Here is a 56,093-nt window from a genome sequence, read left to right as displayed (position 1 = left end):
GGTGCGGGATGCCAACGACGGCAACGAGACCGTGCCGACCGTCGTCGTGGCGGGCCGCCCGCACACCAACCCCGCCCCGGAATGGGTGCGCGAACAGCTCCTGCCGCACGCGTGATCTGGCATCCTGGTCGACTGCGGCCAGTCGTCACGTCGCAGGCTCTGGCGACTGTCGTGACTCCCGGGTGGCCCACGACCACACGCTCCTTCAGGAGAGCAAGGAGAGCCCATGCGACCGTCATCGTCTCCCGGCGACTCGGCAGCAGGCTTCACCAGACGCTCGTTCACCCGGATTGCCGCGCTCGGACTGGTCGCCGGTGCCGGAGCGCCCGGCGCTGCTTCGGCTGCCGCCACTGCCGAAGGGGGCGGGCAGGTCTACTACGACCGGGCTCGGGCGCTGGCCGGCAGCGACCCGGTCCTGCTCGCCCTTGCCCGGGCCCTGACCCCTGGTGTCGAACTTCCCCGGCCGCCCTCACCGGCGCCGATCAAGCTCTTCGACAACCTGGTCATGCTGAGCGCGGGTTGGGTGTCGGCCATGGCCGTGCTCACCGGAGAGGGCATCGTCCTGATCGACGCGCTCACCTCCTCCGCGGAGGCCGAGGCCGTCGTCGTGGGCGGGCTGCGGGAGGTGGGGGCCGCACCCGAGACCATCAGGTACGTCGTCGTCACCCATGGCCATGACGACCACTTCGGCGGGGCCCAGTACCTCGCCGACCGATACGGCGCACGCGTGCTGATGACGCCGGCCGACTGGGATCTCGTCGCCCGCGCCGACCCGGACCACGCACCCGCGAGGGACTTGGAGATCGCGGACGGCCAGTGCCTCGCACTCGGAGGCACCAGCATCCGGCTGCACCACACGCCGGGCCATACGGCAGGCACCGTCTCGCCGATCATCCCCTTGCGCGCGGGACGCATGCGCCATACGGCCATGCTGTGGGGCGGCACCAATCCGCCCGTGAGCCTCACGGAACTTCGGTCCTACCGGGCGGCCATCCGTTCCTTCCGGGCACGGATGCGCGAGGCGGGTGTCGACGTAGAACTCTCCAATCACCCCAACGACCACGGGCTCCAGCGTGCCGAGAAGCTGCGGCAGCAGCCGGAGGGGGGCAATCCGTTCGTACTCGGCCGACCGCGTGCCCAGCGCTACATGGCCGTGATGGACCTCATGCTTCGGGGCAGGATCGCCGCCGCTCACGGCCCGCCCCTCAGGAAGTGACCCGACGGAGCCGAGGGAAGAGGCGTCCGGCGTTGCGGGTGCGGCTGGGCCGAAGCCCATCCACCCGGTCTGGATCACCCCTCCCGCCTGGCCTCTGCGGGCCGGAGTGGCGGAGCGCGCGTCGGTCGCGGCGGCCTGCCGATCGGTGGCCGACCTGATCGCCGCGGGAAGCGACCCCGACCGGTACGCCGCCGCCCGATTCGAGGTCACCAAAGCCCTCAACCGCTCCTACGACGCCGTCGACTACGGCTCCCCCGCTTGCCGGCGGCAGTCCGCCGCCGCCCTCTCAGTCGCGGCGCCCGCACCTCCGTCCGGGACGCCTGCGCGGTGGCGAACCGTCAGTCGAGGAGGTTGCCGCGGCCGGTCCGCAGGATTTCGTCGGACAGGTCGGGCTCGACATGGCGGACGGCGCGGGCGAGCATCATCGCGCCGACCATTTCGCTGAGCAGCCGCATGGCCTTGCGACGGGCCTCGTCGGGGTCGAGCTCACGCCCCTCCTCCTCGGCTTCGCGCAGGAACTCGGCGGCGAAGCCCGCCAGATAACCCTCGACCCCTTCGGCGTACGCGCGCTGTACGGCTTCGCTGTGGCGTCCGGCGTCGGTGACCAGGGACGCGGAAGGGCAGCCGCCGTTCGGGGCGTCACGGTGTGCCGTGGAAAGGTATCCGTCCACAACCCGTTTCAGGGGAGAGCCGCTCTGGTCCGGGCCCTCCTCGATCGTTCGGGCCAGGCTTCCGAGCGAAGCGGCGAAAGAGGCTCCGCACACCTCGACGACGAGTTCGCTCTTGGAAGCGAAGTGGTTGTAGAAGCCGCCGTGAGTGAGTCCGGCCTCCTTCATCAGCTCTGCGATGCCGATCGCGTCGATGCCCCGCAGGCGGAACATGCGGCCCGCGGCGTCGAGGATGTTCTCCCGGTTGCGGGCCTTGTCCTCCTTGGTGATGCGCGGCATTGCCGTCCTCTCACGTCACTCTCGACTTGACCTTTTCGATGTCACTCATCATCATACCAAGAGTTTCAATGTCAGTCGTCATCATTATGGGATTGGGAGTGTCATGCGGACCATCGCGCACGATCGGCACGGAGAGGCCAGCCAGGTACTGCGCCTGAGTGAGCGGCCACCCCCACCGGCCCCGGCAGCCGGGCAGGTGCGGGTGCGGGTGCTGTCCCGGCCCATCCACCCCGGTGACCTGGCAGGAGTGCAGGGATTCGCCGGTGCGCCGCAACAGCGGTTCGCCACGCCACGGATCCCCGGGCTGGAGGGAATGGGCGTCGTCGACACCGTCGGCGACGACGTACGGCATCTCCTGCCTGGTCAGCGGGTCGCGTTCTTCCCGGTACCGGGCGCATGGAGCGAACACCTCACGGCGCCGGCCGATCTGGTGGTGCCGGTACCTGAGGGCGTAAGTGACCAGACCGCTGCCCTGATGCTGGTCAACCCACTCACTCTGCTCACGTTGCTGCGCGCCGTCGAAGACGCCCGGCACAGCCGGTCGGGACCGGTCATTCAGACGGCCGCCGGTTCGTCGGTCGGAAAAATGGTCAGCGCCGCAGCGCTCGAACACGGCATCCCACTCGTCAACCTGGTACGAGACGCCACAGGGGCACAGACACTGCGGCAGCGCTTCCCCGAACTGCCGACCATATCGACGGCCGACGCCAACTGGCGCGCCCAGGTCCGGGAGGCGAGCGGCGGCCGGGGCGCGCGGGTCGTACTGGACGCAGTGGGTGGGTCCTTGACCGGTGAGCTGACCGGGCTGCTCGAAGACGGCGGAACGCTGATCACCTACGGCCAACTGGGTCCCGGCAGCACGCCGCTGGAGTCCCTGGCGCTGACCCCGCGGGCCCTGACCGTACGGGGCCTGTCCATCGGGCAGTGGATGACCCGGACGCGTGAGGAACGAGCCGAGGACATCTCCTTCGCCACCCGCCTGGCCACGACCGCTCCCGAGCTCTTCGAAGTCGCGGCAGGCTACGACCTCGCCGAGTTCGCCACGGCCGTCGAACATGTCCGCCGCCCCGGCAAGAGCGGAACAGTCCTGCTCACCAGCGTCCCGTCCTCAACCCTGCGAAAGAGACCGTCATGAAGATCGGAACCCTCGGCGCCGGAACCGTCGCCCGGTCCATCGCACGTCATGCCGTGGCCCGCGGCCACGAGATCGTACTGAGCAACAGCCGCGGCCCCGCCTCCCTGGCCGGGCTCGCAGAGGAGCTCGGACCACTCGCCCGCGCCGGCACCCCGGAGGAAGCCGCCGCGGCAGGGCTCGTCGTCCTCGCTGTCGGCTGGCCCCAGATCCCGGACGTGGCGGCCGGCCTGCCGCACCTCGGCGGACGCATCGTCATCGATGCCACCAACCAGTTCGCCTCCCCTCCGCCGCATGCGCAGACCGCGGACCTGGGCGAGCTGACCGGCAGTGAATACGTCGCCTCGATGCTCCCCGGAGCCCGCGTCGTCAAGGCGTTCAACACCCTCTACGGCCGCTACATCGCCGCCGACCCGCGCCACCCGGCCGGACGTCAGGTGCTGTTCCTCGCCGGTGACGACGCCGACGCCAAGACGACCGTCAAGGACCTCACCGCCGACTTCGGGTTCGCCCCCGTCGACCTCGGCCCTCTGCGCGAGGGCGGACGCCTCATGCAGCTCGGCGGCCCGCTCTCAGGTCTCCACGCCCTCAAACAGGACTGAGTCCGACCCCGATTCCCCGTCCCCCGCCCTCCTCCCATCCACCCTCATGCCAAGGAGAACACCCATGACAACCCAGCCCCTGCTGCAGCCCGTCCGCCTCGGCGCGCTGGAACTTCCCAACAGCGTCGTCATGGCCCCCATGACCCGCGCCCGCGCCCACAACGCCGAGCTGACCCCGACCGATCTGCACGCCACTTACTACGCACAGCGCGCAAGCGCCGGACTGATCGTCACCGAGGGAACATGGGTGAGCCCCGACGCGATCGGTTTCATCAACGTCCCCGGCATCTACACCGACACGCAGACCGCCGGCTGGTCGAGGGTCACCGAAGCCGTCCACGAGGAGGGCGGGCGCATCGTCTCCCAGCTGGGCCACGTCGGAGCGGTCTCGCATCCCGACCACTTCGGCGGACGCCTGCCGTCGGGCCCTTCGGCCATCAACCCGGGCGAACAGTCCTTCACCCCTTCCGGTCCGAAGGACACGGTCACCCCGCGCGCGTTCACCAGCGCCGAGATCGCCCAGACCATCGCCGACTACCGCCACGCGGCTGACAACGCCCGCCGCGCCGGTTTCGACGGTGTAGAGATCCACGCCCAGGGCCAGCACTTGATCCCTCAGTTCCTCAACCCCCGTCTCAACCAGCGCACCGACTCCTACGGGGGCAGCAGCGAGAAACGCGCCCGGTTCCTCAACGACATCCTCGACGCCGTCAGCGATGTGTGGGGCAGCGACCGAATCGGCGTCAAGATGTCCCCGCTCTGGACCAGCGGGACCGCATTCACCGCGGATGAAGAGACCCTCGCCGACTACGACCAGCTGCTCAAGAGGCTGAACGACAGCGATCTGGCCTATCTGCACCTCCTGGGAACCCCCGGCACCATCGACGAGCGCATCACCGTCTTCTCCCGCTACCGTGCCCACTATCAGGGAAACATCGTCGCCAACCTGGGCTTCACCCGAACACTCGGCAACGAGCTCCTCGACCACCGCATCGTCGACGCGGTCTCCTTCGGAGCCCCCTTCATCGCCAACCCCGACCTGGTCGAGCGCTTCGCGCAGGGCCACCCGCTGGCCGACAGTGACGGGGACACCCACTACGCCGGTCACACCAAGGGCTACACCGACTACCCCGCCTTCACCGCCGACTGAGCAGGCATGAACGTAGCGATCCGCCGCTTTCACGGACTTCGAAACGGGCTCTGTCCCCGGTTCCGTGAAGGAGCATGTCAGTGGCAGGGAGGGGCCGTCCCATCCTGGGTGTCCTTGTCGCCGCGATCAATGCGTTCAGGGACGCAGGGGCAGTGGTCGGCTGTCTTGTGATGATCGACGGCTGGGCGGGTTCATGCCTGGAACTCGGTGAGGTCGATGGCATGAACGCGCAGTGGGTAGCCGTATACCGGGTGGGTCGTCTCCCGCTCGGGCGCCATGCCGAGCTTGCGGATGACGTTCTCGGAGGCGTTGTCCCCCAACCGGCTGATGCTGATGACACGGTCCAGGCCGCGGTCCTGGAGTGCGAACTCCAGTGTGGCGTGCGCGGCTTCGGACGCGTATCCCTGGCCCCAGAACGGTGATCCGAGCCGCCAGCTGATCGCCACCGCGGGCATCACCTCCGGCAGGAACTCGGGCACGGACAGGCCTGTGAAACCGATCAGTTCACCCGAGGCCAGCAGTTCGACGGCGAAGAGTCCGAAGCCCTCCTCGTCCCACTCCTCCTCCCAACGCTCGATGTCCTCGGCTGTGTGCTCCAGGTCGCGCACCGAGCCGTCGTCAGTCCAGCGCATAACCCGTGGGTCCGCGTTGATGTCGGCCATCGACGTGAGGTCGTCGTCGTGCCAGCTACGGAGCAGAAGACGGGGCGTGCGGATCTCGGTCTCGGTCATGCGCCCATCCTGCCGAAGGAAAGCACCGCATCGGTAATCCGGCGCTCGCCAGCGCTGCCGCTTCGACAGCGCGGTCGAGAGGCCAGACCGATTCAGTGGCAGCCTGCCGCAGCACGTCGCCGGGGTGCGGTGCGGTGTCGTCCTTGTGGGCGTCACGCGTGAGATGCCCATCTCGGCTGCGACATGCGCGACCGGACGGCCCGTGCGGACACGCTCGATGAGAAGCCGCCTGCCGTGAACGGTCAGCCGGGCATTCGTTGACAACGCTCGTGATCAATACACCTAGAACACGTCGCGCAGGGTCTCCAGGAGGCGGGCGATGTTCGCCTCGTCGCGGCGGTAGTAGGTCCACTTGCCTCGCCGGGTGGCGACCACCAGCCCTGCTTCCCGCAGCATCGCCAGGTATTGCGACGTGGTCGACTGCCCGAGACCGGTCCGCCGCTGGATGTCGCTCACGCAGACACCGATCTCGACATCGCCGGGCTCCTGGCCGGGAAAACCCATCGGGTCCTTGAGCCACACCAGCATCTGTCGGCGGGCCGGATTGGACAGGGCCCGGAACACAGCGAGCAACTCCGCCTCCGAGAACATGCGATGATCGTAACCCACTTACATATTGACGATTCGCAATATGACGATCTATGATCGCCGCATGTCCACTTCGATGCGCGTCATGGAACTCGTCCGTTTCGGCAACGCGGACACCGCGTTCGCCGCCAGAGAGCTGCCGAGACCCACGCCCGGACCCGGACAGGTGCTGGTGCGTGTGCTGGCCACGTCCGTCAACCCCCTTGACCTGCAGACCCGGCGCGGCGACTACCGAGACCAGGTGGCGCTGCCCACGGTGATCGGCAACGACGTGTCCGGCGTGGTGGTCGAGACGGGCCCCGGGGCGGACGAGTTCCAGCCGGGCGACGAGGTCTGGTACTTGGCGCCGGTCTTCGCCGGACAGGGCACCTACGCCGAGTTCCACGTCGTCGACCAGGCCCTGGTCTCCCCCAAGCCCGCACAGCTGTCGCACGTCGAGGCCGCCGGTCTCGCACTCGTGGGCATGACGGTGTGGGAGGCACTGGTCGAACGGGCGAAGGTGCGGCTCGGTGAACGAGTCCTGGTGCACGGTGGAGCGGGCGGGGTCGGCTCGGTCGCCATCCAGGTCGCCGACGCGCTGGGGGCCGAGGTGGTGACCACCGCACGGGCACGGGATCACGAGTTCGTCACCGGTCTGGGAGCCGACCACGCGATCGATTTCTCGGCCGGTGACTACGTGCCGCAGGTCCGCGCGCTGGGTGGGGTGGACGTCGTGCTGGACACGGTGGGCGGGGACACCCTCACCCGCAGCCCGGAGGTCCTCACCGACCGGGGCCGGGTGGTGTCCATCGTGGACATCCCCGAACCTCAGAACCTGCTCGCCGCATGGGGGGTGAACGCGACCTACCACTTCCTCTTCGTCAGCCCCGACCGCGCGAAGCTCGCGGCCCTCGGCCGACTGGTCGAGCAGGACAAGATCCGGCCGGTGATCGGAGCCGTTCTACCGCTGGCCGACATCGCGCAGGCGCACGCTCTGCTCGAGGGCGGCTCCACCGGCGAGGGTCGCGGACGCCCGCGTGGCAAGATCGCCATCGCTGTCGACCGGTGAGGGTGGAGGGCGCTGGTGGAGTCGGCGGACGCCGTTCCCGTGGCGGCACTTCCGTGTCGAGCCGAGGTTCGCCTGACCGCCCGGAGATTGCCTCAGCGGGTCGGCCTCGGGGCCTTGTCCCATGCCGGCCGCCCCGCTCTCGCACCGCAACCCCGGACGCCGCCTACACGTCCGACTCCCGCTCATCCAGCTCCGCCAACCCGCCCTCCCAACGCTCCCGACGCGCCCCGTCAGACTGCTCCCACCAGGGCGTACCGCGCTCCCCCAAAGCAATCTTCGCGCGGTTGACCCGCGCACGCGCCGCCGCTTCAGCCCTCGCGTCGCTCTCGGCGAGCGCACGGCGCACCGCACGCCGAGCCGACATCAAATGGCGTCGAAGACGGGCCGCGGCCTCTTCCGGGACGGAAGGGTCGGTCGCCCGCCACTTCCGCCCCTTGACGACGACGAAATGACCATCAGGGGTCCGCTCCGGTGACTGATCCGCCTCCATGGAACCGATTCTGCCCACCAGATCTCCGCGCTGCAGAACGGAACGCGACATCACCATCGGGCCGGGTCCGGGTCAGCCGCCGAGGCTCGCCGACACCGCATCCCCGTTCTGCGCCTGCCGGGAGCGGTCCGCGAGCACCGTGGCCAGTTCCCGCACGTTCTCCTCGTCGATGCCGCCCTTGCCGGTGGAGGCCGACTCGGTCCACAGCAACGTCGTACCCACCCGGGTCTGCGTCACCGCGCCGGGCTCGCCGTTGAAGCCGGACGTGCCGAACCGCGCGTCTCGCTCATCGCCGAGCGGGCCGAGTTCGAGCGACTTGGCACTCGGTCCGGCCTTCTCGCCGTAGTGGCCGTCCCACAGCACGCGGTACGCACTCTCGGCGGCCTCTTCGCTGTCGTAGGCGATCACCAGGAAGCTGACGTACGCGGCGTTGTCGTCGTGCCGGAAGGCCGAGGCGCCGAAGAACCGGGAGTCCTCGCAGCCCGCGTTGCCCTTGTTCGGGCAGGCTTCGCGGCGGTAGAGGTCGTTCATCTTCACGGCCGTGGGCCGAGCGGACCGCTTCCAGCCGGGCATGGCCTCGTCGTCCGGCAGTACGTCCCGCACTTGGTCCTCGGAGAGCGCGGCCGCCTTGTCGCTCGCGCCGTCGGCCTCGGCGCCGCCACCGCAACCGGTGAGCAGCAGTGCCGCCACGATCGCCGTTCCCCACCACTGCCTCATGACCATGCCATCACCCCTCGGACGGCGATCCTACGCGGCACCTGTCCGCACGGATCGACCGCGGTGAGCCGGTGCCATGACCGGGCACGGCACCTGGGGACGCGTCGAGTTCAGGGAGAGCTGGACCAGGGCCATCAGGAGCGCGTAGCCGGCGAGTGCGGTGGCGACGAGATCCGCCCGGCCCCCGTTCATGGTGAACCACGCGTTACTCGCGACGACCGGGGGTGCGGGCTCGATCGCGATGGTGGGAAGGAGCGGCGCGGGGAGGGCGGGCTGGGTGAAGAGTCCGACGAGGAGGATGGAGCCGGGTACGAACCAACAGCGGAATGTGCTTTGTCGAGGTCGCCCTCGCCTCGGGCGACCGGACCCGTCGGGCGAGCCCGGCAGCGATCGGCAGTGGCACGCTGATGGCGGTCGCACCGGGCAAGGGCATCATCGTGCACCGCTACGCGGACGGGCGGGTGCGCGGATACGTGGCGCTCAACAAGTCCGAGGAGTGGATGAGGTCGGTCGGCTCCGGCGATCCGTCCGCCGGCCTTGGACGGGTCGTCGGCGAGTTCGACGGCTGGTCGCCGCTGCTGACCGCCTTCGTGACGGAGAGCGACGCGGAACCGTGGCTCCGGCCCATCCCTGCCCTTCCCGTCGGAATCAGCTGGGAGAGGATGCCCGGCGTGACGCTCGTCGGCGACGCCGCGCATCTGATGTCGCCCTTCGCCGGCGAGGGCGCGAACCTTGCCCTGTACGACGGCGCGGACCTGGCGGGTGAGTTGGTCGGGCAAAGTGACGTCGAGGCGGCGCTCACCGCCTACGAAGCGCGGCTGTTCCCGCGTGGCGGCGATGCTGCCGGCCGTTCGGCGCGGAACCTGGAGCGTTTCTTCGGCCCGGAAGCTCCTCGGAGCGTCGTCGCTCTGTTCGATCGCTCGTAACGCCGTCTGCGCACCGCGTGATCGTGGCGGTATCGCCGTCCGGGGTGAGACATGCGGGTCCGGCGTCGGCTCCTTCGGACGAACGGCCCGGCTCGACCGCGTGGCACCGTGTTCGCCGGCGCCGGGCGGGCGAGCATGGGCCGACCCACTCCTCCCCCGCACCGAGGCGACGCGATGTCCGAACCCGCCGACCACGTCCATTCCGACAGTGCCGCCCGACGGCGAGGTCTGCCGCCCAGGACCGCCGAGCTGTGGTTGTTCCGCGGCATCTACGGCCTGGTCCTGGCCAGCGCCCTGGTGGCGGCCTTGGACGTGCCGGGCGAGGTCGCCGACCCCGGCGAGGACGCGCTGTGGGTGCTCCTGACCGCGCTGGCGTCGAGCGCCGCCCACGGCTACGCGCACGTCATCGCCCAACGTGCGGTCGCCGAGGGCGGGGCGAGGCCGAGCCGGCTGCGCGCGGTGCTGGCCGAGTGGCCCCTCGTCGCGGCCGCGCTGCCCACCGTGTGCCTGCTGCTCGGCGCGGTGGCGCACTGGTGGTCCGAGGAGACCGCCGCCGACGTCGCCCTGTTCTTCAACACCGTCGCCCTGTTCTGCCTCGGCATCTCGGCGGCCCGTACCGCCGGCCTGCGCTGGGCGTCGTCTCTGCGGGCGGGATTCATGGACATGCTGATCGGCGTGGTGATCATCGGTGTGTACGCGCTCGTTGAGTGACGGGCCGGACCGGCCCCCGCGGTGCCCCGTGTCACACGGCGGGCCACCGTGCGCGAGCGGTCGCCGGGTATGAAAGGCGCGGGACCGGACAGGCGGGTGGGATGAGCAGCATTACCGGAAGAACCTCCCCGGGTGAGGGCGGGTTTCCCGCCACTGCCGCCGCGCGCGAGCCCTCCGCCCGTACGGTTCCGGCCGTCGGTGCGGCCCCCATGCAGCCTCGGCGGGACGGCGAGGGCAGCCTCGCGCACGTCGTGGAGACCCTTCTGGACAAGGGCCTCGTGCTCAACGCCGACATCATGGTCTCGGTCGCCGGCGTCGAACTGCTGGGTATCCGCCTGCGGGCCGCCCTCGCCTCCTTCGAGACGGCGGCCCGGTACGGGCTGGAGTTCCCCTCCGGCACGGACACCGAGACCGCCGCGTGGCGCGAGACGCGCGAGGAGAAGGAGTCCTGTCCGGCGTGCGGCAAGCGCGCCCCCGTGGAGCAGTTGCTGAACCAGTGGTGCCCTTGGTGCGGCTGGCGCAGTGCGCAGGCGCAGATGCGGGAGGCGTCCGGCCAGACCGCCGTCGTGAGCCGCGACGACGCGGCCGTGGAGGGCGGCAGGGACGACGACGGCGACAAGGGTGACCGCGAGGGCGACAGCAAGCGCGCCCGGCGTTCCGCCGAGCGGGAGGCCGAGCCCCGTGGCGAGTGAGCAGCCGCCGATGCGTCCCACCCGGGAACCGCGGGTGACCCTGGACGACCTGGTGGAAGTGCTGCTCAACAAGGGCGCGGTGCTGCACCTCGACCTCATCGTCGCCGTAGCGGACATCCCACTGATCGGCGTCTCGGTGCGGGCGGCGATCGCGGGGATGGAGACGATGCTGGAGTACGGCATGATGCGCAACTGGGACGAGGCCACCAGGGAGTGGGCGGAACGTTCCGCCGTGCCCCGGGGCCTCGGACTGCGCGAGGACGAGAGCGTCGTGCGGCGGATGAGCGGCGGCCACCTGCTGAGCGGCGGCGTCTACCACGGATGGCGACCCGGCAGCGTGTATCTCACCGACCGGCGCCTGGTCGTCCTGCGCGACGAGCCGCGCGAAGTGCTCTGGCAGACGGACCTGGACGCCGTACGGGACGTGCGGCTGAGGCCCGAGGAGACGGTGGGCGGCGAGGAACGCCTCCGTCTGGAGGTCGCGTTGGCCGACGGCCGGCGGGAGCTGATCTCCGCGCGGGAGCCCGAGACCCTGCACGACCTGCTCACCCGCTCCCTGGCCGGGAGCCTCGGGCCGTCGCTCTCGCCCGGCGTCCCCGAGGAGGAACCTCCGCTCGCCGACGGACACCTGTGGTACGAGGAGCCGCGGAGGTCCGGTCCGCTGTGGCGGGGCGGCCGGGCACGGCTCACGGCCGACCGGCTGACCTGGAAGTCGCCGGTGGACGGCCGGCCCGCACTGGTGCTGGCCACGGACGAACTGACGGAGGTGAGCCGGGCACCGGGGTACGGGCCCGGGGGTGAGGGGAGCGTCCTGCTGCTGCGCACCGTCGGCGGCGACGAACACCGGCTCTCGGCCGACGACCCCGTGGCCTGGGTCCGGCGGTTCGAGTCGGTCGGCAGGCTGACGGCGCCCGCGTGAGCGGCGCCGCGAGGAACGTGACATGACGCGGAGGAAGAAGGGGACGACATGCCGTTGACCGTCGACGAGAAGAGCCTCAAACACGGAGTGCTGTCCCTCGTGGTGACGTTGGTCGAGGTCATCCAGGAGGCACTGGACCGCCAGGCCATGCGCCGTATCGAGGGCGGCGACCTGAACCCGGAGGAGTCCGAACGCCTCGCCGACGCCCTGCTGGAGCTGGACGAGGCGATGGAGCAGATCAAGGAGGACCACGGCATCGTCGCGTCGGTCGCCGATCTGCACCGCGGCCTGGACGAGGTGGTCGACGACGTCGTGGACAAGCTGATCAACCCCCAGCGCTGGGCGGAGGAGGCCGGGCGATGACCGAGGACAGCGCGCTGTACGTCTACGCCCTGCTCCCCGACCGGCCGGGCGCCGCCGACGGAGTCACCGGACTCGACGGACGCCGGCTGCGGCTGGTGCCCGTCCAGGGGACCGGGGTGGCCGCGCTGGTGCACGATGCCGTGCCGGAACCCTTCCAGGGCGACGACGACCAGGTACGCCGATGGGTGGCGGAGCAGAGCGAGGCCGTCACGACGGTCTGGGAGCGCACCGGCAGCCTGCTGCCGATGACCTTCAACGTCCTGGTGGCCGCCGACACGGCGTCAGGACGCGGCGCCGAACAGCGGCTCGGCGACTGGGTCAGGGACCAGCGGGACGCGGTCACCGGTCAGCTCGACGCGCTCGCCGGACGCTGCGAACTGCGGGTGGAGGTCGCCCTGGAGCGCGGCACGGGCGGTGAGCCGGGCGCGCGGGCCGCGGACACGGAGAGCGGCGACGATGGACGTTCCCCGGGCATGCGCAGGCTCTTGGCCAAGCAGCGCGAACAGCGCGAGAAGAACACCGCCGGGCAGCTCGCGGACAGCCTGCACGCCGGACTGCGCCGCCGGCTGCTGTCGGTGGCCGAGGACCTGCGAGACCGCGGTCCGGCCCAGCGCGCGCCGGGCGAAACGGCCGTGCTCTCCGCCGCCCTGCTGGTGCGCCGGGAGGACATCGACGCCGTGGGCGCCGTGCTGAGCGAGGCCGGGGCCGGCGAACCCGCGCTGCGCATCCGCTTCCTCGGTCCCTGGCCGCCGTATTCCTTCGCGGAGACCCGGCCGCACGAGCCGGCGGATCAGGCGGCGCGCTGACACCAGGTGCGCCGACGGACTCCTGCGGGATGTCACGTCGACGGCCGGGCCGCTCTCAGTCGGTGCGCAGAGCGCTCGTCGCGTAGCCCCACAGCCTGTCCGCCGCCTCGGGGTCGAGCGCGTGCTCGGCCACGCCACCGGGCCCCTCGTCCTCGGCGCGGACGGTGCGGGCCTCACCGTTGTCCTCGAAATAGCGGCCGGTGACACCCTCGAGGAGGGGGGATGCGGCCAGCAGGACGGAGGTGGAGGCACCCTGCTCCGCGGTCTTGTAGTACGGCAGCGGCTTCACGTTGCCCTGGTCGTCCATCACGCCGAACGCCCGCATCGTGTCGTCGTCCACGTGGCGTTGCAGGCCGGTGAGGATGTAGCCGGGGTTGAGGGCATTGGCCGTGATGCCGTCCGCCGCCCAGCGGCGGGCGCCCACCGTGAACAGGACGCCGGCGGTCTTCGACTGCCCGTACGCCGTCCACGGGTCGTACGGCCGCCGCTCGAATTGCGGGTCGCCGAAGTCGAAGGGCGCGCTTCGGTGGGCGCCCGAACTGACGACCACGATGCGCGCCGAGCCGGCATCGCGCAGGGCCGGGTACAGGCCCAGGGCCAGGGCGAAGTGGCCCAGGTAATTGGTGGCGAGCTGCATCTCCCAGCCGCGCGGGCCGAGAGTGCGCGTGGGCAACGCCATGATCCCGGCGTTCGCGACGAGGATGTCGAGGGGGTCGCGCCATGCGTTCGCGAAGGCGTCGACCGAGGAAAGGTCCGCGAGGTCGAGGGCGCGTACGTGCACCCGGCCCGCTCCCCCGGCGGCGGTCAGCTCGGAGAGGAGCGGCTCCGCGGACTCGACGCGGCGCGTGGCGACCGTCACCTCCGCGCCGGCGGCGGCCAGGGCCCGGACCGTCTCGGCACCGAGGCCGGAGGCGCCGCCGGTGACGACGGCGCGGCGACCGGTGAGGTCCGCGCCCTCGATGACGTCGCGGGCGCGAGCGTCGGGCCCGAAGGAAGTGGTCAGCGGTGCGGAGATGGCCGGCAGGGGGCGGCGGCAGTCACGGGGGGTCAGGGGGCTCGGATTCGTCGTCATGCGTCCACGCTACGATGAGCCCACTGGATGCACTATCACTCAGAATCCGCAATTCTTTAGTCAGCGTCCGACGTCCCGAAGCGGTCGGAGCAGAGACAGCGAGGAGGGGAGGTCGGCGATGGATCCACTCGAGGACGTCCTGACCTTGTTGGAGACCCGGAGCCACCTCTCCGCCGGGCTGGTCGCGGGCGGGCGCTGGGCCGTCCGCTTCGACGCGCCCCCTGTCGTGAAGTTCAACGCCGTCCGGAGGGGCTCGTGCCAGCTGGTGGTCGACGGGGTGCCGGAACCGTTCGAGCTGGCAGAAGGCGACTGCTATCTGCTGACCCGGCCGCGCTCCTACATTCTGCGCAGCGACCCGGAGACGGATCCGGTGGAGGGCAGCACGGTCTTCGCCGGTGCCGTCGACGGCATCGCCCACGCGGGCCAGGGGTCGGACGTGTTTCTCCTCGGCGGTGGCTTCACCTTCAGCAGCCGCGCGCAGGACCTGCTGCTCGACCAGCTGCCGCCGGTCCTCCACGTCTCCGCGGGCACCCCGCACGCCGAGACCGTGCGGTGGGCCCTGACCGCCATCAACCAGGAGCTGACGGACCGGCCGATGGCCGGCGCCCTGGTGGCGGAGCACCTGGCCGTGGTGATGCTCGTCCACATGCTGCGGCTGCATCTCGAGCGGTCTCCACGGGCAGCGTCCGGATGGCTGTCCGGACTCACGGACCCGGTGGTCGCGACGGCACTGACCGCCCTGCACCGGAACCCCGCCCACCCGTGGACCGTGGCCGAACTGGCCGACGCCGCCGCCGTGTCCCGCTCCACCCTCGCCGCGCGCTTCAGGACCGCGGTCGGCCAGGGGCCCCTGGAGTACCTCACCCACTGGCGCATCGAGCTCGCGGCCCGACGGTTGCGGAAGGACGGCACCACTTTGGCCTCGATCGCCCGTTCCGTGGGCTACGGGTCCGAGAGCGCCCTCAGCGTCGCCTTCAAGCGAGTCACGGGGACTACGCCCGGGGAATACCGCCGCCACCCCACAAGGACGTGAAGGACCGAAACAACCCCCGTAGCTGCGGTGGGGGCGTGCAGGAGTGGCCTAGAGTCGCCAAGCGAAGCAGGAGTCCTCTCACTCTCGCGGAGGTCCCGCATGCCCCCGTCCCCCACCGGGCCGGCCGACGCGGACACGTACATGGCCGTGTGTGACCGCACGCACCTGTTCCCTGGGGCGCGGTGCCGTGTCCAGGGTCTGCCCGATCCGCGGGCCTTCGCGGCGCGGCCGACCCCGATCGACGTGGACGTGCGCTTCTCCGACGGTGTGATCGCGGACGCGCGGTTGTCGACGGACGGTCCGGCGGACCCCGTGCTCATCGTCGCGGCCTACACCACGGGAGCGGGGACCTCGATCGGCGGACGCGGCTGGGTGGTACGCGGCACGGCCGTCGCCGGGGACGAGGTCGAACTGATCCTCGGCGGTGCGGTTCCGGCCTGACGTCCGCCGAGAAGCGCGGTCCGGACACCCGTGCGTGCCGGCCGCGGCCGTTCCTATCGCACCGTCGGCAGCAGGGCCGAGGAGTCCGGTTCCAGGCCGGTGTCGAAGCCTCCGACGACGGCGAAGCGTTCCAGGTCGACGATGGCAACGCTGTTGGTGCCCAATTGGGACACGTACGCCAATGGCCCGTGGGGGTGGAAGGAGACGGCTGCCGGAATGCCGTCGAGTTGCAGCGAGCGGATCGGGCGGAGGGCCGTGCTGTACAGGGTGATGGTGTTGGCGGCGATGTCCGTCGCAAGCAGCCGGTCGTCGTCGACGGTGTAGACGCGCAACGGGTCTCCGCCCACCTTCCGGCTCCGCTGGACCTTCATGGTCCGCGCGTCGACGGCGACCAGGGCGGAACTCTTGCGTGCGCCGACGAACAGGGTCTTCTCGTCGCGGCTGAGGCAGCTGCTCTCGGGCAGCTGACCGGGGGTCACCACCAGCGGCGGGGCGGAGGCGTCGTGGGGGCGCACGAGGCTCACCGTGTGGGACAAGAGGCCGGTGACATAGGCGCGTTCGCCGTCCTTGCTGAGGGTGAACAGGTGGGTCTTCACGCCGTGCGCGGGGACGGCCCGCGTCGGTGCCTGGTCGGCCGAGGGCGTGTCGAAGCCGAGCAGCATCGCCTTCTCCTCGCTGAGCGCGTAGAGGCGGTCACGGTCGTCGATGCCCATGCCGTGGACGCGGTTGAAAGGCCGGGTGTCGATCGTCCGGGCGAGCGTCCGCCCGGCGAGGTCGATGACGAAGACCGCGGCGCCGCCCTCGCCGGCCGTCGCGGCCATGCGCACTCCGTAGTGGCCGACGTACGCGAACCGCCGATGGGAGTCGACGACCATCTCGTGCGGGTAGTCGGGCAGTGCCACCTTCCGCAGCAGCCGTCCCGACGTCGTCTCGTAGAAGCCGACGGCGTGGCCGCCCTTCTCCACGACCACCAACACGTCGCTCCCGGCGGGCCCGTCCGCGCCGGCAGCCGACGCCGGCACACCGGACGCCACGGCCCCGGCACCCGCTGCCATGATCACCGCGCGACGCGTCGCCACAGTCCTTCACCCCGTTCTCTCGGAGGTCGTCGTCCGTCCCGCGAGGCACCGCGGGCCCCTCGTGTCCGCGAACGAGCCTGCTGTGCACAGCGGTTGAGGTCAACCGGCATGCGCGGCGTGTCTCCGATCAGCCGCTGGAGGCCGACGCCGCGACGGCGTTCTGGCGGTGCCGGAAGGCGGGGAGAGGGCGTGGAGCGTGCTGACCGCGACGCGGTCGCCGTCCGCCTTGACCACCGCGCCCTCGCCGGGCGGCAGCGCGTCCACCGGGAGTGCGGGCCTCAGCCCGTCGCCGACGACGTGGCCGGCGACCTCGGCCTGCGCTTCGAGCAGGGCGGGTGCCTCGCGCACCGCCGTGCGCCTACGGCGCGGGTCGTACGGGCCTAGCCACGCGCACTCCTCTCCGGTCATCCGGGCGGTGATCCGCCGGCGGCCATGATGCCGCCGCTCAGCCCCCAGCTGCCGAAGCCGGTGGCGACGTAGGTGTGCGACGGCGGCGAAGGGCCCGGCCCGCGTCCGCTCCCGGGCCGCACTGAGCCGGCGACCCCGGCAGCGATCGCGACGACGTCGGTCCAGGTCGGCGTCGGAGGCGGGACGCGGCGCATCACCGGGCTGCCTGCGGCCCGTACGAGCCGTTGACCTGCGCGTTCCCCGTCCTGTCAGCCGGGCACCCCGACGCGGCGGCTTCACTGACGGGCTTGCGGCGTTCGTGTCGCCGGCCGGACGCCGGGGATGAACGGGGCGGCACGGCGGCCATGCGGGTAGTCGGGGCGGGTGTGGGGGTGTGAGTCGCGTTAGGCGGGGCTACTCGCCGTCCAGGGGTTGAGCAGACAGCCCCGAGTTCCTCGGGGCCCTCTGGCCCCGGGGAACCCAGGATCCCTTGACGTGACCGCTCCGATGGTGCATGCGGGCCTCCTGTGCTGCGATGGGCCCCAGTACCTGACGCGGGGGCGGCTGCCGAGCGGGAGGGAGCTGGCCGTGGACGTGGACCGTGACGCCGGGGCCCGGGCGATGCTCGCCGGCCTGCTGGACGCCGGCCACCTCATGCCGGTGGACGCGTTGCCGGGGACCGTCCGCACGCACGCGCGTGCCGCGGGCTTCAGCGACGTCCTCATCTACGTCGCGGACCTCGGGCATCAGGGTCTGCACCTGCTGGCCGGGACGGACGGGCCGCCGCGAGGGGCCGAGCGGGAGATCCGCATCGAGGGCACCGCCCCGGGGCGGGCCTACCAGCGCGGGCTGCTCACCTCCGCCGCGCCCCAGGAGGAGCCCGGCACCGACTGGTGGGTGCCCGTGGTGGACGGTACGGAGCGGATCGGACTGCTGCGCCTGCGTTCGGCGCACGACGACGACCGCGCCCGCGAGGACGCGGACCGTCTCGCGGCGCTCGTGGCCCTGCTGATCGCCACCAAGCGCACCTCCAGCGACACACTGGCCCGGCTGATGCGGACCGAGCCGCTGAACGTCGCGGCGGAGATGGCGTGGAATCTGATGCCGCCACGCACCTATGCCGACGGGCGGGTCGTCATCTCCGCCGTGATGGAGCCGACCTACCAGATCAGCGGCGATGTGTACGAGTACGCCCTCGACGGGCCGCTGGTGCATCTGACGCTGTTCGACGCCATGGGCCACGACAACGCGGCGGGCCTGTGCGGCGCCCTGGCGCTGGGAGCCTGCCGCAACGCCCGCCGCCAGGGCTCCGGTCTGGCCGCCAAGGGCGCCGCGGTGGAGGCCGCCCTGGTCGAGCAGTACGGCCACCGCCGGTACGTCACCGGCGTCCTCGCCACCCTCGACACCCGCACGGGGATGCTGAGCTGGGTCAACCGCGGTCACCACCCGCCCATCGTCATCCGCGGCAACCGGTGGGTCAGTCACCTGCAGTGTCCGCCGGCCCACCCCATGGGCACCGACCTGAACCTGTCCAGCACCGTCTGCCGGGAACAGCTCCAGCCGGGCGACCGCGTCGTCCTCTACACAGACGGCATCACCGACGCCCGGCGTCGCGACGACAGCGAGTTCGGGGTGGAGCGCTTCACCGACTTCCTCATCCGCCACCACGCCGACGGCCTGCCCGTCCCGGAGACGCTGCGCCGCCTGATGCAGGCCGTCCTCGACTACCACGACGGGCAACTGCAGGACGACGCGACCGTGTTGATGTGCGAGTGGCTCGGCGACACCCTGCGGGACACCGAGCCGGCGGCGGACCTGACAGGGCTGCCGCTGCACGGGCACATGTCCGCGCCTGACATCACCGTGGACTCGGGCACCGGGACGTCGTGACCGCTCCCTCTGCGCTCCGACGTGCGGCTGATGCAGTATGAAAAGAGACGCCTATGCGATGTGAGGGGTCTTATGCCAGACCGCGACGACGCTGAGAACGAGACGTTCGAGCAGGAGTGGGACGACGAGGAGGAGGCAGCGGCCGGTGCCGGGCACGACGGCGAGCCGGACGTGCTCCTGGACGTGCCGGAGCTCCACGTCGAGGAGATCAGCCTGCACGTGGAGAACCTGCAGGCCAGGGTGTCTTTGAGCGTGGAGGTGCTCGAACTCCTCAAGCTGAACGTCGGGGCCGACGTCTCGCTCGGCCGCGTGGAGCTCGACATCAAGGGCGTCCAGGCGCAGGCCATGCTCAAGGTCCGTCTGGACAACGTCGCCGAAATGGTCGGCAGGGTCCTGTCCACCGTCGACGCCCATCCGCAGATCCTCGAGCAGCTGACGTCCGGCCTCGATTCCGCGGCCGAGAACCTGGGCGGCGGCGCCGGCCGGGTCGCGGGAGAGCTGGCGGAAGGAGCGGGGGACGCGGTCCGGGGCGTCGGCGAGAGTGCCGGGAAGGCGGTCCGGGAGGTGGGCGACGGCGCCGGTGAGGTCGTCGGGAAGACGTCGGGGCGCGCTGCGCGGGAGGCCTCGCCCGAGGCCGGGCGCGGGAGCGGCAGGGCCGGACGGGCCGTGCAGCGGGGCAGAACGGCGCGCGGTCGCGAACGGCAGCACGGCGAGCCGCCGTGAAGGGCTCCCGACATCGAGGCGCGCTCCGTCGCGGAGGCCGACCGGGCGAGTCCCCCGCGGCCCGGTGAGGGAGCCGGAGTCCAGGAAACCGCCGGTCACCGCCGGAAGGTCTCCCGCGCCGTGCGTCGCTCACTCCTTGACGCGCACGGCGAGGAGGACGATGTCGTCCGGGGCGGTCGTTCCCGCGACGGTGTCGACCAGGTGTGACAGGGGCGCCGGGAGATCGTCGCGCCGGTGGGTGGTCAGGATGCTGGCCGCTCGGTCGGTGAGCGCGGTCGTCGACGAAGAGGGCGCGCTCGACCGTGCGGGCGGTGTATCCGGCCAGCGAGGCCCGCGCGGCCTGCTCCAGCACGTCGATCTCGTAGGGGTGGGCCCAGCCGAGGACGAGGGTGCCGAACGAGCTGACCGCGCCGGGCGGCGGAACGCACACCGCCGTGTGCAGGCCGAGCTGTCCGAAGGCGGCGACCGCGTCCGGCCCGTACTGGTCGGCAAGCTCCTCGGGGCTGTGCACGACGACGGTGCGCTTCTCGCGTGCCGCCCGGGCGGTGGGCCGGGTGGCGTCGATCGAGTAGGTCTCGTAGGAGTACTCCATGGGAGCGACGCCGGTCCGGTCGATCAGTCGGCGCATGCGTCGCCGCTCGGCCAGGACCAGGCCGACGTAGTGCGGCTCGAGGTCGCCGCTGACCGGTTCGCGGGCGCGTTGGCGGACCTCGCTCAGACCGGTGGTGTCCGCCGGCGCGTCCGCGGCGCGCAGCAGCAGCAGCGAGCGTTTCCACGCATGTCCGGCCCCGCTTCCGGTCAGCCGGGCCGGGTGTGCCGGTCAGATGGCCTCTCCGCCGCCCGGACCCGCCTCCTTCGTCCGGGGTGAGGCCTGCTGCAGGCGGTCGATCATCCGCGACGCGTCCGCCTTCGTCAGGTTCTCGGGGACCTCCTCACCCGCCTCGCGTGCCAGCGTCCGGAGATAGCTCAGCTGCGGGCCGGTCGCGGGTTCCTCGCCGGTGGCCCAGTCCTGCACGTTCTTCGTCGGGTCCGTTTCACTCATGCCACCCCGACTACCCGCACGGACAAGGTCGACGCGGGGGTGGCGCGGGCCGGGCGGCGGTGCCCCGTTGCGGGGCCGCGATCCGGGGAACCCGGGCGTCGGCCCCGTCCACGCGGCCGGGGCCCGTACCCCGGTCTGTCCGACGTCCTCCTGAACCTCACACCCCTGGGAAGCGGCCATGAACGACGTCAAGCCTTTCGCCCTGGTCACGGGCGCCTCCAGCGGTATCGGCCTCGAACTGGCGAGGCAGCTCGCCGAGCGGGGACACGACCTGATCGTCAACGCCGAGGACGAGGCCCGACTCGAGCGGGCGGCGGGGCGCATCCGGGAGGCGGGGACCGTCGTCCACACCGTCCCCGCCGATCTGCGGTTCCCCGAACGGACCGAGGCGCTCTACGCCGCGGTCACCGCGACCGGCCGCCCGCTCGACGTCGCCGTGCTCAACGCGGGTGTCGGGCGGGGCGGCGCCTTCGTCGACACCGACCTCGCGGACGATCTTGAGATCGTGGACCTCAACGTCCGGTCCACGGTCCACCTGGCGAAACTCGTCCTCCGTGACATGGCCGCCCGCGACGGCGGACGGGTGCTCGTCACCTCCTCCATCGCGTCGACGATGCCGGGCTCCTACCAGGCGGTGTACAACGCGTCGAAGTCGTTCCTCCAGTCCTTCACCCAGGCCCTGCGGAACGAGTTCGAGGGCACCGGCGTCACACTGACGTCGCTGATGCCCGGCCCCACCGAGACCGACTTCTTCCACCGCGCCGGCATGGACGACACCCCGGTCGGCCGGCAGGACAAGGACGACCCGGCGCAGGTGGCGCGGCAGGGGCTGGACGCGCTCTTCGCCGGCAAGGACAAGCTCACCACGGGATCCGCCAGGACCAAGGCACAGGGACTGGCGAACAAGGTGCTGCCCGACCGGCTCAAGGCCGAGGCCCACCGCAGGATGGCCGAACCCGACTCGGGCGAAGGGACCTGACGCACCGCCCGGACGTGGTCGGGCGGGCGGTGTTTCCCGCTCATCGGCCCGGTTACCCAGCCGGTCTCCGGGATGAGTGAGGGAGCGGGTTCGCATGGCCAGTACGAAGGTGTCCGACTACGTCCTCCAGCGGCTGCGCGACTGGGATGTCGAGCATGTCTTCGCCTACGCGGGCGACGGCATCAACGGCCTGCTGGCCGCCTGGGGGCGCGCGGAGAACAGGCCGAGGTTCGTGCAGGCCCGGCACGAGGAGATGGCGGCGTTCCAGGCCGTGGGCTACGCCAAGTTCTCCGGCCGGGTCGGGGTGTGCGCGGCCACCTCGGGGCCGGGCGCGATCCATCTCCTCAACGGCCTCTACGACGCCAAACTGGACCACGTTCCGGTGGTCGCGCTGGTGGGGCAGACCAACCGCAGTGCCATGGGCGGCTCCTACCAGCAGGAGGTGGACCTCGCCGCCCTGTACAAGGACGTCGCCTCCGACTTCTGCGAGACGGCGACGGTGCCCGAGCAGCTGCCGAACCTGATCGACCGCGCCTTCCGCACCGCGTACGCCAGGCGCACGGTCACCGCGGTCATCCTTCCCGCGGACGTCCAGGACCTGGACTACGAGCCGCCCACCCACGACTTCAAAATGGTGCCCTCCAGTCTCGGCCTGGGCCGCTACGCCCCGGTCCCGGCCGACGAGGACCTGAGGGCGGCCGCCGACGTGCTCAACGCCGGTGAGAGGGTCGCGGTCCTGATCGGCCAGGGGGCGCGCGGGGCACGCGCCGAGGTCGAGCAGCTGGCCGACGTGCTCGGCGCGGGGGTGGCCAAGGCGCTGCTGGGCAAGGACGCGCTCCCGGACGACCTGCCCTACGTCACCGGTTCCATCGGGCTGCTCGGCACCCGTCCCTCCTACGAGCTGATGCAGGAGTGCGACACGCTGCTGATGATCGGCTCCAGCTTCCCGTACACGCAGTTCATGCCGGAGCTGGACCAGGCCAGGGCGGTGCAGATCGACATCGACCCGCACATGATCGGCCTGCGCTACCCCTTCGAGGTCAACCTCGTCGGCGACGCACGCGAGACGCTGCAACGCCTGCTGCCCCGGCTGCACCGCAAGGAGAACCGCGCGTGGCGCGAGGGGATCGAGAAGAACGTCGCGCGCTGGTGGGAGGTGATGCAGCGGCGGGCCGCCGTCAGCGCGGAGCCCGTCAATCCCGAGTACGTCGTCCACGCCCTGGACGGGCGGCTGCCCGACGACGCGATCCTCAGCGCCGACTCCGGTTCCGCCGCCAACTGGTACGCGCGGCACCTGCGTCTGCGCGGCCGGATGCGGGGCTCGCTGTCCGGCACCCTGGCCACCATGGGCCCCGGCGTGCCGTACGCCATCGGTGCGAAGTTCGCCCACCCCGACCGGCCGGCGATCGCCCTGGTCGGGGACGGGGCCATGCAGATGAACGGCATGATGGAGATGGTCACGGCCGCCAAGTACTACGGCGAGTGGTCCGATCCGCGGCTGATCGTCGCGGTGCTGAACAACGGGGACCTCAACCAGGTCACCTGGGAGATGCGTGCCATGTCCGGCGCCCCGCAGTTCGAGGCGTCGCAGCACATCCCCGACCTGCCCTACGCGGACATCGCCCGGCACATGGGCCTGGACGGGGTCCGGGTGGAGAAGGCGAAGCACGTGGAGGCGGCCTGGGACCGCGCGCTCGCCGCCGACCGGCCGTTCGTCATCGACTTCCGCACCGACCCCGCCGTGCCGCCCATCCCTCCGCACGCCTCCCTGGACCAGATCGAGGCCGCCGCCTCGGCGGTCCTGCACGGTGACAGCGACCGGCAGGGCATGATCCGGCAGGGCCTCAAGGCGAAGGTCCAGGAGATGCTGCCGGGCAGCCGCCACCGCAGTGACCGGCCCGGCGCGGGTCCCCACGACAGCAGCGAAGAGAACAAGTAGACGGGAGAACGCCCCTGCGGTCGACAGCGGTCCGCCGTCGACCGCCTGTCCGTGTCAGGGCGAATGGCGCGACCCCCGCCGTGAACGGCTGCCCGTGGGCGGGAGACGACCGCTGCTCGTCGGCGTGAGGGGGACGGCCTGCGCGGGAGGTGGCAGGTCAGCCCGGCTCTCCCTGCCGGGTGGCCGCGATCTCCCGCTTGAGGATCTTGCCCGTGGCCCCCTTCGGCAGGGCGTCGACCAGCCAGACGATCCGGGGATACTTGTACGCGGCGACCTGGCCGCGGACGAATTCCCGCAGTTCCTCCGGCGTGGCCGCGGCACAGGGACGCAGGGTCACCGCGGCGGCGACCTCCTCGCCGAGCACGTCGTCGGGCAATCCGATCACGGCGGCCTCGGCGACGGCCGACGAGGTCGACCGCCGGCTTGCTCACTCCCGCCCGCACGGCCACCGCGTCCATCGTGACCGCCGCCAGGCCGCTCTCCGTCACCAGGGCGACCACGGCGTCGAGCACCGCGCGATCGACCCGTTCCTCACGCGGCCGCCCCGGCCCCCGACCCTCGTCCCGCACCCGCTTCCCGACCATGTGCCGAGCCTACGGGCCGGCCCGGAGGCCAGTCACTCGGGACGCGCTCCGCACCATACGGCCGGGGCGGCGAGTTCGCCGGGTGTCAGACGGTGTGGGTGTTCGGGCGGTGCACGCTGTCCGCCGGGCACGAGGCGGACGACGCCGTTGCGAGCGTCGACGGAGGCGATATACCAGGGCGAGTCGCCCGCCCAGCCGCCCCTGGTCCCCTTCCGCCACGTGGGTGACGACGGGCAGGGCCTGCCCGCTCACGTACGGCGCGAGGGTGGTCGGGGAACGGCATGGCGCATGACGGCGTGCTCCCTTCTGCCGGTCCCGCGGCTCCAACCCTCGGCCGGCCCGCGCCGACGCGCCGGACCGGGATCACGTTTTCGGTGCCCGGTCGCCCCCGTCTGGGTACGGAACCCGGCAACAACGCCTCGACGAGAGACTGGACATGACTGGACACCACTCCACTCACCATCCGCCGCAACGCGTCGGCGTCGTCGCCGAGTCCATACCCGGAGAGACTCGCGTCGCCGCGACGCCCGCCACGGTCCGCTCGCTCCTCGGCCTCGGTTACGAGGTCGTCGTGGAGTCGGGAGCCGGTACGGCCTCCGGGTTCGCCGACGACGCCTACGCGGAGGCGGGGGCCGGTATCGGCGAGGCCTGGGCCGCCGACGTCGTACTGAAGGTCAACCCGCCGTTGGGCGAGGAGATCGCCGAACTGCGCGAGGGTGCGGCGCTGGTGGCGCTCATCGCGCCGGCTCAGCACCCGGAACTGCTGGAGGCGCTGGCCGCGCGGGACGTCACGGTGCTCGCCCTCGACGCGGTGCCGCGCATCTCGCGGGCCCAGTCGATGGACGTCCTCAGCTCCATGGCGAACATCGCCGGATACCGTGCGGTGATCGAGGCGGCCCACGCCTTCGGACGCTTCTTCACCGGGCAGGTCACCGCCGCGGGCAAGGTGCCGCCCGCGAAGGTCCTCGTCGCCGGGGCCGGGGTCGCGGGGCTCGCCGCCATCGGGGCCGCGTCCAGCCTCGGCGCGGTCGTACGGGCCACCGACCCGCGCCCCGAAGTCGCCGATCAGGTGCGCTCCCTGGGCGGCGAGTACCTGGCGGTGGACGCCTCCCAGGAGGCGAGTACCGACGGCTACGCCAGGGCGACCTCCGCCGACTACGACCGGGCCGCGGCCGAGCTGTACCACGAGCAGGCCAGGGACGTGGACATCGTCATCACCACCGCCCTGATCCCCGGGCGGCCGGCGCCGCGCCTGCTGACCGCCGCGGACGTGGCGGCGATGAGACCCGGCAGCGTCGTCGTCGACATGGCCGCCGCGCAGGGTGGCAACGTGGAGGGCACCGTCGCGGGCCGGACCGTGGTGACCGACAACGGCGTGACCCTCATCGGCTACACGGACCTGGCGTCCCGACTTCCGGCCCAGGCCTCCCAGTTGTTCGGCACCAATCTGGTCAACCTGCTCGCCCTGGCCACCCCCGGCAAGGACGGGCGGTTCGTCGTCGACTTCGACGACGTGGTGCAGCGGGCCGTGACCGTGGTGCGCTCGGGCGCGGTCACCTGGCCTCCCCCGCCGGTCGCCGTCTCGGCCGCCCCGGCCGCGACGGAGCCCGCGGCGTCGACGGCAGCGCCCGTGCCCGCGAGGAAGTCCCGGCTCACCCCGGCCGGGCGTTTCGGGCTGATCGGCCTCGGGATGGCGATCACGTTCCTCCTGATCGCCTTCGCACCGGCCCAGCTAGCCGAGAACCTGACGGTGTTCGCTCTGGCAGTGGTCATCGGCTACTACGTCATCGGCAAGGTGCACCACGCGCTGCACACACCGTTGATGTCGGTGACCAACGCCATTTCGGGGATCGTGGTGATCGGTGCCCTGTTGCAGGTCGGGCACGAGAGCACGCTCGTCACCGTGCTGTCCATCGTGGCGATCCTGCTGACGAGTGTGAACATCTTCGGCGGTTTCGCCGTCACCCGCCGCATGCTGTCCATGTTCTCGAGAGGCGAGTCCTGATGACGTCCATGACCGCCTCCCGCGCGGCCGACCTGGTGGCGGCGCTGCTGTTCGTGCTCAGCCTGGCCGGCCTCTCCCAGCACCGCACCTCACGCGCCGGTGTCGTCTACGGCATCGCGGGGATGGCCCTCGCCCTGACCGCCACCATCGTCGTCTCGGCGCAGAGCGTCTCCGCCGGTCCGGTCGTGCTGATCCTGCTCGCCACGGTGATCGGCGCCGCGATCGGCCTGTGGCAGGCGCGGCGCGTGGAGATGACGCAGATGCCGGAGCTGATCGCGGTACTGCACAGCTTCGTCGGCCTCGCGGCCGTCCTGGTCGGCTGGAACAGCTACCTGGAGGTCGAGGCCCACGATTCGCAGACCCTGATCCCCGCCGATCTGATCCGCATCCACCACGCCGAGGTGTTCATCGGCGTCTTCATCGGCGCGGTGACCTTCACCGGATCGGTCGTGGCGTACCTGAAGCTGTCCGCCCGGATCAAGTCCCGGCCCCTGACGCTGCCCGGCAAGAACGCCCTCAACCTGGGCGCGCTGGCCCTGTTCGCCGTGTTCACGGTCTGGTTCACCGTCAGTCCGAGCCTGCCTCTGATGGTGACGGTCACGGTCCTGGCGCTCGCCCTGGGCTGGCACCTGGTGGCCTCCATCGGCGGTGGCGACATGCCCGTCGTCGTCTCCATGCTCAACAGCTACTCCGGGTGGGCCGCGGCGGCCGCCGGGTTCCTGCTCGACAACAACCTGCTCATCGTCACCGGGGCCCTGGTGGGGTCCTCCGGTGCGTATCTGAGCTACATCATGTGCCAGGCGATGAACCGTTCCTTCCTCTCCGTCATCGCCGGCGGCTTCGGCATGGAAGCTCCGCCGAGCGGTGACGCGGAGCAGGGTGAGCACCGCGAGATCCGGGCGCACGAGGCGGCGGGGCTGCTCGCGGGGGCGCGGTCGGTGGTGATCACTCCCGGCTACGGCATGGCCGTGGCGCAGGCCCAGCATCCGGTCGCGGAGCTGACGCGGCGGCTGCGCGAGCGCGGCGTCGAGGTCCGGTTCGGCGTCCACCCCGTCGCGGGGCGACTGCCCGGGCACATGAACGTGCTCCTGGCCGAGGCGAAGGTGCCGTACGACATCGTCCTGGAGATGGACGAGATCAACGACGACTTCGCGGACACGTCGGTCGTGCTGGTCATCGGCGCGAACGACACGGTCAACCCCTCGGCGACCGAGGACCCGTCGAGCCCGATCGCGGGTATGCCCGTGCTGCGGGTCTGGGAGGCGGAGAGCGTCATCGTCTTCAAGCGCTCGATGGCCTCCGGCTACGCGGGCGTGCAGAACCCGCTGTTCTTCCGGGAGAACAGCAGCATGCTCTTCGGCGACGCCAAGCAGAGCGTCGAGGAGATACTGCGGGCTCTCGGTTCCGAGAAGAGGGTCGGCGAACGGGTTCGCGGGGCCGTCTGACGGTGGCGGAGGGAGCGGGTGCCCCGGCAGGTCGGGCACCCGCTGACCGGCGGCGTGGGCGGCGGACGGAGCCACCCCGACAAGGTCAGGCGTCGGGGGCGACTTCGGGGTGCGTGAAGCGCACGGGCTTGCCCAGCGACCGGGCGTAGGCGATTTCGGCTCGGGTGCTGTCTCCGATGTAGTCGCCGACCACGAGCGCCTCGTCGGCGAGCCGGATCTTCGCCCGGTGCAGATCGTCGAGTCGGACCTTCAGCGCCCCGGCCTCGCCAGGATCGGACCAGAGTTCGTGCGGCGACTTCACGTCACAGCCCGGTTTGACGACGATCCTTCCTGCTTTGGTCTCCCGCAGCTCGGCCTCGTTCATCTCGGTCATGAAGCGGGTGGAGCCGCAGATCACGACGATGCGAGGGAGACTCAACAGCTCTTTCGCGTCGGCGAGCTTCTCCTCGGGGGTGAGCAGGTGCGGGTACGGCACCGGTTCCTCCTGGTGGTGTGGTCCTGGGGCATGCCCGCGATCTAGCCGGCGGACGACTCGTCGGCGAGCTGGTTGCTGCGGTCGATTTCCGGCATGTGTGTCTCGGCCCAGACCCGCAGGGCGGAGAGCGGTCCTTCGAGGGACAGGCCGAGTTCGGTGAGCCGGTAGTGGACGGCGGGCGGCACGGTGGGTTCCACGCGCCGCGCCACCAGGCCGTCGCGGACCAGGCTCTTCAGGGTGACGGACAGCATCTTCTGCGAGATGCCGGGGATACGGCGCCGCAGTTCGGCGAAACGGAGCTCGTCGGGAGCCACCTCGGCCAGCACCTTGACCGCCATCGACGTCCACTTGGTGCCGATACGGTCGAGCAACTGGCGGGCCGGGCAGCGCGGATCCAGCAGATCACCCCGCTCACCGGGCCGCCTGCCGGGTTCGCCGGGCCTCGTTGTGGTCACTCAGGGCTCACCACCTGAAGGGAAAGTGCCGTCTTGGACGGACCAGGATAGTTCCATAGCGTGACCAGGTCACCATTCCTCACCACCCACCTGGAGCCTCTCCATGCCCGAACTGCGGCGCGTCCCCGTCAACGGTGTCGAACTGAACGTCGCTCTCGCCGGATCGGGCCCGGCCGTACTGCTGCTGCACGGCTTCCCGCACACCTGGGAGCTGTGGACGGACGTCATGGCCGACCTGTCCGGCCGCTACCGCGTCATCGCGCCGGACCTGCGCGGGTTCGGCGCGAGCAGCCGCGCCTCCTCCGGGTACGACGCGGGCACCCTGGCCGAGGACGCCGCGGCGCTTCTCACCTCGCTCGGCGTGTCCTCGGCCGCGGCGGTGGGCATCGACGCGGGTAGCGCGCCCGCCTTCCTCCTGGCCCTGCGTCGCCCCGGGCTCGTCCGGCGCCTGGTCGTCATGGAGTCCCTTCTGGGCACGCTGCCCGGCGCCGAGGACTTCCTCGCCGACGGGCCGCCGTGGTGGTTCGGCTTCCATTCCGCCGCGCCCGGCCTCGCCGAGACCGTGCTGCAGGGCCACGAGGCCGACTACGTCGACTGGTTTCTGCGCGCCGGCACGCTCGGCGACGGGGTGCGCCCCGACCTTCGGGACGCCTTCGTCCGCGCATACACCGGCCGCCAGGCGTTGAGCCGCGCGTTCTCGTACTACCGGGCGCTGCCCGAGAGTGCGGCACAGATCAAGCGGGCGGTCGCCACCGCCCGCCTGACGGTGCCGACGATGGCGGTGGGCGCCCGGCCCGTCGGCGCCTCGCTGGAACGCCAGCTCCGACCGTTCACCGACGATCTCACCGGACACGTCATCGAGGACTGCGGCCACATCATTCCGCTGCACCGCCCGCGCGAACTGCTCACACTGCTGCGTCCGTTCCTGGCCGGTGAGCACGCGAACCCAGCCTGACCAGGGCGGGGCCGACTTTCGATACCCGTCCTAGTAGTCCGCGAGCCGCTCCAGCAGCGCGGTGCTCCGGGCCAGCAGTGCCCGTTCCTCGTCGTCGAGGCCGGCGTCGATGGCCTGTGCGAGCCAGCCGGCCCTGCGGTTGCGTTCCGCTTCGAGCGCGGCCCGGCCCGCGTCCGACAGCTCCACCAGCGTCTTGCGGCCGTCGGTGGGGTGCGCGCGGCGGGTGACGAGGTCCTTCTCCATGAGCAGACCCACCGCCCGGGCCATCGACTGGGGGCGGACGCGTTGGTCCGCGGCGAGCTCGCTGGTGGTCATGGCCCCGGCGCGGTCGAGTGCGCCGAGGACGGCGATCTGACCCAGCGGAATGCGGTCCTCGTGCTTGACGCGTCTGGTCAGCTTTCCCATCGCGGTGCGCAGTTCGGCGGCGATGGCGGCGGCTTCCGAGGTGGGCATACGGCACTTTATCCCGCTGACCAGCGTCGCTGTGCACCTGACCTGCACAGCGAGACTGCACAGCAGTACTGCACAGCAAAACTGAGCAGCAAAACTGTTCAGCATTGCTGTAGTGTCTGGGCTGTCGGGCTCAGCGCCAGCGTCGTCGCAGCCGGGGCCACGGCACACGACAACGGGAAGGACCTCCCATGTCCGCACAGGCAGCCGAAGACATCGCGGCCGTCATCGAGACCGTCACCGCCCGCCGGATCATCGACAGCCGAGGCAATCCCACGGTCGAGGTCGATGTCGTACTGGAGGACGGGTCCCTGGGGCGCGCGGCTGTCCCCTCCGGGGCCTCGACGGGTGCCCGGGAGGCCGTGGAGCTGCGTGACGGAGACTCCGCACGCTGGCACGGCAAGGGCGTCGACCGCGCCGTGGCCCACGTCAACGGCGATATCGCGGCAGCCGTGCGCGGCCGGGACGCGGCGGACCAGGCGGGCCTCGACGGCGCGCTGATCGCCCTCGACGGGACGGCCACGAAGTCCCGGCTCGGGGCCAACGCGATCCTCGGGGTCTCGCTCGCCGCCGCCAAGGCCGCCGGGGCGGCCCGCCGCCAGCCCCTCTACCGCTACCTGGGCGGGGCCGACGCGCACCTCCTGCCGCTGCCCATGATGAACATCGTCAACGGCGGCGCCCACGCCGACAATCCGCTGGACTTCCAGGAGTTCATGATCGCCCCGGTGGGCGCGGACACCTTCGCCGAGGCCGTCCGCATGGGCAGCGAGGTCTTCCACACCCTGCGCCGCGACCTGCTGAGCGCCGGGCACTCCACGGGCGTCGGCGACGAGGGCGGCTTCGCACCGGCCCTGCGTACGGCCGAGGAGGCGCTCGACTTCGTGACGACCGCCATCGAACGCACCGGCTACCGCCCCGGCACGGACATCGGCCTGGTCATGGACCCGGCGTCGTCGGAGTTCTTCCGCGACGGGGTGTACGACTACGCGGGCGAGGGAGTGCGGCGTACCCCCTCGGAGCACGCCGACTACCTGGCCAAGCTCATCGACGCCTACCCGGTCGTCTCCATCGAGGACCCGATGGCGGAGAACGACCTGGACGGGTGGCGCGAGCTGACCGCCCGCGTCGGCGACCGCTGCCAGCTCACCGGCGACGACGTGTTCTGCACCGACGAGACGCTGCTGCGCGAGGGGATCCGCACCGGCGTCGGCAACTCCGTCCTGGTCAAGGTCAACCAGATCGGGACCCTGACGGAGGCTCTGGCCGCGGTGACCACGGCCCACCAGGCGGGCTGGACGGCCGTCATGTCGCACCGCTCGGGCGAGACGGAGGACACCACGATCGCGGACCTCGCGGTGGCGACCGGGTGCGGTCAGATCAAGACCGGGTCGCTCTCCCGCTCCGACCGGACGGCGAAGTACAACCAGCTGATCCGTATCGAGGAGGAGTTGGGCTCCGCAGCACGCTTCGCGGGCGGCTCCGCGCTGCGGCGGGCATAGGCGGGAGCCGCGGCTGCCGGTCGCCGCCCACGATCGCCGGGGCGCGCCATCCGGCGGCCGGCTCGCCGACACGGTACTCCCGTGTCGGCGCCCGCGGCGTCAGGCGGCCGGGGCCAGTGGACCGCACATCACGTTGCCGGGCTCGGCCGGGTCGTCGCTGATCCAGAACTGCAGCCACAGCAGCGCGAACTCCGGCCGTCCGAGGTAGCCGTCGCCGTCCTGGTCGAGACGGTCGAACACGTCCCCCGTCGGCGTGCCGCGCCCGTGCCACGTGTCGATGAGCCGTTGGTGCTCGGCGCGGGAGATGCGTCCGTCACCGTTCTCGTCCACGGCGTCGAAGATGGTGTCGGCCGTGGCCGTGACGGCCTCGGGCATCGACGGCAGCCGGTCCACCATCGCCATCAGGACGTCCATGTCGACCTGCCCCGCGCCCTCCCCCTCCTCGGCGGCGAGGGCCGACAGATGGTGCCACCACCCCATGAGCCCACCCCGTACCCGCTCGGTCAGCTCAGGAGCGGCGGCGACGCGCGGCAGCAGGCGCCACCTCTCCACGAGCGCCGCGAAGTCCGCCTCCTCCAGAAGGCCGTTGCCGTCGGCGTCGAACACCTCGAACATCGCCCGGACCTTCGCCCGCTGAAACCCACTGGCCATCTCAAGCCCCCTGACTCACCCGGTTGGGGAGAGCCTGTCCAGTTGCGCGGGCAGGCCAACGGCGCCCGGAATCACCGACGGCCGAGTCCACGACACCGCGCGCCGGTTTGGAGTTGCGGCGACCTCCCCCCGCACGCACTCCCTCGACGGCCGAGGCTCCACCCCGCCGCAATCCGGCCGATGTTGATCCCCGACGCCCCTCCCCGGCGGGCGGGCGATCTCCGCCGGAGAGCGCTCTTCGCCGGCGGGACGGCGCGATCGGGCAACCGCGTGCAAAGCCGCGGGCGACGTGCGCGGACGATCACACGGCACAAGACCCGCAGCTCAGCACCGGTTCCGTGACTGACGGTCAGGGCTCGGGGGTGAGAAGCATCGCAAATTCGATCAAGGCCGTCGCCGGACTCCGGGCGGCATCGGGGCCACGGTAAAGCGTGACCGAATAATGGAGGCAACCTCAAAGGTTGAACACAAATTACACACATCCCCTCTTCACACCGAGCCCCGATGGTCTACATTGACCGTGCTTCGACACGAGGCGACCAGTAATGATCTATAGGTCCGTACTTCGGCAGGTCAGCCTTGCGGCCACGCGCCCTCGGTACCGGACATGGGGATGATCAATTCCTGGAGCCCGAAAGGGCTTGGGTGAGGGGAGCACCCAAGGTTTCGGCGGGTACCGGCACGCCTCGAATTCAATTAGCTCCGCTTCAAGTAGCTCTGCATTGCCGCATCGGCACGGAAGGCGGGGGCCTCCCGGCAGAGCAAAACAGTGTTGGGCGAACACGTCGAATCACTGGGGACCTGGGGGGTTCTGTGCGGCAAGGGGGAATAGTCAGCCCTTTTCCGGCTGCGGGCGAAAGCCTGGCGAACGGGGCGGCCGGCCGGCCCGCGGTCGACTGGGAGCAGCGGTACCGCCGTACCGTGATCACCACCGATACGGTGGCGACCGCTGTCGTGGTGGCGGCGATCGGCAACTTCTTCGGGGCCCGGGACGCGGCCAACTGGCACGAGAAGTGGGGAATTCTCGCCTTCGGCACCGAACTGCTGGTACTGGGCGCGCTCGCGGTGAGCCGGTCGTGGGCCCCGGGGGTGCTCGGCCAGGGTGCCGAGGAATTCCGCCGGCTCGGGCGCTCACTGTTCATGGCGACCGTCGTACTGGCGCTCGGCGGGATCGCCCTCACCTCGCGCAACATCAAACTCTGGATCTTCGTCGCCATTCCCGCGATCGCGCTCGTCACCATGACCGCGCGGTACGTGCTGCGACTGTGGCTGCACCGGCAGCGGAAGGACGGGCGGTGCCTGATACCGGTGCTCGCCGCCGGGAGTCCGGCCACCGTGCGCGACCTGATCACGCGGACCCGACGATTCCCGCATCTCGGCTGGCGGGTGGACGCGGTGTGCACGACGGACGGTCTGGGGACGGACGGTCAGGAACACGGTGGTGACCAACTGGACGGCGTGCCGGTCGTCGGCAGGCTCTCGGACGTCGCGGGCCACGTCCACCGCGACGGGTACCGTGTCGTCGCCGTCACTCCGGACCCGCACTGGTCGCCGGACCGGCTGCAGCGACTGGCCTGGAACCTCGAAGGCAGCGACACCGAGATGGTCGTGGCGCCCGTGCTGATGGAGGTGGCCGGACCGCGGCTGCACATCGACGCGGTGCTCGGGATCCCGTTACTGCGGGTCAGCATGCCGACCTTCACGGGGGGCCGCCGCGCAATCAAAGGCATCGTCGACCGGGCGGGCGCGGCGATCCTGCTGGTGCTGTTCGCGCCGCTGATGGTGTTCGTGGGGCTGCTCGTGCTGGTCGACAGCCGGGGCGGGGCCTTCTACCGCCAGCGCAGGGTCGGCAAGAACGGCCGCGAGTTCACCATTCTCAAGTTCCGCACCATGGTCGCCGGGGCGGACCGGGCGCGTGCGGCGCTGGCCGATCGCAACGAGGGCGCCGGCCTGCTGTTCAAGCTCCGTCGGGACCCGCGGGTGACCCGGGTCGGGGCGGTGCTGCGCCGGTACTCGCTCGACGAACTGCCGCAGCTCTTCAACGTGTTGACCGGATCGATGTCGCTCGTCGGCCCGCGGCCCCCGTTACCGGAGGAGTCCGCCGCGTACGGCCCGGACATCCGGCGGCGGCTGCTGGTCAAGCCCGGACTCACCGGCCTGTGGCAGATCAGCGGACGCAGCGACCTGTCGTGGGACGAGGCGGTCCGGCTGGACCTGCGGTACGTGGAGGACTGGTCGCTCGCCCTGGACACAGTGATCCTGTGGAAGACGCTGCGTGCGGTGTTCTACGGCCAGGGGGCCTACTGATGCGCCGGAGCCGTGGTCCGGCCGGCGCACGGACCGCAGGCCCGGTGGGCCTGCCTGGGGGGAGGAACGCGTCATGAGAGTCAGCGTTTTCGGGCTCGGCTACGTGGGCTGTGTGTCGGCCGCGTGCCTGGCCGGCATCGGCCACGAGGTCATCGGGGTGGACGTGAACCAGGTGAAGGTCGACCTGGTCAACGACGGCAAGGCCCCGGTGGTCGAGGAGCGGATCGGCGAGCTGATCGCCGAGGTCACGCGGAGCGGCGCGTTACGCGCCACCGTCGACGTCCGCGAGGCGGTCATGAACAGCGAGGTGTCGCTGGTCTGCGTGGGCACCCCGTCGGAGCCCAACGGCAGTCTGTGCACCACGTACTTGGAGCGGGTCACCGAGCAGATCGGCGCCGCGCTGGCCGAAAGGGGTGGGCGGCACACCGTCGTGTTCCGCAGCACCATGCTCCCCGGCACCTGCCTCAACCTGCTGGTGCCGATCCTGGAGAAGGCCGTCGGCGGCACGGCCGGCGTGGACATCGGGGTCGCGGTCAACCCGGAGTTCCTGCGCGAGGGCACGAGCGTGCGGGACTTCTTCGACCCGCCGAAGACCGTCATCGGCGAGCTGGATCCCGCCAGCGGCGAGGCGGTGATGGAGCTGTACTACGGCCTGCCCGGCGAGGTGTTCCGGGTGCCGATCCCGACGGCGGAGGCGATCAAGTACGCCGACAACGCCTTCCACGGCCTCAAGATCGGCTTCGCGAACGAGCTGGGCGCGGTGTGCCAGGCGCTGGGCGTGGACTCGCACCAGGTGATGGACGTGTTCCTGGCCGACCGCAAGCTGAACATCAGCCCCGCCTATCTGCGGCCCGGCTTCGCCTTCGGTGGCTCCTGCCTGCCCAAGGACCTGCGCAGCCTGGTCCACGCGGCGCAGCGGGCCGATGTGTCGGTGCCCATCCTCTCCCACGTGCTGCCCTCCAACTCCGACCATCTGCAGCGCGCGGTGGAGCTGGTCGAGCGCACCGGCAAACGCCGGGCGGGGCTGCTCGGGCTGTCCTTCAAGCCCGGCACCGACGACCTCCGCGAGAGCCCGCTGGTCGAGCTGGCGGAGCGGCTCTTCGGCAAGGGGTACGACCTGCGGATCTACGACGCCAACGTGAGCCTGTCCCGGCTGCTCGGCGCGAACCGCGAGTACATCGAGACGCGGCTGCCGCACCTCGCGCAGCTCCTGGCGGACTCCGTCGAGGAGGTGCTCGACCACGCCGAAGTGTGCGTGGTCGGGACCAGGGACCCGGCCGTGCTGTCGGCACTGCCCCGCGGTGCCGGCGGCCCGGTGATCGTCGATCTCGTCCACCTTCCCGACGCCGAGGCGCGCCGGGCCGAACCGGGGTACGTGGGCCTTGCTTGGTGACACGGCGTCGAACGACGCGAAGAACGGTGCCCGGCCGGAACGGCGCGCGCTGATCCTGGTGGAGAACCTGTCGGTCCCGTTCGACCGGCGGGTGTGGCAGGAGTGCACGACGCTGCGCGACGCGGGCTGGACGGTGCACGTCATCTGCCCCCGGGGAACGAAGCGGGACACGGAGCCGGAGGCGGAGATCGACGGGGTGCGGATCCACCGCTACCCGTTGCGTGCGGCCACCGGAGGACCGGCCGGCTATCTGCGGGAGTACGGGGCGGCGTTGTGGCACACGGTCCGGCTGGCCCGGAAGGTCGGCCCGGTCCACGTGGTCCACGCCTGCAACCCGCCCGACCTGCTGTTCCTGCCCGCGTTGTGGATGAAGCGGCGCGGCGCGCGGTTCGTCTTCGACCAGCACGACCTGGTTCCCGAGCTGTACCTGTCCCGGTTCGGCCGAGGCGAGGACCTGCTCTACCGCGGTGTGCGCGCGCTGGAGCGGCTCACCTACCGGGCCGCGGACGTCGTGATCGCCACGAACGAGAGCTACCGGGACGTCGCGGTGCGCCGTGGCGGCCGGCGCCCGGCGGACGTCTTCGTGGTCCGCAGCGCTCCCGACGTCGACCGGTTCCACCCGGTGCCGCCCGAGCCGGAGTTGAAGCGCGGCAAGCCCCATCTGCTGTGCTACCTCGGCGTCATGGGCCCGCAGGACGGCGTCGACTACGCCTTGCGGGCCCTCGCGAGGCTGCGCGACGACCTCGGGCGGACCGACTGGCACGCGGTCTTCGTCGGTGCCGGTGACACCTTCGAGGAGATGGTGGAGCTGTCCCGGCGGCTCGGGCTCGCGGAGCAGGTGCAGTTCACCGGGCGCATTCCGGACGCCGACCTGGTGCGCTACCTGTCCACCGCGGACGTCTGCCTCTCCCCCGACCCGCGCAACCCGCTCAACGACGTGTCGACCATGAACAAGGTCCTGGAGTACATGGTGATGGGCCGGCCGATCGTCTCGTTCGACCTCCGGGAGGCGAGGGTCTCCGCGGGCGACGCGGCCGTCTACGCGCCCGCCAACGACGAGGCCGAGTTCGCCGGGCTCATCGCGCTGCTCCTCGACGACCCGGAGCGGCGGGAGCGGATGGGCAAGCTCGGTCAGGAGCGGATCGGTGGGCAGCTCTCCTGGCGGAACTCCCAGCGGTCGCTGCTCGCCGCCTACGCCGCCGCCTGCGACGGCCGCACTCCGGTGCCGTCGGCCGGCACGTCAGTACAGGGCGGGAGCCGCACCGTTGAGCGATGACACCATACGTCTGGTCACGATCGGGCGGATGCTGCGCAGGCGTCGGCGGCTCTTCGCCGTCCTCGCCGTGTTGGGCGCACTCGTCGGCTACGGCGCCTCCTTGCTGTTCCCGCCGAGATACACGACGTCGGCATCCGTCCTCCTGCCCGGGCAGTGGGAGCAGCGCGAGCTGCTGACCCAGGCGGAGATCGCGACCAGTTCGGAGGTGGTCGACCGCGCGGCCGCCGCGCTGCACTGGAGCGGCGTTGACGGCATCGACCTGCGGGAGCAGGTGGGCGCCAAGGCCACCGACGGGAACATCATCAAGATCTCGGGTACGGCCGACAGCCCTGGGCGCGCGCAGCGGCTCTCCGACGAGGTGGCCCAGCAGTTCGTCTCCTTCGCCGCGCGGATCGCGGGCGACAACACCGGTTCCGACGCGGCCACGGAGTCCGAGGCGCTGCGGCAGCAGGTGGTGCGGACCAACCGCCGCATCACCGATCTGGCCGACTCGGCCGACCCCGGACGGACCGTGGAGAGCGTGCAGGCCCGCACCGAACTGGCGAAGCTGCGTACCACCCTGGCGGACGCCATGAACAAGCTGGAGCAGGCCGACGGCGCGACGGGCAAGGCCAACCTGGTCGTCATGGGGCCGGCGGCCCGGCCGACCGGCGAGGCCCCGCCGACGCGGGTGCACCTCGTCGTGGGCGGGGCGCTGCTGTTTCTCCTGCTCGCGGTCATCGGCCATCTCGTCACCGCACGGATGAATCGCCGGCCGCGCACCGGCCAGGAGATCGCCGGGGCGCTCGGCTCGGCGCTGCTGGGTACCGTCGACGTACCCGGTGAGCGGTCGGCGTCCCGACCGGAAGGCCGTGGCCGAGGGTCCCGGATCGGCGGCCTGCTGGGCATCGACACGCCGTGGGACACGCCGCCCCCGCGGGCGTCCGGCGACGAGGAGGGCAGGCGGATCCGCTACCGGCGGGTGTGCGCTCGCCTCCGGGACCGGCTGCCGGCCCCTCGGCGGCTGCTGGTGGTCGTACCGGACGGCGACGAGACCGCCCGTCGGGCCGCCCGGCAACTGGTCGCGGAGGCCGGGAGCGATGCGCTGCTGCGGGTGGCGGAAATCTCGGTGGAGCGGCCGATGGTGCCTGATCGCGACGCCGAGTCCGGTGCCCTGGTCGTGCTCGGCGCGGGCAGTCGGACCGCCGGCGAGCTGGCCGGCATCGCCGAAGCCTGTGCGGACGCCGGGCATGAGGTCGTCGGTGTCGTCGTCGCCACCACCGTCCTGGCCCCCCGGGCCCGGGCGGCCGCGCGCCCTCCGCGTCACACGGCGTCGGCGGTCGCGGTCGGCGACGACGCGAGGGGAGGTTCGGCATGACGACGGACAGGACCGCGGACTCTCCCGCCGCCGCTCCGCTGCTGGACCTGCAGCCGCTGGTGGTGGCGGTGCGCAGGCGCCGCCGCCTCTGGTGCTCCCTGGCGATGCTCGGGCTGGTGGCCGGCGGGGCGTTCGCCGTCCTGCTGCCGCCGCCACCGACCGCGGTGACGAAGGTGCTGGTCGCCCACAAGGAGGACCAGCCGAACGACACCGGAACGCTGATCCGCACCGACGTCGAGCTGCTGAGGACGACGCGGATCGCCGAGGCGGCCCTGCGGGCCCTCAAGTCCCCGGAGAAACCGGAGGACTTCATGGCGGACTACCGGGGTACCGGCCTCACCAACAACCTGCTCGAGATCACCGTGTCCGGCGACAGCGACGCTCAAGCCGTGGCCCGGGCCGAGGCGCTGGCCGACGCGTTCGTCGCGGACCACGTCCGTCGGATGCGCGCGACCGCGGACGCCGAGTCCAAAGCCCTGCTCGAGCAGCGCGAGCGCACGCGGGACGAACTCGCCGAGGTCAACAAGGCGATCGGGGACCGGTCACCGGAGAGCGACCCGAAGGCGTCGGCGAGCCTCGAATCGCTCTTCGCCCGCCGGGCCGAACTCAGTTCACGCGTCGCCGACTTCGACCAGCGGGCCGCGGAGGCGCGTACCGGCGCACCCGGGATCGTCTCCGGCACACAGATCGTGGACGCCCCCCGCGCGGTGCGCCACTCCCTGCCCAAGACCGCTGTCACCAACGCCGGGATCGGACTCGTCCTCGGGCTGGTCCTCGGGCTCGTGCTGGCGGCGGTCGGCTCCCTGGTGGCGGACCGCCCCGTGCTGCGCCGGGAGATCGCGGCGCATGTCGGGGCCTCGGTCGTCGCGGAGCTGCCCCGCCGCGGGTCGCCCAGGCTCTGGCGGCGCCGACGGATCCGGGCGGCGCGCTCACGGCTCACCACGTCCCTGGCCCGCACCGTGCGCGGCTCCGCGGAACCGGTGTCCCTGCTGGAACTGGGGTGTGCGCGCAGCGCGGGCGTGATCGCCCTCGACCTCGCGGCGGCACTGACGGCGCGGGACGGACAGGAGCCGGTGGTCGTCGTCGACGCCCTGCCCGGCCTCCCGCTCGCCCGGCGCCGCCCGAAGCCGGGAGACCCGGCCGTGATCGGCAGCGAAGGCACCGCCGCGGCCGGGCCGGAGCAGGAGCGCCGGCTCTGCGTCGGCTCGGTGGCGCCGGGCACGGCGTGGACCGATCTGCCGCACCTCGGCAGCCGTACCGTGCTCGTCGTCCGTGCCGGGCACGGCAGTGCCGCCTGGCTGCACACCGTGGCACGGCAGCTCGCCGACCAGCGCGTCACGGTGATCGGTGTGGTGCTGATCGACCCCGATCCACGGGACCGGACCGACGGCACGCTGTGGGACGGGCAGGCCCACGCGCTGCGCGGCCGCAGCGAGCGGCCAACCGTGCGGAACGGGACCGAACGACCGCGGACGGAGCGGCTGCCGATGCGGGCGGCGCGGGTCCCGGACAGCGACCAGGAGGGGCGATAGGACATGTGTGGCATCGCAGGCGCATACCGATGGCCGGACGGGAAGGCCGTGGCCGACCGGCTGACCGACGTCCTCGCCCACCGCGGCCCGGACGGGGCGGGCCGCTACAGCCACCCCGTCGGTGAGGGCGAAGTGCACCTCGGGCACCGCCGGCTGGCCATCATCGACCTGACCGAGACGGGCGCCCAGCCGATGGTCTCGGGGGGCCTCGTCCTGACGTACAACGGCGAGCTGTACAACGCGCCGGAGCTGCGCACCGAGCTGGCGGCCGCCGGGGTGCGCTTTCGCGGTACGTCCGACACCGAGGTGCTGCTGGAGGCGTGGCGGCGCTGGGGCACCGACTGCCTGCCCAGGCTGCGCGGCATGTTCGCGTTCGGGATCTTCGACGAGCGGACCGGTGACCTGGTCCTCGCCCGCGACCAGCTCGGCGTCAAGCCGCTGTTCCTGCTCCGGCGCGGCGAGGGCCTGGTGTTCGCCTCCGAGCTGAAGGCGCTCGCCGCCGTGACCGGCGGGTCGCTGGAGGTGGACCACGGGGCGCTGGTCGCCTCGCTGCTGTACTACTGGGTGCCGGACTCGCGCTGCGCGTTGCGCGGGGCGGAGAAGCTGCCGCCGGGGAGCTGGCTGCGGTGCCGGCCCGACGGCCGGGTGGAGCGCGGCCGGTACTGGAACCTGAAGGACGTTGCAGCCGAGGGCCGGGAGCGGGCGCTGAGCGGCGAACGGCCGGACGTCGCGGCCGTCGTCGAGGAGTCGACCCGGCGGCACCTGCTCTCCGACGTGCCCGTGGCGACGTTCCTCTCCGGCGGGCTGGACTCCAGCTACCTGACCGCGCTGGCCGCCCGCGACCGGCCCGGGATCTCCGCGTACACGATCGGATTCCGCGCCGAGGACGCCAGGTTCGAGGCGATGCCCGACGACCTGCGTCACGCCCGGCGGGTGGCCGAGCAGTTCGGCGTCGACCTGCACGAGATCGAGATCGCACCCGACGTGCTCGACCTGCTGCCCCGGATGACGTACCACCTGGACGAGCCGATCGGCGACCCCGCGGCGATCAACACGTTCCTGATCTGCGAGGCCGCCCGGGAGGCCGGGGTCAAGGTGATGCTCTCGGGAATGGGCGCCGACGAGCTGTTCGCCGGGTACCGCAAGCACCTGGCCAACCTGCTCGCGCTGCGCTACCAGCGCGTCCCGCGTCCCCTGCGGCGCGGCGTGTCCGCGGCCGTGGACCGGCTGCCGGTCGCCACGGCCCGTCGCGGGTACCGGTCGGTGCGCTTCGCGAAGCGGTTCCTCTCCTTCGCCGAACTGCCCGAGGAGACCGCGTTCCGGCGCAGCTACACCATGTACGACCGGGACGAGCTGCTCGCCCTGGTCGATCCCGACCTGGCCGGGACGGTGGAGGACGTGCTGACCGAGCACGCCGACGTGTACCAGGACAACGACCTCGACGACTTCGTCAACCGGATGTGCCTGGGTGACGCCCGGATGTTCCTGCCGGGTCTGAACCTCGCGTACACGGACCGGTCGAGCATGGCCGCGTCGACCGAGGTGCGGGTGCCGTACGTGGACGTCGAGGTGGTCAAGGCGGCCTTCGCCGTGCCCGGTGACCGCAAGATCGCCGGACGCCAGGGCAAGGCGGTCCTCAAGGAGGCGGCCGTCTCCGTCCTGCCCCGGGAGATCGTGTACCGGCCCAAGGGCCTGTTCAGCGCTCCGCTGCGGGCCTGGATGAGCCGGGATCTGGCACCGCTGGTCCGTGAGGTGGTGCACGACGGCGAGCTGGTACGAGCCGGGTTGCTGCGCCGCGACGCGCTGGCCCGGCTGGTCGCCGAGGACGCCGCCGGGCACCGGGACTACTCCAAGCATCTGTGGCACGTGCTGACCCTCGAGTACTGGTATCGCGGCGTGCTCTCCGGGGCCGGCCAGAACTCTCCCTCGACGGCGTAGAGACAAGAGGACTTCGGTGAAACAGGTTGTGCAGAACTACAAGAGCGGCGAGCTGACGCTGCTCGACGTCCCGGTGCCGGGGTGCAAGCCGGGCGGTGTGCTGGTGCGGAGCGCCTACTCGCTGATCTCCACCGGGACCGAGCTGATGAAGGTGTCCGAGGCCGGCATGTCGATGGTCGGCAAGGCCCGCTCCCGGCCGGACCAGGTCGCCAAGGTGGTGCAGAGCGTGGCCACCAACGGAGTGCCCGCCACCTACCGCAAGGTGATGGGCAAGCTGGACTCCTACACGCCGCTCGGCTACTCGCTGTGCGGGGTGGTCGAGCAGGTCGGCGCCGGGATCGACGACGTGTCCGTGGGTGACGTGGTGGCGTGCGCGGGCAACGAGCACGCGCTGCACGCCGAGGTGAACTGGGTCCCGAAGAACCTCTACTCCCGGGTGCCGGACGGCCTCGAGCCGCGGCACGCCGCCTTCGGCACCGTCGGGTCGATCGCGTTGCAGGGCGTACGCCGCGGGGAGCCGCAGCTCGGCGAGGTGGCGCTGGTCATCGGCCTCGGGCTGATCGGTCAGCTGGTGGTGCAGTTGCTGGCCGCTTCGGGGGTGCGCGTGGTCGGGGCCGACCCCGACCCGGTGCGCTGCGATCTCGCCGAGCGCCTGGGCGCGGCGGCCTGCGGCGATCCCTCCTCACCGGCCGTGGAGAACGCCGTCGCCGAACTCACCGGCGGTCACGGTGTGGACCAGGTGTACCTGGCCGCGGGCGGCGGCAGCAACGAGCCCGTCGAGCTGGCCGCCCGGCTGAGCCGGGACCGCGGCCGGGTCGTCGACATCGGCAAGTGCAGCCTGGACCTGCCCTGGAACGCGTACTACGAGAAGGAGCTCGACGTCCGGTTCTCCCGCTCGTACGGTCCCGGCCGCTACGACCCGGAGTACGAACTGGAGGGGCGCGACTACCCGATCGGCTATGTGCGCTGGACCGAGCGTCGCAACCTGGCGTGCTTCCTCGATCTCGTCGCCCGCGGTCGCGTCGACGTGGAGCCCCTGGTCTCCCACACGGCCGACTTCGACGACGCCGTCGAGACGTACCAGCGCCTGAAGGACGGCGGTCTCAAGGCCGTGGCCGTGCTGTTCCGGTACCCCGGACACACGGAGGAGACGGTGGCCCCGGAGATGACCGTGCCCGCGGTGCGCCGCGCCGGCGGGGCCACCGCACCGGCCCGGTCCGGCAAGGCGTCGGTGCGGCTGGCGTTCGTCGGCGCCGGGAACTACGCGACGTCGATGCTGCTGCCGCACCTGGCACAGCGCGAGGGCGTCGAGTTGTCCACGGTCGTCACCACGACGGCGCTGTCCGCGGCCAACGCGCAGCGCAAGTTCGGCTTCGCCGAGGCGACCACGGAACTCGACGCGGTGCTCGACGACCCGTCCATCGACGCGGTGTTCGTGGTCACCCGGCACAGCTCGCACGCCGAGCTGACCCGAAGGGCGCTGCTGGCCGGCAAGGCGGTGTTCGTGGAGAAGCCGTTGGCGCTGACCGAGGACGAGCTGGCCGGCGTGCTCGCGGCGGTCGAGGAGTCGGGCAACGACCGGCTGCAGGTGGGCTTCAACCGCCGGTTCGCGCCGCTGCTGCAGGAGGCCCGGGAGCGGTTCGGCGCGCGGACCGGGCCGGCGAGCCTGCGCTACCTGGTCAACGCGGGCCGGCTGGAGCACGGCAGCTGGTACCTCCAACAAGGCACCCAGGGCTCCCGGTTCGCCGGTGAGGGCGGGCACTTCATCGACACGGCGAGCCGGCTGCTCGACGCCGACCCGGTCTCGGTGTACGCGATGGCGACGCCCGGAAACGAGGACCTCCAGGTGGTGCTGGGCTACCCGGGCGGCTCGACCGCCACCATCAGCTACCTCACCACCGGCCCGTCCGGCTTCCCCAAGGAGACGCTGGACCTGGTCGCCGACGGCCGGGCGCTGCGGCTCGACGACTTCGTCCGTGCCTCCGTCTACGACGGCGGCCGGAAGCGGTGGGTGAGTTCCCGGTTGCCGAAGGCGCGGGACAAGGGCCAGAACGCCGAACTGGCCGCGTTCATCAGGGCCGTGCGGACCGGCCGGCCGATGCCGGTGCCGCTGGAGTCGCTGGTGGCCACCACCACGGCCACCCTCGCCGTAGGGACCAGTCTGGCCGGCGGCGCGCCGGTCACGTTGGCGGCGGCGCGATGACTGCGAACGCGGGGAGTCCGGGCTGGTACCTGCGGCGGCTGTCCCGGATGGGGCCGCGGGAGGTAGGCGGCCGGGCGGGCGACGCCCTGCGCAGGCGGCGCTGGCGGTCGGCGCCACCGAACTGCCCCACCGTGACCGGCGCCCGGTTCACCGCGGTGCTGCCCGCGGGGACGGTCGCCGCGGTGGAGCCGGACGCCGCGAAACGTCTCGTCGCCGAGGCCGACCGGCTGATGGCCGGGCACGTCGAGTACTTCGGGGTGGTCCGCGACGACCTGGCCGACCCGGACTGGTGGTACGACCCGAAGACCGGGCGCCGGGCTCCTTGGGGCTATGCCTTCGGGGTGCCGTACCGGGACGAGGAGGTGGTCGGTGACATCAAGCAGATCTGGGAGCTGTCCCGGCACCAGTACCTCACCGTGCTCGCCGCCGCCTACGCGATCACCGGCGACGAGCGGTACGCGGAGCGAGTGAGCGACCATCTGCGGTCGTGGTGGGCGGCGAACGCGCCGCTGCACGGGGTGCACTGGACCAGCGGTATCGAGCTGGGGATCCGGCTGCTGTCGTGGGTGTGGGTCCGCCGGCTGCTCGACGGCTGGCCGGGCGCGGCGGAGTTGTTCGAGGACAACCCGGTGGCGCTGAACCAGATCTGGCACCACCAGCGCTGGCTGGCCGCCTTCCCCAGCCGGGGGTCTTCGGCCAACAACCACGTGATCGCCGAGGCCGCCGGACAGTTCGCGGCGTCCTGCGCCTTCGGGTGGTTCCCCTCCTCGGCGCGGCTGCGGGCCGACGCGCTGCGGTCCCTCGAGCGGCACCTGCGGGGCAACACCTTCCGGTCCGGCCTCAACCGCGAGCTGGCCACGGAGTACCACGGGCTCGTGCTGGAACTCGGCCTGGCGGCACTGGCGGAGGCGGACCTCGCCGACGTGCCGGTGCCGCCGACGGTCCGGCTGGTGCTGCTGCGGATGACCGACGTGCTCGCGGCGATCGTCGACGACCGGTTGCGGCCGCCGCGGCAAGGGGACGCCGACGACGGCCACGGTCTGGTCGTGGACGGCGCGGGCACCGACCGCTGGGGCTCGCTGCTGGCCACCGGGGACGCGGTGTTCGGGCGGCGCGCCTGGTGGCCGGAGGTGGCCGTTACCGACGTTCGCACGCCGATGCTGGCCGCGCTCATCCGGCCGTACCCGACGGACGGAGCCGTGTCCCCGGTGGCCCGCCCGGCGAGGCGCCCGGCCCACTTCGCCGACGCGGGGCTCACCGTCCTGCGCGGACCGGCCGGGATCTGGTGCCGCTGCGACGGGGGTCCGCACGGCTTCCTGTCCATCGCCGCGCACGCGCACGCGGACGCGCTGTCCGTGGAGGTCCGGCAGGACGGCGTCGACGTGCTCGCCGACCCCGGGACGTTCTGCTACCACGGGCAACCCGTGTGGCGGCGGTACTTCCGGTCGACGCTCGGTCACAACACCCTGCAGCTGGACGACGCCGACCAGTCCGTCTCCGGCGGCCCGTTCCTGTGGACCCGGCACGCCCGCAGCCGGGTGCTGGTCGCGGACCCGTCCGGGGCCCTGGACGGGGGGACGGCCCGCTGGTGCGCCGAGCACGACGGATACCAGCGCTCCGTGCACCGCCGCCGCGTGGAGCTGACGGCCCCGAGCCGGGAGCTGAAGGTGGTCGACGAGGTGCGCGGCCCGCGCCGGTCCGTGCGGCTGGCCTTCCACCTCGGTCCGGCGATCGCCGCCGACCTGACGGGGAGCCGGGCCTCCCTCAGCTGGACCCGGGACGGCGCGGAGCGCTCCGCCGTGCTCGACCTGCCCGGGGAGCTGAGCTGGCGCGCGCATCGCGGCGAGACCGATCCGCCGCTGGGCTGGTACTCCCCCGGTTTCGGGCGCAAGGAACCCGCCACGACGCTCGTCGGCACCGGCTTCTCCGACGGGGCCGAGGGGTTCACCACCGTACTCAGGTTCCACGGCTAGGGGGCCGCGTGGGGATCAAGTGGCGGCGCTGGGCGTTGCCTGCCGCACCGCTGGCGCTGACCCTGCTGGCGGTGACCGGCTGTGAGAGCACGCAGGCCGCGCGGCCGAAGCCGACCGCCGCACCGACCGCGTCGGTGGCCCGCGTGTGCGCCGAGCCGGCCGCCGGACCCGCGAAGGCGCCCGCGGGCGCGGTGACGGTGGACCCCGCGGTCGCCGGCGATCTGGCCGCGAAGACCAGGAAGAGTCCGCCGAACACCACGTTCTGGCTGAGTCCGGGCACCCACCGGCTCCAGCCGGACCGTTACGCGCAGGTCGTCCCCAAGGAGGGGAACCGCTATCTCGGTGCCCCGGGCGCGGTGCTCGACGGCCGGAGGACCAACCAGTACGCGTTCGGCGGCACCGCCCGCGACGTGACCATCCGCCACCTGACCGTGCAGGGGTTCGTCGCGCCGCACGACGAGGGCGTGGTCAACCACGACTCCGCCGACGGGTGGGTGATCGAGCACGCGACGATCCAGCACAACTCCGGTGCCGGGCTGATGGCCGGTGCCCGCCAGCGGGTCCGCGCCAGCTGTCTGCGCGACAACGGCCAGTACGGCATGAACGCGTACAAGGGCGGCGGCGGCATCACCGGCCTGGTGGTCGAGGGCAACGAGATCGTGGGCAACAACAGGGACGACTGGGAGCGTCGGCGGCCGGGCTGCGGCTGCACCGGAGGCGTCAAGTTCTGGGCCGTCGACGGCGCCGACGTCCGCGGCAACTGGGTGCACGACAACCGCGGAGCCGGACTGTGGGCGGACACCAACAACAACGACTTCCGCATCGAGGGCAACGTGCTGGAGGCCAACGACGGAGCCGCGCTGATCTACGAGACCAGCTACAACGCCGTAGTCCGCAAGAACACGATCCGGCGCAACAACTGGGTCGAGGGCCGCAGGTACGCCGACCGCGGCGACAGCTTCCCGCTCGCGACCGTCTACGTGTCCGAGTCCGGCGGCGAACCGCGGATCCGGGCCCGCACGGACAGGATCGAGATCTACGGCAACACGCTGGAGAACAACTGGTCCGGGATCACGCTGTGGGAGAACGCCGACCGGTTCTGCAACAGCCCGGCCAACACCTCCTCCGGTGAGTGCACGCTCCTGGTGAAGGACACCGACCGGTGCGCACAGCCGGCGATCGCCACCGCACCGCTGTACGCCGACTGCCGGTGGAAGACCCAGCGGGTGGACATCCACGACAACCGCTTCGTGCTGGACAAGTCCGTCGTCGACTGCACGGCGCTCTGCGACCGGATGGCGGTACTGGCCAACTACGGCACCTACCCGGACTGGTCGCCGTACCAGGGCGAGCGGGTGGCGGAGGCGATCACCGGCGAGCAGCACAACCGCTGGTACGACAACGTCTACCTCGGCGCGTGGACGTTCGTCGCCCACGACCCGAGCCGTACCCTCGACGCCGGACAGTGGCAGGGCATGCCGTACCGGCAGGACGAGGGCAGTACCTTCCGTGCTCGGGACGGTGGTTGAGATGGCCACCGAGCACACCACGCCGAGGACCGTGGCGACGGTCTGGGGGCTGCTGGTCCTCAACACGCTGGGTTCCACCGGGGCGGTGACCATCGTGCCGCTCCCGCGCTCCCTCATCCAGATGGTCACCATGGGCGCGCTGGTCGCCGCGTTCGCGCTGGCGCTCGTGGTCAACCTCCGGCTGCGGGTCCGGGCGAGCTCCTTCCTCCTCCTGCTCACCCTGCTGCTGGTGCCGAGCGTGATCTCCAGCCTGAGCCTGGAGTCCGGGTTCGGCGCGTTGTTCCGCTGCGCCCGGCTGGCGCTCTTCCTCGCCACCTTGTGGCTGCTCAGCCGCTGGTGGGACGGCGGCACGACGTTCGTCCGGCACCACGTCCGGATGTATGTGGCGGTCCTCGGGACGGTGGCCGCCGGCGCGGTCGTCTCACCGGGTACGGCCCTGCCCGACCTGTACGGCGGGCGGCTGGTCGGCGCTCTGTGGCCGCTCACCCCGCCGCAGATCGGACAGTACGCCGCGGTGGTCATCGGCCTGACCGTGCTGCTCGTGCTCGGCCACCGGACCGACCGGACCAGTGCGGCGGTGATCGTCGTGCCGGCACTCGTCCTGCTCATGCTGACCCATACCCGGACCGCCACGCTCGGTCTGCTCGTCGGGCTGGCCCTGGCGATCGGCTCGCTCGTCCTGACCAGCGCCGCCGCCCGGCGGTTCTTCATCCGGGCGGTGGGGTGCGCCGCGCTGGCGGCGGTGGTGTTCGGCTCCGCGCTGCACGCGTGGTTCCTGCGCGGCCAGAGCGAGGAGAACTTCACCAGCCTCACGGGGCGGGCCAAGGTCTGGGACGCCCTGCTGGCGGCTCCCCGGACGACTTCGGAGTACCTGTTCGGGGCGGGCCTGGGCGACAAGTCGTTCGGCGGGCTGCCGATCGACAACAGCTGGCTGGCCGTCTACCACGAACAGGGCGTGACCGGTGTGGCACTCGTCGCGGGCATGGTCGTCGTCCTGGGCGCCGTCGCGTTGCTGCGGCCGCCCTCGCTGTCGAGGGCCTGCGCGATCTTCCTGATCAGCTACTGCGCGATCGCGTCGTACACCGAGGCAGGGCTGGGCGACGCCTCGCCGTATCTGCTGCACCTGGCCGTGGCCGCGTCGCTGCTGGCGACTCCCGCCTCGGCGGCCACTCCCCTCCCGGCGCCGGGAGCCCCCGACCGACACGTCCCGCGATGGGCCCGCAGCACACCGGAGGTGACCTGAGATGCACGTCCTCGTGGCGCACAACCGCTACGCCTCGGCGCAGCCGAGCGGGGAGAACAAGGTCGTCGACCAGGAGGTGGCGCTGCTGCGCGGGGCCGGACACCGGGTCGAGTTGTTCGAGCGGCGCAGCGACGAGATCGCCGCCCGGTCGCTGCCGGGCAAGGTCGCGGTACCGCTCCTCGTGCCGTGGAATCCGGCGGTGCGGGCGGAGCTCACCGCGCGGCTCCGTGCCGAACGGCCGGACGTGGTGCACATCCACAACGTCTTCCCGCTCCTGTCGCCGGCGGTGCTGGCCGCCTGTGCCGACGCGGGTGTGCCCGCCGTCGCCACGCTGCACAACTACACCCAGGTGTGCCCGCCCGGCACCCTGCAGCGGGACGGCCGGCCGTGCACCGAGTGCGTCGGGTCCGGTCCGCTGCCCGCGGTCCGGCACGGCTGCTACCGGAACTCCCGGCTGGCGACGGTGCCGCTCGCGGTCAGCATGTCGGTCAACCGGCGGCGCTGGTGGTCCGGCGTGGAGCGGTTCTTCTGCATCTCCGCGGCGCAGCGCGACGTGCTGGTGGGAGCGGGCATGCCGGCCGAACGGCTGTCGGTGAAGCACAACTTCGTGCCCGACCCCGTCGCCCGACGGACGGGCCCCGGCGAGCACCTCCTCTTCCTCGGCCGCCTCGCGGAAGCCAAGGGCGTGCGGCTGCTCATGGCCGCGTGGGACGAGATCACCGCCGGTGGTGGTGTGGGCGTACCGCTCGTGATCGCCGGCGCGGGGCCGCTGGAGCGGGAGGTGGCCGCCTGGGCGGCGGGCCGGGACGACGTGCGGTACGTCGGGCTGTACGACCCGGCCCAGTGCCGGGAGGCCGTCGCGCGGTCGGTCGCCGTGGTCGCGCCGTCCACCTGGCTGGAGGCGTTCGGCCTGGTGGTCGTGGAGGCGATGGCCGCGGGGGTCCCGGCCGTCGCCGCAGGTCACGGCGCCTTCGTCGAACTCGTCGAGGACGGGGTGAGCGGGCTGCTGCACCGGCCGGGCGAGCCCGCCTCGCTCGCCTCGTGCCTGCGCCGGATCACGGCCGAGGCGTCCCGCAACCGGGAGATGGGACGGGCGGCCCGGCTCCGCTACGAGCAGGGCTTCAGCCCGGCCGTCGGGCTGGAACGCCTGATGGAGGGATACCGCACCGCGGTCGCGGGTCGGTCCGGCGGCGGGGACGGCCCGCCGACCGCAGGCAACACCAACACTGGCTCGCGGCGGGGCACCCGCGCGAGCGGGGATGGGGGCAGGAGATGACACGGTGCCGACTCTGCGGCTCGACGGCGATGGAGAGCGTCGTCGATCTGGGGGCGACGCCTCCGTGCGAGAGCTTTCTCGCCGCGGACCAGCTCGACCAACCGGAGCCCGCGTACCCGCTGCACCTGCGGGTCTGCACCGGCTGCTGGCTCGCGCAGATACCCCCGCTGATCACGCCTGAGGAGACGTTCACGCAGTACGCGTACTTCTCCTCCTACTCGACCTCCTGGGTGGAGCACGCGCGCACCTTCGTCGCCGACGCAGCGGAGCGGCTGGATCTTGGCCCCGCCGCCTTCGTGGTCGAGGTCGCCAGCAACGACGGGTACCTGCTGAGGCACGTGACGGACCGCGGGATCCGCTGCCTGGGCATCGAGCCCTCGGTGAACGTCGGCGCCGCGGCGCGGGAGGCGGGTGTACCCACGCTCACGGCGTTCCTGGACCCGGAGACCGGCACCGCCGTCCGCGCCGAGCACGGCCCGGCGGACCTGGTCGTGGCCAACAACGTGTACGCGCACATCCCCGACGTGGTCGGCTTCACCCAGGGGCTGCGCGCCCTGGTCGCCGACGACGGCTGGGTCTCGATCGAGGTGCAGCACCTGCTGACGCTGATCGAGGAGAACCAGTACGACACGATCTACCACGAGCACTTCCAGTACTACACGGTCGCGTCCGCGATCCGGGCGCTGGCGAGCGGCGGGCTCGCCCTCGTGGACGTCGAGCTGCTGCCCACGCACGGCGGTTCCATCCGGCTGTGGGCCCGGCCGGACGAGGTTGCGGGCGAGCCGACCCGGCGGGTGGCCGACGTGCTGGCCCGGGAGAAGGCCGCCGGGCTGCAGGAGCTGTCCGGGTACACCGAGTTCTCCGCCCGGGTGGCCAAGGTGCGCCGGGACCTGCTGCGCTTCCTCATCGAGGCGGCCGAGCGCGGCGAGACCGTGGTCGGCTACGGCGCGCCGGGCAAGGGCAACACCCTGCTCAACCACTGCGGCATCCGGCCCGACCTGCTGCCGTACACGGTCGACCGCAACCCCTACAAGCACGGCAGGTTCACCCCGGGCACCCGCATCCCGATCCTGCCGCCCGAGCAGATCCGCACCGACCGGCCGGACTACGTCCTCGTCCTCCCCTGGAACCTGCGGGACGAGCTGGTCGAGCAGTTGTCCTTCGTACACGACTGGGGCGGCCGGCTGGTCTTCCCCATCCCGGAACTGAGCATTGTCGAGGTCAAGCGATGAAGGTCGTCCTGTTCTGCGGCGGTTACGGCATGCGGATGCGCAGCGGCACCTCCGACGACGTGCCCAAGCCGATGGCGATGGTCGGCCCACGCCCGCTGATCTGGCACGTCATGCGGTACTACGCGCACTTCGGGCACACCGAGTTCATCCTGTGCCTCGGGTACGGCGCGCACCACATCAAGGACTTCTTCCTCAACTACGAGGAGACGACGTCCAACGACTTCGTCCTGCGCGGCGGGCGCACCGAGCTGCTGTCCACGGACATATCCGACTGGACGATCACGTTCGCGCAGACCGGCATCGAGTCGCCGATCGGGGAACGCCTGCGCCGGGTGCGCCACCACCTGGACGGTGACGAGATGTTCCTCGCCAACTACGCCGACGTGCTCACCGACGCCCCGCTGCCGGAGATGATCGACCGGTTCGCCGCGCGCGATGCCGGGGCGTCGATGATGGTCGTCCCGCCGCAGTCGTCGTTCCACTGCGTGGAGCTGGGCGAGGACGGCCTGGTGGGCGGCATCACCGCGGTCGGCGAACTGCCGCTGTGGGAGAACGGCGGCTACTTCGTGCTCCGTCAGGAAGTCTTCGACCACATCCCGGAGAACGGCGACCTGGTCGCCGACGGATGCGCCCAACTGGCCAAGCGGGGACGGCTGGTGGCGCATCAGCACCGCGGTTTCTGGAAGCCCACCGACACGGTGAAGGAGCGGGCCGCCCTCGACGCCGCCTACGCCCAGGGCGACCGTCCGTGGGCCGTGTGGGAGCGGGCCGGCGTCGGAGCGCGCGCGTGATCGGGTTCGGGGCGGGCCCCCTGGACCGGATCGTGGCGGTGGGCGCGCACTGCGACGACATCGCCATCGGTGCCGGCGGCACCCTGCTCACGCTGTGCCTCGCGCGGCCGGGTGTCCGCGTCGACGCGCTGGTGCTGTCCGGCGGTGGCGGTGAGCGGGAGCAGGAGGAACTGGCCGCGCTCGACGCCTTCTGCCCGGGCGCCGATCTGCGGCTGACCGTGCTCAAGCTGCCGGACGGCCGGATGCCCGCGCACTGGGAGGAGGCCAAGGCCGCGGTCGAGGAGCTGCGCGAGCGGACCGAACCGGATCTCGTGCTGGCGCCGCGTACCGACGACGCGCACCAGGACCACCGCGGCCTGGCGGAGCTGATGACCACGGCGTTCCGCGACCACCTCGTGCTCCGCTACGAGATCGCGAAGTGGGACGGCGATCTCGGGCGTCCGGTGGCCTACCAGCCGCTGACGCCGGAGATCGCGGAGCGGAAGGTGAGGCTGCTCCAGGAGCACTACCCCTCGCAGCGCCACCGGCCCTGGTACGACCGTGAGGCCTTCCTCGGTCTCGCCCGAATCCGCGGCATCGAATGCCACGCGCGCTACGCCGAGGCGTTCGCCGTCACCAAACTCACTCTCAACCTGGGGGGTTGAACAACCTTGCGCGTACTGCTGACCGGACACCAGGGCTATCTGGGCACCGTGATGGCGCCCGTCCTCACGGCCGCCGGGCACGAGGTCGTCGGTCTCGACGCCGGCCTGTTCGCCGACTGCCTGCTGGGCCCGTCGCCCGAGGACCCGCCCGGGCACCGGGTCGACCTGCGTGACGTCACGGCGGAGCACGTGAGCGGGGTGGACGCCGTGATCCACCTGGCCGCGCTCTCCAACGACCCGCTGGGCTCCCTGGCGCCGGAGCTGACGTACGACATCAACCACCACGCGTCCGTGCGGCTGGCCCGGCTGGCCCGCGACGCCGGGGTGCGGCGCTTCCTGTACGCGTCGACCTGCTCGGTCTACGGCGCCGCGGGCGACCCCGACTTGTCGAACTTGGTGGCCGAGGACGCCCCGCTGCGCCCGGTGACGCCGTACGCGGAGTCCAAGGTGCGGGTGGAGGACGACCTGCACGCGCTGTCCGACGGTGACTTCAGCCCGGTGTACATGCGCAACGCCACCGCCTTCGGCCATTCGCCCCGGCTGCGCGCCGACATCGTGCTGAACAACCTGGTGGGCCACGCGCTCCTGTCCGGTGAGGTGCTGGTGCTCTCGGACGGCACCCCCTGGCGTCCGCTGGTGCACGCCGTGGACATCGCCCGGGCCTTCACGGCCGCGCTGACCGCGCCTCGGGAGGCGGTGCACGACCGGGCGTTCAACATCGGCAGCGAGGTCAACAACGTCACGGTCGCCGAGATCGCCGAGCAGGTCGCGGCGGCGGTGCCGGACTCACGCGTGGTGATCACCGGGGAGACCGGTGCCGATCCGCGGTCGTACCGGGTGGACTTCTCCCGGTTCCGCGCCGCGGTGCCCGGCTTCGACTGCGAGTGGACGGTGAAGCAGGGCGCGCTCGAACTCGCCGACGCCTACCGGAAACACGGGCTGACCCGGGAGGACTTCGAGCGCCGCTTCACCCGGCTGGCCGTGCTGCGTGCGGCCTCCGCCGCCGGCTCCGTGGACGACACCCTGCGGTGGCGCGGATGACGACGGCCGGCGCACAGCCGGTGACGGCGGCCGGTGAGCGGATGCACGCGCTGGTGGAGCGGATGTATCCGCTGTGCCGGAGCATCACGGGCGACGGGGTGCGGGCCACCTTGGAGATCGTGGACGAGTACCTGCCGCTGCGGGTGCACGAGGTGCCGACCGGGACGCAGGTGCTCGACTGGACGGTGCCGCAGGAGTGGAACATCCGCGACGCGTACATCGCCGACGCGCACGGCAACCGGGTCGTCGACTTCGCCGCGTCCAGCCTGCACGTGCTCGGCTACAGCGTCCCGGTGTCGGCGACGATGCCGCTCGCCGAACTGCGCGCGCACCTGCACACCCTGCCGGACCGCCCGGCCTGGGTGCCGTACCGCACCAGCTACTACGAGCCGGACTGGGGTTTCTGCCTGGCCCAGGACACCCTGGACGCGCTGCCGGACGGCGACTACGAGGTCCGGATCGACTCCACCCTCGCGGACGGCCACCTCACCTACGCCGAGCACGTGGTCCCCGGGCAGGTTCCCGACGAGGTGATCGTCTCCTGCCACGTCTGCCACCCGTCGCTGGCCAACGACAACCTGGCCGGCATCGCGGTGGCGACGTTCCTGGCGCGGGAGCTGGCGGAACGGACGCCGTACTACACGTACCGGTTCCTGTTCGCGCCCGGCACCATCGGGGCCATCACCTGGCTGGCCCGCAACGCGGAGCGTGTGGAACGGGTCAAGCACGGCCTGGTGCTGGCCTGCGCGGGCGACCGGGGCCAGCTGACCTACAAACGGAGCAGGCGCGGTGACGCGGGCATCGACCGGGTGATGCGGCACGTGCTGGAGGTCTCCGAACGCCCGCACCACGTCACCGAGTTCACCCCGTACGGCTACGACGAGCGTCAGTTCTGCTCGCCCGGCTTCGACCTCGGCGTGGGCTCGCTCACCCGCACCCCGTACGCCGGCTACCCCGAGTACCACACCTCGGCGGACAACCTGGACTTCGTCTCCCCCCGGGCGATGGAGGACACGCTCGCCGTCTGCCGTGAGGCGTTCGCCGTGCTGGACCGCGACCGGCGGTACGTCAACCTCAGCCCCTACGGCGAACCACAGCTGGGGCGGCGCGGGTTGTACGACTCGCTCGGCGGCCGCAGTGACGCCAAGCAGGCCCAGATGGCCATGCTCTGGGTGCTCAGCCTCTCCGACGGCGAGCACGGTCTGCTGGACATCGCCGAGCGGTCCGGGCTCCCGTTCGACACCGTCGCCGACGCGGCCGACGCCCTGCACGGCGCAGGGCTGCTCAAGGCATGACGCCCATGACCACCGGAGGGAAGAAGACGACGACGGCCTCGGCGGACGAGGCCGGACCCGCCCGGCGCAGCGGCACGCGGGCCATGGCGGGCATGGCCGGCCGGCTGTCCTGGGGACTGGCCGACCAGGCGGCCTCCAGCATCTCCAACTTCGCGGTGGGGATCTACGTGGCCCGCTCGCTGGGGCTGACCGCGTTCGGCGTGTTCAGCCTGGCCTGGGTGACGTACGGCGTGGTGCTCAGCGTCTCGCGCGGGCTGGCCACCGACCCGCTCGTGGTGCGCTTCAGCGGTGTGCCGGAGGCGTCCTGGCGCGGGGCGGTGGCCCGGTCGTCGGGCACCGCGCTCGGCGTCGGTACCGCCGTCGGCGCGGTGTGTCTGGTGGTCGGCCTGGGTATGGGCGGCCGGGTGGGGCCCGCGTTCGCCGGCCTCGGCCTCATGCTGCCGGGGCTGCTGCTGCAGGACGCCTGGCGGTACTCGTTCTTCGCCGCCGGTCAGGGGCGCAAGGCGTTCGTGAACGACGTCGTCTGGGGTGTCGCGCTCGTCCCCGCCATGGTGGTGGCGGCCCGTGTGGGCAGCGTGACCGCATTCGTGGTCGCGTGGGGCACGTCCGCCGCGGTGGCCGCCGTGTACGGCTGCTTCCAGTCCGGCATCCGGCCCAGGTTCGGCGGGGCGCGCGACTGGCTGCGCGACCACCGAGACCTCGGTTACCGGTACCTGGTCGAGAACGTCGGTGTCAGCGGCTCCAGCCAGCTGCGGGCGTACGGGCTCGGCGTGATCGTCGGCGTCGGCGCGGTGGGGGTGATCCGGGGAGCCGAACTGCTGCTCGGCCCCTTCCTCGCGGTACTGATGGGGCTGTCGCTGGTCACCGTGGCGGAGGCGGCCCGGGTACTGCGGGAGGCCCCGCGGCGGCTGGGCAGGTTCT

52 protein-coding genes and 3 pseudogenes (2 of these 55 cut by a window edge) are annotated in these 56,093 nt (G+C 71.7%); 40 read left to right on the top strand and 15 right to left on the bottom strand.

Annotated features, from left to right (window positions below):
- Both OIE75_RS39905 and OIE75_RS39900 read left to right on the top strand, forming a co-directional pair.
- A protein-coding gene (locus tag OIE75_RS39905) for a glutaredoxin domain-containing protein (protein WP_329473869.1) crosses the window boundary here: on the top strand, window positions 1-115 show its 3' portion. The gene continues 323 nt to the left of window position 1, outside the view; only the last 115 of its 438 coding nucleotides appear in the window; the start codon falls outside the window, past its left edge; its stop codon occupies window positions 113-115.
- Window positions 116-226: 111 nt separating this feature from the next.
- Entirely contained in the window at window positions 227-1,216 is a 990-nt protein-coding gene (locus OIE75_RS39900) for an MBL fold metallo-hydrolase (RefSeq protein ID WP_329473868.1), read from the top strand.
- 338 nt (window positions 1,217-1,554) lie between these two features.
- Here the strand turns inward: OIE75_RS39900 and OIE75_RS39895 are convergent, their stop codons facing one another.
- Window positions 1,555-2,163, bottom strand: coding sequence for a TetR/AcrR family transcriptional regulator (locus tag OIE75_RS39895; protein ID WP_307017372.1), 609 nt, complete (start codon window positions 2,161-2,163; stop codon window positions 1,555-1,557).
- Between the two features lie 103 nt (window positions 2,164-2,266).
- On the opposite strand from OIE75_RS39895, the gene OIE75_RS39890 reads away from it, so the two are divergent.
- From OIE75_RS39890 to OIE75_RS39880, 3 genes are all read left to right on the top strand, one after another.
- Window positions 2,267-3,298 carry an alcohol dehydrogenase catalytic domain-containing protein gene (locus OIE75_RS39890; protein WP_329473867.1) on the top strand — a complete coding sequence of 344 codons (1,032 nt, stop codon included), beginning with the start codon at window positions 2,267-2,269 and terminating at the stop codon, window positions 3,296-3,298.
- Entirely contained in the window at window positions 3,295-3,897 is a 603-nt protein-coding gene (locus OIE75_RS39885) for an NADPH-dependent F420 reductase (RefSeq protein ID WP_307017368.1), read from the top strand. The genes OIE75_RS39890 and OIE75_RS39885 overlap by 4 nt, the downstream gene beginning before the upstream one ends.
- 64 nt (window positions 3,898-3,961) lie before the next feature.
- On the top strand, window positions 3,962-5,047 hold the full coding sequence (locus OIE75_RS39880) for an alkene reductase (protein WP_329473866.1): 1,086 nt from the start codon (window positions 3,962-3,964) through the stop codon (window positions 5,045-5,047).
- 191 nt (window positions 5,048-5,238) lie between these two features.
- Here the strand turns inward: OIE75_RS39880 and OIE75_RS39875 are convergent, their stop codons facing one another.
- From OIE75_RS39875 to OIE75_RS39865, 3 genes and pseudogenes are all read right to left on the bottom strand, one after another.
- Window positions 5,239-5,778 carry a GNAT family N-acetyltransferase gene (locus tag OIE75_RS39875; protein WP_329474164.1) on the bottom strand — a complete coding sequence of 180 codons (540 nt, stop codon included), beginning with the start codon at window positions 5,776-5,778 and terminating at the stop codon, window positions 5,239-5,241.
- Window positions 5,779-5,928: 150 nt separating this feature from the next.
- A pseudogene (locus tag OIE75_RS39870) lies at window positions 5,929-6,042 on the bottom strand (IS481 family transposase); the annotation flags it as partial.
- Between the two features lie 18 nt (window positions 6,043-6,060).
- Window positions 6,061-6,369 (bottom strand): ArsR/SmtB family transcription factor, encoded by a 309-nt coding sequence (locus OIE75_RS39865; protein WP_307017362.1) that lies wholly within the window; start codon window positions 6,367-6,369, stop codon window positions 6,061-6,063.
- A gap of 61 nt (window positions 6,370-6,430) precedes the next feature.
- Between OIE75_RS39865 and OIE75_RS39860 the strand changes: the two genes are divergently transcribed.
- Window positions 6,431-7,414, top strand: a complete 984-nt coding sequence (locus tag OIE75_RS39860; RefSeq protein ID WP_329473865.1) for a zinc-binding dehydrogenase — start codon at window positions 6,431-6,433, stop codon at window positions 7,412-7,414.
- Window positions 7,415-7,577: 163 nt separating this feature from the next.
- Here OIE75_RS39860 and OIE75_RS39855 read toward each other — a convergent pair whose 3' ends face one another.
- Window positions 7,578-7,904, bottom strand: coding sequence for a hypothetical protein (locus tag OIE75_RS39855; protein ID WP_307017358.1), 327 nt, complete (start codon window positions 7,902-7,904; stop codon window positions 7,578-7,580).
- 72 nt (window positions 7,905-7,976) lie between these two features.
- The gene (locus OIE75_RS39850) at window positions 7,977-8,627 is read right to left on the bottom strand and encodes a hypothetical protein (protein ID WP_329473864.1); all 651 of its coding nucleotides are present in this window, start codon (window positions 8,625-8,627) and stop codon (window positions 7,977-7,979) included.
- Between the two features lie 401 nt (window positions 8,628-9,028).
- On the opposite strand from OIE75_RS39850, the gene OIE75_RS39845 reads away from it, so the two are divergent.
- The 6 genes from OIE75_RS39845 (at window position 9,029) to OIE75_RS39820 (ending at window position 13,038) form a co-directional block, all read left to right on the top strand.
- Window positions 9,029-9,547, top strand: a complete 519-nt coding sequence (locus OIE75_RS39845; protein WP_329473863.1) for an FAD-dependent oxidoreductase — start codon at window positions 9,029-9,031, stop codon at window positions 9,545-9,547.
- A gap of 174 nt (window positions 9,548-9,721) precedes the next feature.
- Window positions 9,722-10,258, top strand: coding sequence for a hypothetical protein (locus OIE75_RS39840; protein ID WP_329473862.1), 537 nt, complete (start codon window positions 9,722-9,724; stop codon window positions 10,256-10,258).
- A 209-nt stretch (window positions 10,259-10,467) separates the two neighbouring features.
- Window positions 10,468-10,950 carry a gas vesicle protein gene (locus OIE75_RS39835; protein WP_329473861.1) on the top strand — a complete coding sequence of 161 codons (483 nt, stop codon included), beginning with the start codon at window positions 10,468-10,470 and terminating at the stop codon, window positions 10,948-10,950.
- Window positions 10,940-11,869, top strand: coding sequence for a gas vesicle protein (locus tag OIE75_RS39830; RefSeq protein ID WP_329473860.1), 930 nt, complete (start codon window positions 10,940-10,942; stop codon window positions 11,867-11,869). Before OIE75_RS39835 ends, OIE75_RS39830 begins: the two co-directional genes overlap by 11 nt.
- Window positions 11,870-11,917: 48 nt before the next feature.
- The gene (locus tag OIE75_RS39825) at window positions 11,918-12,232 is read left to right on the top strand and encodes a gas vesicle protein K (protein WP_161326557.1); all 315 of its coding nucleotides are present in this window, start codon (window positions 11,918-11,920) and stop codon (window positions 12,230-12,232) included.
- A complete protein-coding gene (locus OIE75_RS39820) occupies window positions 12,229-13,038 on the top strand; it encodes a GvpL/GvpF family gas vesicle protein (RefSeq protein WP_329473859.1) in 810 nt (269 codons plus the stop codon). The genes OIE75_RS39825 and OIE75_RS39820 overlap by 4 nt, the downstream gene beginning before the upstream one ends.
- 55 nt (window positions 13,039-13,093) lie before the next feature.
- On the opposite strand, the gene OIE75_RS39815 is transcribed toward OIE75_RS39820, so the two are convergent.
- A complete protein-coding gene (locus tag OIE75_RS39815) occupies window positions 13,094-14,110 on the bottom strand; it encodes an SDR family NAD(P)-dependent oxidoreductase (protein ID WP_329473858.1) in 1,017 nt (338 codons plus the stop codon).
- Between the two features lie 118 nt (window positions 14,111-14,228).
- Between OIE75_RS39815 and OIE75_RS39810 the strand changes: the two genes are divergently transcribed.
- Window positions 14,229-15,143 (top strand): AraC family transcriptional regulator, encoded by a 915-nt coding sequence (locus OIE75_RS39810; RefSeq protein ID WP_329473857.1) that lies wholly within the window; start codon window positions 14,229-14,231, stop codon window positions 15,141-15,143.
- A 99-nt stretch (window positions 15,144-15,242) separates the two neighbouring features.
- Window positions 15,243-15,584, top strand: a complete 342-nt coding sequence (locus tag OIE75_RS39805; protein WP_329473856.1) for a hypothetical protein — start codon at window positions 15,243-15,245, stop codon at window positions 15,582-15,584.
- A 53-nt stretch (window positions 15,585-15,637) separates the two neighbouring features.
- Here OIE75_RS39805 and OIE75_RS39800 read toward each other — a convergent pair whose 3' ends face one another.
- Together OIE75_RS39800 and OIE75_RS39795 are read right to left on the bottom strand one after the other, a co-directional pair.
- Entirely contained in the window at window positions 15,638-16,663 is a 1,026-nt protein-coding gene (locus tag OIE75_RS39800; protein WP_329473855.1) for a YncE family protein, read from the bottom strand.
- Between the two features lie 177 nt (window positions 16,664-16,840).
- Window positions 16,841-17,166 (bottom strand): annotated as a pseudogene (locus OIE75_RS39795) (FAD-dependent oxidoreductase); the annotation flags it as partial.
- 505 nt (window positions 17,167-17,671) lie between these two features.
- Between OIE75_RS39795 and OIE75_RS39790 the strand changes: the two are divergent.
- From OIE75_RS39790 to OIE75_RS39780, 3 genes are all read left to right on the top strand, one after another.
- Complete coding sequence (locus tag OIE75_RS39790; protein WP_443078478.1) at window positions 17,672-18,940, top strand: PP2C family protein-serine/threonine phosphatase; 1,269 nt, start codon at window positions 17,672-17,674, stop codon at window positions 18,938-18,940.
- A gap of 72 nt (window positions 18,941-19,012) precedes the next feature.
- Window positions 19,013-19,663: a hypothetical protein gene (locus tag OIE75_RS39785; RefSeq protein ID WP_329473853.1), complete on the top strand. Its 651-nt coding sequence runs from the start codon at window positions 19,013-19,015 to the stop codon at window positions 19,661-19,663.
- A gap of 389 nt (window positions 19,664-20,052) precedes the next feature.
- Window positions 20,053-20,235 (top strand): hypothetical protein, encoded by a 183-nt coding sequence (locus OIE75_RS39780; RefSeq protein ID WP_329473852.1) that lies wholly within the window; start codon window positions 20,053-20,055, stop codon window positions 20,233-20,235.
- Between the two features lie 248 nt (window positions 20,236-20,483).
- On the opposite strand, the gene OIE75_RS39775 is transcribed toward OIE75_RS39780, so the two are convergent.
- The gene (locus OIE75_RS39775; protein ID WP_329473851.1) at window positions 20,484-20,705 is read right to left on the bottom strand and encodes a DUF3072 domain-containing protein; all 222 of its coding nucleotides are present in this window, start codon (window positions 20,703-20,705) and stop codon (window positions 20,484-20,486) included.
- A 178-nt stretch (window positions 20,706-20,883) separates the two neighbouring features.
- On the opposite strand from OIE75_RS39775, the gene OIE75_RS39770 reads away from it, so the two are divergent.
- Window positions 20,884-21,684 (top strand): SDR family NAD(P)-dependent oxidoreductase, encoded by an 801-nt coding sequence (locus tag OIE75_RS39770; protein ID WP_329473850.1) that lies wholly within the window; start codon window positions 20,884-20,886, stop codon window positions 21,682-21,684.
- A gap of 94 nt (window positions 21,685-21,778) precedes the next feature.
- Entirely contained in the window at window positions 21,779-23,623 is a 1,845-nt protein-coding gene (locus OIE75_RS39765; RefSeq protein ID WP_329473849.1) for a thiamine pyrophosphate-requiring protein, read from the top strand.
- Window positions 23,624-23,780: 157 nt separating this feature from the next.
- Here the strand turns inward: OIE75_RS39765 and OIE75_RS39760 are convergent.
- A pseudogene (locus OIE75_RS39760) lies at window positions 23,781-24,026 on the bottom strand (AMP-binding enzyme); the annotation flags it as partial.
- Between the two features lie 617 nt (window positions 24,027-24,643).
- Between OIE75_RS39760 and OIE75_RS39755 the strand changes: the two are divergent.
- Together OIE75_RS39755 and pntB are read left to right on the top strand one after the other, a co-directional pair.
- The gene (locus OIE75_RS39755; RefSeq protein ID WP_329473848.1) at window positions 24,644-26,212 is read left to right on the top strand and encodes a Re/Si-specific NAD(P)(+) transhydrogenase subunit alpha; all 1,569 of its coding nucleotides are present in this window, start codon (window positions 24,644-24,646) and stop codon (window positions 26,210-26,212) included.
- Window positions 26,212-27,657: a Re/Si-specific NAD(P)(+) transhydrogenase subunit beta gene (pntB, locus tag OIE75_RS39750; protein WP_329473847.1), complete on the top strand. Its 1,446-nt coding sequence runs from the start codon at window positions 26,212-26,214 to the stop codon at window positions 27,655-27,657. Before OIE75_RS39755 ends, pntB begins: the two co-directional genes overlap by 1 nt.
- Window positions 27,658-27,742: 85 nt before the next feature.
- Here the strand turns inward: pntB and OIE75_RS39745 are convergent, their stop codons facing one another.
- Window positions 27,743-28,132: a hypothetical protein gene (locus OIE75_RS39745; RefSeq protein WP_329473846.1), complete on the bottom strand. Its 390-nt coding sequence runs from the start codon at window positions 28,130-28,132 to the stop codon at window positions 27,743-27,745.
- Between the two features lie 41 nt (window positions 28,133-28,173).
- Window positions 28,174-28,587, bottom strand: a complete 414-nt coding sequence (locus tag OIE75_RS39740) for a winged helix-turn-helix transcriptional regulator (protein WP_329473845.1) — start codon at window positions 28,585-28,587, stop codon at window positions 28,174-28,176.
- A gap of 103 nt (window positions 28,588-28,690) precedes the next feature.
- Here OIE75_RS39740 and OIE75_RS39735 point away from each other — a divergent pair, with 103 nt between their 5' ends.
- On the top strand, window positions 28,691-29,542 hold the full coding sequence (locus tag OIE75_RS39735; protein WP_329473844.1) for an alpha/beta fold hydrolase: 852 nt from the start codon (window positions 28,691-28,693) through the stop codon (window positions 29,540-29,542).
- A gap of 30 nt (window positions 29,543-29,572) precedes the next feature.
- On the opposite strand, the gene OIE75_RS39730 is transcribed toward OIE75_RS39735, so the two are convergent.
- Window positions 29,573-29,995, bottom strand: coding sequence for a MarR family winged helix-turn-helix transcriptional regulator (locus OIE75_RS39730; protein ID WP_329473843.1), 423 nt, complete (start codon window positions 29,993-29,995; stop codon window positions 29,573-29,575).
- 188 nt (window positions 29,996-30,183) lie between these two features.
- Here OIE75_RS39730 and eno point away from each other — a divergent pair, with 188 nt between their 5' ends.
- The gene (gene eno, locus OIE75_RS39725) at window positions 30,184-31,491 is read left to right on the top strand and encodes a phosphopyruvate hydratase (RefSeq protein ID WP_329473842.1); all 1,308 of its coding nucleotides are present in this window, start codon (window positions 30,184-30,186) and stop codon (window positions 31,489-31,491) included.
- Window positions 31,492-31,590: 99 nt separating this feature from the next.
- Here eno and OIE75_RS39720 read toward each other — a convergent pair whose 3' ends face one another.
- On the bottom strand, window positions 31,591-32,142 hold the full coding sequence (locus tag OIE75_RS39720) for an EF-hand domain-containing protein (RefSeq protein WP_329473841.1): 552 nt from the start codon (window positions 32,140-32,142) through the stop codon (window positions 31,591-31,593).
- A gap of 813 nt (window positions 32,143-32,955) precedes the next feature.
- On the opposite strand from OIE75_RS39720, the gene OIE75_RS39715 reads away from it, so the two are divergent.
- The 17 genes from OIE75_RS39715 to OIE75_RS39635 all read left to right on the top strand — a co-directional run.
- A complete protein-coding gene (locus OIE75_RS39715; protein WP_329473840.1) occupies window positions 32,956-34,449 on the top strand; it encodes a sugar transferase in 1,494 nt (497 codons plus the stop codon).
- Window positions 34,450-34,522: 73 nt separating this feature from the next.
- A complete protein-coding gene (locus OIE75_RS39710) occupies window positions 34,523-35,842 on the top strand; it encodes a nucleotide sugar dehydrogenase (protein ID WP_329473839.1) in 1,320 nt (439 codons plus the stop codon).
- Window positions 35,832-37,118, top strand: a complete 1,287-nt coding sequence (locus OIE75_RS39705; RefSeq protein WP_329473838.1) for a glycosyltransferase family 4 protein — start codon at window positions 35,832-35,834, stop codon at window positions 37,116-37,118. Before OIE75_RS39710 ends, OIE75_RS39705 begins: the two co-directional genes overlap by 11 nt.
- A complete protein-coding gene (locus OIE75_RS39700; RefSeq protein WP_329473837.1) occupies window positions 37,108-38,475 on the top strand; it encodes a Wzz/FepE/Etk N-terminal domain-containing protein in 1,368 nt (455 codons plus the stop codon). Before OIE75_RS39705 ends, OIE75_RS39700 begins: the two co-directional genes overlap by 11 nt.
- Complete coding sequence (locus OIE75_RS39695) at window positions 38,472-40,007, top strand: Wzz/FepE/Etk N-terminal domain-containing protein (RefSeq protein ID WP_329473836.1); 1,536 nt, start codon at window positions 38,472-38,474, stop codon at window positions 40,005-40,007. The genes OIE75_RS39700 and OIE75_RS39695 overlap by 4 nt, the downstream gene beginning before the upstream one ends.
- Before the next feature lie 3 nt (window positions 40,008-40,010).
- Entirely contained in the window at window positions 40,011-41,945 is a 1,935-nt protein-coding gene (asnB, locus tag OIE75_RS39690) for an asparagine synthase (glutamine-hydrolyzing) (protein WP_329473835.1), read from the top strand.
- A gap of 16 nt (window positions 41,946-41,961) precedes the next feature.
- Window positions 41,962-44,148 carry a bi-domain-containing oxidoreductase gene (locus OIE75_RS39685; RefSeq protein WP_329473834.1) on the top strand — a complete coding sequence of 729 codons (2,187 nt, stop codon included), beginning with the start codon at window positions 41,962-41,964 and terminating at the stop codon, window positions 44,146-44,148.
- The gene (locus tag OIE75_RS39680) at window positions 44,145-46,121 is read left to right on the top strand and encodes a heparinase II/III family protein (protein WP_329473833.1); all 1,977 of its coding nucleotides are present in this window, start codon (window positions 44,145-44,147) and stop codon (window positions 46,119-46,121) included. Before OIE75_RS39685 ends, OIE75_RS39680 begins: the two co-directional genes overlap by 4 nt.
- Before the next feature lie 8 nt (window positions 46,122-46,129).
- Entirely contained in the window at window positions 46,130-47,650 is a 1,521-nt protein-coding gene (locus OIE75_RS39675; protein WP_329473832.1) for a right-handed parallel beta-helix repeat-containing protein, read from the top strand.
- A 1-nt stretch (window position 47,651) separates the two neighbouring features.
- The gene (locus OIE75_RS39670) at window positions 47,652-48,893 is read left to right on the top strand and encodes an O-antigen ligase domain-containing protein (protein WP_329473831.1); all 1,242 of its coding nucleotides are present in this window, start codon (window positions 47,652-47,654) and stop codon (window positions 48,891-48,893) included.
- Window position 48,894: 1 nt separating this feature from the next.
- Window positions 48,895-50,169, top strand: coding sequence for a glycosyltransferase (locus tag OIE75_RS39665; protein ID WP_307017285.1), 1,275 nt, complete (start codon window positions 48,895-48,897; stop codon window positions 50,167-50,169).
- Window positions 50,166-51,401, top strand: coding sequence for a class I SAM-dependent methyltransferase (locus OIE75_RS39660; RefSeq protein ID WP_307017283.1), 1,236 nt, complete (start codon window positions 50,166-50,168; stop codon window positions 51,399-51,401). The genes OIE75_RS39665 and OIE75_RS39660 overlap by 4 nt, the downstream gene beginning before the upstream one ends.
- Complete coding sequence (locus OIE75_RS39655; RefSeq protein ID WP_234957723.1) at window positions 51,398-52,192, top strand: sugar phosphate nucleotidyltransferase; 795 nt, start codon at window positions 51,398-51,400, stop codon at window positions 52,190-52,192. Before OIE75_RS39660 ends, OIE75_RS39655 begins: the two co-directional genes overlap by 4 nt.
- On the top strand, window positions 52,189-52,836 hold the full coding sequence (locus OIE75_RS39650) for a PIG-L deacetylase family protein (protein WP_307017280.1): 648 nt from the start codon (window positions 52,189-52,191) through the stop codon (window positions 52,834-52,836). The genes OIE75_RS39655 and OIE75_RS39650 overlap by 4 nt, the downstream gene beginning before the upstream one ends.
- Before the next feature lie 6 nt (window positions 52,837-52,842).
- Entirely contained in the window at window positions 52,843-53,877 is a 1,035-nt protein-coding gene (locus OIE75_RS39645) for an NAD-dependent epimerase/dehydratase family protein (RefSeq protein ID WP_307017278.1), read from the top strand.
- Window positions 53,874-55,172 (top strand): DUF4910 domain-containing protein, encoded by a 1,299-nt coding sequence (locus OIE75_RS39640; RefSeq protein WP_329473830.1) that lies wholly within the window; start codon window positions 53,874-53,876, stop codon window positions 55,170-55,172. The genes OIE75_RS39645 and OIE75_RS39640 overlap by 4 nt, the downstream gene beginning before the upstream one ends.
- Window positions 55,169-56,093, top strand: the 5' portion of a protein-coding gene (locus OIE75_RS39635) for a hypothetical protein (RefSeq protein ID WP_373463050.1). The gene runs 407 nt beyond the window's last position; only the first 925 of its 1,332 coding nucleotides appear in the window; it begins with the start codon at window positions 55,169-55,171; its stop codon lies off the right edge, out of view. The genes OIE75_RS39640 and OIE75_RS39635 overlap by 4 nt, the downstream gene beginning before the upstream one ends.

The sequence above is a fragment of the Streptomyces sp. NBC_01723 genome (assembly GCF_036246005.1).
GTDB lineage: Bacteria > Actinomycetota > Actinomycetes > Streptomycetales > Streptomycetaceae > Streptomyces.
The sequence above is the reverse complement of the archived record's forward strand: the minus strand, read 5'-3'. Positions and strand labels throughout refer to the sequence as shown.

Bases quoted from the DNA above. Each gene is read 5' to 3' on its own strand.
- OIE75_RS39900 (WP_329473868.1), top strand. From the start codon at position 227: ATGCGACCGTCATCGTCTCCCGGCGACTCGGCAGCAGGCTTCACCAGA.
- OIE75_RS39895 (WP_307017372.1), bottom strand. From the start codon at position 2,163: ATGCCGCGCATCACCAAGGAGGACAAGGCCCGCAACCGGGAGAACATC.
- OIE75_RS39890 (WP_329473867.1), top strand. From the start codon at position 2,267: ATGCGGACCATCGCGCACGATCGGCACGGAGAGGCCAGCCAGGTACTG.
- OIE75_RS39885 (WP_307017368.1), top strand. From the start codon at position 3,295: ATGAAGATCGGAACCCTCGGCGCCGGAACCGTCGCCCGGTCCATCGCA.
- OIE75_RS39880 (WP_329473866.1), top strand. From the start codon at position 3,962: ATGACAACCCAGCCCCTGCTGCAGCCCGTCCGCCTCGGCGCGCTGGAA.
- OIE75_RS39875 (WP_329474164.1), bottom strand. From the start codon at position 5,778: ATGACCGAGACCGAGATCCGCACGCCCCGTCTTCTGCTCCGTAGCTGG.
- OIE75_RS39865 (WP_307017362.1), bottom strand. From the start codon at position 6,369: ATGTTCTCGGAGGCGGAGTTGCTCGCTGTGTTCCGGGCCCTGTCCAAT.
- OIE75_RS39860 (WP_329473865.1), top strand. From the start codon at position 6,431: ATGTCCACTTCGATGCGCGTCATGGAACTCGTCCGTTTCGGCAACGCG.
- OIE75_RS39855 (WP_307017358.1), bottom strand. From the start codon at position 7,904: ATGGAGGCGGATCAGTCACCGGAGCGGACCCCTGATGGTCATTTCGTC.
- OIE75_RS39850 (WP_329473864.1), bottom strand. From the start codon at position 8,627: ATGGTCATGAGGCAGTGGTGGGGAACGGCGATCGTGGCGGCACTGCTG.
- OIE75_RS39845 (WP_329473863.1), top strand. From the start codon at position 9,029: ATGGCGGTCGCACCGGGCAAGGGCATCATCGTGCACCGCTACGCGGAC.
- OIE75_RS39840 (WP_329473862.1), top strand. From the start codon at position 9,722: ATGTCCGAACCCGCCGACCACGTCCATTCCGACAGTGCCGCCCGACGG.
- OIE75_RS39835 (WP_329473861.1), top strand. From the start codon at position 10,468: ATGCAGCCTCGGCGGGACGGCGAGGGCAGCCTCGCGCACGTCGTGGAG.
- OIE75_RS39825 (WP_161326557.1), top strand. From the start codon at position 11,918: ATGCCGTTGACCGTCGACGAGAAGAGCCTCAAACACGGAGTGCTGTCC.
- OIE75_RS39820 (WP_329473859.1), top strand. From the start codon at position 12,229: ATGACCGAGGACAGCGCGCTGTACGTCTACGCCCTGCTCCCCGACCGG.
- OIE75_RS39815 (WP_329473858.1), bottom strand. From the start codon at position 14,110: ATGACGACGAATCCGAGCCCCCTGACCCCCCGTGACTGCCGCCGCCCC.
- OIE75_RS39810 (WP_329473857.1), top strand. From the start codon at position 14,229: ATGGATCCACTCGAGGACGTCCTGACCTTGTTGGAGACCCGGAGCCAC.
- OIE75_RS39805 (WP_329473856.1), top strand. From the start codon at position 15,243: ATGCCCCCGTCCCCCACCGGGCCGGCCGACGCGGACACGTACATGGCC.
- OIE75_RS39790 (WP_443078478.1), top strand. From the start codon at position 17,672: ATGCTCGCCGGCCTGCTGGACGCCGGCCACCTCATGCCGGTGGACGCG.
- OIE75_RS39785 (WP_329473853.1), top strand. From the start codon at position 19,013: ATGCCAGACCGCGACGACGCTGAGAACGAGACGTTCGAGCAGGAGTGG.
- OIE75_RS39775 (WP_329473851.1), bottom strand. From the start codon at position 20,705: ATGAGTGAAACGGACCCGACGAAGAACGTGCAGGACTGGGCCACCGGC.
- OIE75_RS39770 (WP_329473850.1), top strand. From the start codon at position 20,884: ATGAACGACGTCAAGCCTTTCGCCCTGGTCACGGGCGCCTCCAGCGGT.
- OIE75_RS39765 (WP_329473849.1), top strand. From the start codon at position 21,779: ATGGCCAGTACGAAGGTGTCCGACTACGTCCTCCAGCGGCTGCGCGAC.
- OIE75_RS39755 (WP_329473848.1), top strand. From the start codon at position 24,644: ATGACTGGACACCACTCCACTCACCATCCGCCGCAACGCGTCGGCGTC.
- pntB (WP_329473847.1), top strand. From the start codon at position 26,212: ATGACGTCCATGACCGCCTCCCGCGCGGCCGACCTGGTGGCGGCGCTG.
- OIE75_RS39735 (WP_329473844.1), top strand. From the start codon at position 28,691: ATGCCCGAACTGCGGCGCGTCCCCGTCAACGGTGTCGAACTGAACGTC.
- OIE75_RS39730 (WP_329473843.1), bottom strand. From the start codon at position 29,995: ATGCCCACCTCGGAAGCCGCCGCCATCGCCGCCGAACTGCGCACCGCG.
- eno (WP_329473842.1), top strand. From the start codon at position 30,184: ATGTCCGCACAGGCAGCCGAAGACATCGCGGCCGTCATCGAGACCGTC.
- OIE75_RS39720 (WP_329473841.1), bottom strand. From the start codon at position 32,142: ATGGCCAGTGGGTTTCAGCGGGCGAAGGTCCGGGCGATGTTCGAGGTG.
- OIE75_RS39710 (WP_329473839.1), top strand. From the start codon at position 34,523: ATGAGAGTCAGCGTTTTCGGGCTCGGCTACGTGGGCTGTGTGTCGGCC.
- OIE75_RS39695 (WP_329473836.1), top strand. From the start codon at position 38,472: ATGACGACGGACAGGACCGCGGACTCTCCCGCCGCCGCTCCGCTGCTG.
- asnB (WP_329473835.1), top strand. From the start codon at position 40,011: ATGTGTGGCATCGCAGGCGCATACCGATGGCCGGACGGGAAGGCCGTG.
- OIE75_RS39680 (WP_329473833.1), top strand. From the start codon at position 44,145: ATGACTGCGAACGCGGGGAGTCCGGGCTGGTACCTGCGGCGGCTGTCC.
- OIE75_RS39670 (WP_329473831.1), top strand. From the start codon at position 47,652: ATGGCCACCGAGCACACCACGCCGAGGACCGTGGCGACGGTCTGGGGG.
- OIE75_RS39665 (WP_307017285.1), top strand. From the start codon at position 48,895: ATGCACGTCCTCGTGGCGCACAACCGCTACGCCTCGGCGCAGCCGAGC.
- OIE75_RS39660 (WP_307017283.1), top strand. From the start codon at position 50,166: ATGACACGGTGCCGACTCTGCGGCTCGACGGCGATGGAGAGCGTCGTC.
- OIE75_RS39655 (WP_234957723.1), top strand. From the start codon at position 51,398: ATGAAGGTCGTCCTGTTCTGCGGCGGTTACGGCATGCGGATGCGCAGC.
- OIE75_RS39640 (WP_329473830.1), top strand. From the start codon at position 53,874: ATGACGACGGCCGGCGCACAGCCGGTGACGGCGGCCGGTGAGCGGATG.